This window comes from Streptomyces sp. NBC_00012 (assembly GCF_045040875.1).
GTDB lineage: Bacteria > Actinomycetota > Actinomycetes > Streptomycetales > Streptomycetaceae > Streptomyces.
This window is the reverse complement of the sequence record NZ_CP108309.1, coordinates 2286461-2342805: the sequence shown is the minus strand read 5'-3', so window position 1 is coordinate 2342805 and position 56345 is coordinate 2286461. Positions and strand designations below refer to the sequence as shown.

Genomic DNA, 56345 nt, shown 5'->3' with positions numbered 1-56345 from the left:
CGCGTCCGTGTACCGGGCGTTCGACACACTCGAAGACTTCGAGGCCGCCATCACGGAACTCCGTGAGCGACGGCCTCGCGTGGAAGAACGCGGGAGGGGCGAGATCCTTGAGGTCCCCGTTCCCGCCGTCGCCGCCGACTGATCGGCACCGGCCGGCCGACACGGTTCCGTGGATCGGCGGCAGGGCGACTTCATAGACCTGCTCCGGGCGCTCTGCGTGGCGTCCGAGGCATCAGAGACAGACTGTGCCCTGGGAAGTTCTGGGCACTTCAGGGTGTTTTTGCCCACATATGGGAGGCGGCATGACAGAGACGGCGAGCGGCCCGGCACGAGGTTCCCGAGCAAAGGGAGCCAAGTCGAGCAAGGGTCTGCGTATCGAGCGCATCCACACCACTCCCGGCGTACATCCGTACGACGAGGTGGCGTGGGAGCGCCGTGACGTCGTCATGACCAACTGGCGCGACGGCTCGATCAACTTCGAGCAGCGTGGCGTCGAGTTCCCCGACTTCTGGTCGGTGAACGCGGTCAACATCGTCACCAGCAAGTACTTCCGCGGGGCCGTCGGCACCCCGCAGCGCGAGACCGGTCTGCGACAACTGATCGACCGGATCGTGAAGACGTACCGCAAGGCCGGTGAGGACCACGGCTACTTCGCCTCTCCCGCGGACGCCGAGATCTTCGAGCACGAGCTGGCCCACGCCCTCCTGCACCAGATCTTCAGCTTCAACTCGCCGGTCTGGTTCAACGTCGGAACGCCCCAGCCGCAGCAGGTCTCCGCCTGCTTCATCCTGTCCGTCGACGACTCCATGGAGTCGATCCTCGACTGGTACAAGGAAGAGGGCATGATCTTCAAGGGCGGCTCCGGCGCCGGCCTGAACCTCTCCCGTATCCGCTCCTCCAAGGAGCTGCTCTCCTCCGGCGGCAACGCCTCCGGTCCGGTCTCCTTCATGCGCGGGGCCGACGCCTCCGCCGGAACGATCAAGTCCGGTGGCGCCACCCGGCGCGCGGCCAAGATGGTCATCCTCGATGTCGACCACCCCGACATCGAGAACTTCATCGAGACCAAGGTGAAGGAGGAGGAGAAGATCCGGGCCCTGCGCGACGCGGGATTCGACATGGACCTGGGCGGCGACGACATCACGTCCGTCCAGTACCAGAACGCCAACAACTCGGTCCGCGTGAACGACGAGTTCATGAAGGCCGTCGAGTCCGGCGGCAAGTTCGGGCTGCGTGCCCGGATGACCGGTGACGTCATCGAAGAGGTCGAGGCCAAGTCCCTCTTCCGCAAGATGGCCGAGGCGGCCTGGGCCTGCGCAGACCCGGGCATCCAGTACGACGACACCATCAACGCGTGGCACACCTGCCCGGAGTCCGGCCGGATCAACGGCTCGAACCCGTGCTCCGAGTACATGCACCTGGACAACACCTCGTGCAACCTCGCCTCGCTGAACCTGATGAAGTTCCTCAAGGACGACGGCAAGGGCAACCAGTCCTTCGAGTCCGAGCGCTTCGCCAAGGTCGTCGAGCTGGTCATCACCGCGATGGACATCTCCATCTGCTTCGCGGACTTCCCGACGCAGAAGATCGGCGAGAACACCCGCGCCTTCCGTCAGCTCGGCATCGGTTACGCCAACCTCGGCGCCCTGCTGATGGCGACCGGCCACGCCTACGACAGCGACGGCGGCCGCGCCCTCGCCGGTGCCATCACCTCGCTGATGACCGGCACCTCGTACAAGCGCTCCGCCGAGCTCGCCGCGGTCGTCGGCCCGTACGACGGCTACGCCCGCAACGCCGAGCCGCACCAGCGCGTCATGAAGCAGCACGCCGACGCCAACGCCGCGGCCGTCCACATGGACGACTTGGACAACCCGATCTGGGCCGCCGCGACGGAGGCCTGGCAGGACGTGATCCGGCTCGGCGCGAAGAACGGTTTCCGCAACGCGCAGGCCTCGGTCATCGCGCCCACCGGCACCATCGGTCTCGCGATGTCCTGCGACACCACCGGCCTCGAGCCCGACCTCGCCCTGGTCAAGTTCAAGAAGCTGGTCGGCGGCGGCTCGATGCAGATCGTCAACGGCACCGTCCCGCAGGCCCTGCGCCGCCTGGGCTACCAGGAGGAGCAGATCGAGGCGATCGTCGCCCACATCGCCGAGCACGGCAATGTGATCGACGCCCCGGGCCTGAAGACCGAGCACTACGAGGTCTTCGACTGCGCGATGGGCGAGCGTTCCATCTCCGCGATGGGTCACGTGCGCATGATGGCCGCGATCCAGCCGTGGATCTCCGGCGCGCTCTCCAAGACGGTGAACCTGCCGGAGACGGCCACCGTCGAGGACGTCGAAGAGGTCTACTTCGAGGCGTGGAAGATGGGCGTCAAGGCGCTCGCGATCTACCGCGACAACTGCAAGGTCGGCCAGCCCCTCTCCGCGAAGACCAAGGAGAAGGAGAAGGAGGCGGTCACCGCCAAGGCCGAGGAGACCATCCGTACCGCGGTCGAGAAGGTCGTCGAGTACCGCCCGGTCCGCAAGCGCCTCCCCAAGGGCCGCCCCGGCATCACCACCTCCTTCACGGTGGGCGGCGCCGAGGGCTACATGACCGCCAACTCCTACCCGGACGACGGTCTCGGCGAGGTCTTCCTGAAGATGTCCAAGCAGGGCTCCACTCTCGCGGGCATGATGGACGCCTTCTCCATCGCCGTCTCGGTCGGACTTCAGTACGGCGTCCCGCTGGAGACATACGTCTCGAAGTTCACCAACATGCGCTTCGAGCCGGCCGGCATGACGGACGACCCGGACGTGCGGATGGCGCAGTCGATCGTCGACTACATCTTCCGTCGCCTCGCGCTGGACTTCCTGCCGTTCGAGACCCGCTCGGCGCTCGGCATCCACTCGGCCGAGGAGCGTCAGCGCCACCTCGACACGGGTTCGTACGAGCCCTCCATCGAGGACGAGGAGCTGGACATCGAGAGCCTGGCCCAGTCCGCCCCGGTGCGGACGGAGCCGCTGAAGGCGGTGGCCGCGGTGCAGGAGGCGGAGAAGCCCGCCGCCCCGAAGACCGCGCACACCTCGGCGGAGCTCGTCGAGATGCAGCTCGGCATCAGCGCGGACGCGCCGCTCTGCTTCTCCTGCGGCACGAAGATGCAGCGCGCCGGATCCTGCTACATCTGCGAGGGCTGCGGCTCGACCAGCGGTTGCAGCTGACAGGCCGCGCGACGGCACTGGACACAGCGTCCCGCATGATGTGTCCGGGTGGCTGAAGCACAGCTCGGGGAGGGCGTCGACTTCTGGTCGGCGCCCTTCCGGCGTGTCCCGCGGAGACCGCTTCGGGCGCGAACCGGTCTGCGTGCGGTCGCTCCGGCGGTGTGGCACGATCTCGCAGATGACCAGCAGACCCGATGAGGCACAGCGCCTGAGCGACCTTGCGCGACTGCGTCGGGTCCGTGACCGGATGGACCGGGAGTTCGACCGGCCGCTGGACGTCGAGGCGCTCGCGCGTGGCGTGCACATGTCGGCGGGGCACCTGAGCCGCGCGTTCCGGCAGGCGTACGGCGAGTCTCCGTACGGCTACCTGATGACGCGGCGCATCGAGCGTGCGATGGCGCTGCTGCGGCGCGGCGATCTCAGCGTCACCGAGGTCTGCTTCACGGTCGGTTGTTCGTCGCTGGGCACCTTCAGCACACGCTTCACCGAGCTGGTCGGCATGCCGCCCAGCGCCTACCGCCGCGAGGCCGCGCGGGCCACCGCGGGCCTGCCGTCCTGTGTCGCGAAGCAGGTGACCAGACCGGTCAGGAATCGAGAAGCGCGGCCCCCGGGCCACGATTAGCGTGGCGTTCATGGACCTCACGATTCACACGAGCTTCCTTCCGCACGACGACCCGGACGCCTCGCTGGCCTTCTACCGCGACATCCTGGGCTTCGAGATCCGCAACGACGTCGGGTTCGGCGGGATGCGCTGGATCACAGTCGGCCCCACCGGTCAGCCCGGCACGTCGATCGTCCTGCACCCGCCGGCCGCCGACCCGGGTGTCACCGATGACGAGCGGCGTACCATCACCGAGATGATGGCCAAGGGCACCTACGCCATCATCACCCTGGCCACCCCCGACCTCGCCGGCACCTTCGACCGGCTGCAGGCCGGCGGCGCCGAGGTCGTACAGGAGCCGACCGAGCAGCCGTACGGGATCCGCGACTGCGCCTTCCGCGATCCCGCGGGCAACCTCATCCGCATCAACGAGGTGCGCTGAACCGTCCGGCGATCGCAGCCCGGGCCCCGTACACGACCCGTTGCGGGAACGAGGTGCCCGGCCGGTCCGACGCCCTGTTCCCGCGCCGCACGAAGCCGGTGATGAAACCGGTGACATCCGGTTGCACCCCGTGACGAACCGCTGATATCGAGCCAGGCGACGCAGACGGAGACCGCGACGGCGGCTCCGCCCGACAGATGGAGACACGATGAGCATGGCCAAGAGGACGGACCCGCAGTCGCCTGCGCCGCACACCGCCGACAGCCACGACCTGATCCGCGTGCACGGCGCGCGGGTGAACAACCTCAAGGACGTCAGTATCGAGATCCCGAAGCGCCGGCTCACGGTGTTCACCGGAGTCTCCGGCTCGGGCAAGAGCTCACTGGTGTTCGGCACCATCGCCGCGGAGTCGCAGCGGCTGATCAACGAGACGTACAGCGCCTTCGTGCAGGGGTTCATGCCGACCCTCGCGCGGCCCGAAGTGGATGTGCTCGATGGTCTGACCACCGTGATCACCGTCGACCAGCAGCGCCTCGGTGCCGACCCGCGCTCCACGGTCGGCACCGCCACCGACGCCAACGCGATGCTGCGCATCCTCTTCAGCCGGCTGGGCAAGCCGTACATCGGCTCGCCCCAGGCGTTCTCCTTCAACGTCGCCTCGGTCCAGGCGAGCGGCGCGTTCAAGGTCGACCGTGGTGCCGACCGGACCAAGACCGTCAAGCGGACCTTCACCCGCACCGGCGGCATGTGCACGCGCTGCGAAGGCCGGGGCACGGTCTCGGACATCGACCTCACCCAGCTCTACGACGACTCCAAGTCGCTCTCCGAGGGCGCGTTCACCATCCCCGGCTGGAAGTCGGACAGCTTCTGGACCGTGCGGGTCTACGCCGAGTCCGGACTCCTGGACCCGGACAAGCCGATCCGCAAGTTCACCAAGAAGGAGATGCAGGACTTCCTCTACCGGGAACCGACCAAGGTGAAGGTCGAGGGCGTCAACCTCACCTACGAGGGACTGATCCCCAAGATCCAGAAGTCTTTCCTGTCCAAGGACAAGGAAGCGTTGCAGCCGCACATTCGGGAGTTCGTGGAGCGGGCGGTCACCTTCACCACCTGCCCCGACTGCGAAGGCAGCCGGCTCAGCGCCGAGGCCCGGTCGTCGAAGATCGAGAAGCTGAGCATCGCCGACACCTGCGCGATGCAGATCAGCGACCTGGCCGAGTGGGTGCGCGGCCTCGACGATCCGTCCGTGGCCCCGCTGCTCGCCGCGCTGCAGCGGACCCTCGACTCGTTCGTGGAGATCGGGCTCGGCTACCTCTCGCTCGACCGGCCGTCCGGCACGCTGTCGGGCGGCGAGGCGCAGCGCGTCAAGATGATCCGCCACCTCGGATCCGCGCTCACCGACGTCACCTATGTCTTCGACGAGCCCACCATCGGCCTGCACCCCCATGACATCCAGCGGATGAACGACCTGCTGCTGCGGCTGCGGGACAAGGGCAACACGGTGCTCGTCGTGGAGCACAAGCCGCAGACGATCGCGATCGCCGACCACGTCGTCGACCTCGGACCCGGCGCGGGCGCGGCGGGCGGCACCGTCTGCTTCGAGGGCACCGTGGAGGGGCTGCGCGCCGGCGACACCGTCACCGGCCGCCACCTCGACGACCGGGCAGCCGTCAAGGACACGGTGCGCAGTCCCACCGGGGCGCTGGAGATCCGGGGCGCGAGCGCGCACAACCTGCAGGGTGTCGACGTCGACATCCCGCTCGGCGTGCTGACCGTGGTCACCGGCGTCGCGGGCTCCGGCAAGAGCTCACTGGTGCACGGGTCGGTACCCGCGGGCGCGGATGTGGTCTCGGTCGACCAGGGCGCCATCCGGGGTTCCCGGCGGAGCAACCCGGCGACGTACACCGGGCTGCTCGACCCGATCCGCAAGGCGTTCGCGAAGGCCAACGGCGTGAAGCCGGCGCTGTTCAGTCCCAACTCCGAGGGTGCCTGCCCGACGTGCAACGGCGCCGGTGTCATCTACACCGATCTGGCGATGATGGCAGGCGTCGCCACCACCTGCGAGGAGTGCGAGGGGAAGCGGTTCCAGGCGTCGGTGCTCGACTACCGCTTCGGTGGCCGCGACATCAGCGAGGTGCTGGCGATGTCGGTGACCGAGGCGGAGGAGTTCTTCGGCGCCGGCGAGGCGCGCACACCGGCCGCGCACAGGATCCTGGAGCGGCTCGCCGATGTCGGTCTCGGCTACCTCAGCCTCGGCCAGCCGCTCACCACGCTGTCCGGCGGTGAGCGCCAGCGGCTGAAGCTGGCGACGCACATGGCCGACAAGGGCGGGGTGTACGTCCTGGACGAGCCGACCACCGGCCTCCACCTCGCTGACGTCGAGCAACTGCTCGGTCTGCTCGACCGGCTCGTCGACTCCGGGAAGTCGGTCATCGTCGTCGAGCACCACCAGGCGGTCATGGCGCACGCCGACTGGATCATCGACCTGGGCCCCGGCGCCGGTCACGACGGCGGCCGGATCGTCTTCGAGGGCACCCCCGCCGCCCTGGTGGCCGCCCGTTCCACCCTCACCGGCGAGCACCTCGCGGCGTACGTCGGCTCCTGACCGAAGGGCCTCGCGGCCTGCACCGGTTCCTGAGCGGGCCTCGCGCGGACGAACGACACGACTGCGCGAGGCCCGAAGCGGTAGTGGGCCCACAGCGCTGGGGCCGGACCGCGTGCTTGTGACGTCTCACGTACTGCGACGTCTCACGTACTGTGGCGTGTCACGCGCCGGGCGTACGGCTTCCCATCGTCGCTGCGAACGAATCGGGGTCGCCGTCGAAGCCCCGGACCGTGTTGTGGAACTCCCAGGCCCCCGAGGCGCCCCGGACGAACTCGGCCACGGTCGCCGCGGTGGCCGCGCCGACCGCCGAGAAATCGTCCTCCGCCAGGCTCGTGTAGCCCTCCCGGACCTGAACCGCGGTGTTCGCTATCTCGGCGAAGGTCTTGTGACCGTCGCGCTGCTGGATGGCGACCCCGACGAGGACCCGCGAGTACGAGGCCGACAGCCGGTTCAGTTCCAGCGTCATCACCTCGTCGAAGCCGAAGCCCTGGCCGGTCCTGCTGTCGCGGTTGAGGATGATGGTGCCGTCCGGCGACCGGCTGTCGAAGTGCACGAGGTAGGCAGGGCTGCCGTTCGGCGCTTCGGCGAGGTAGGTCGCCGCGATTATGTCGAGGTCATGGGGCGGGGCGCCATGAGGGCTGGGATCCCATTTGAGTCTGACTTCGACCTTCTCGATGTCCTTGTTGGGCGTGGTCATCGGACTTGCCTCCCTGGCTTTCCACTGGGCCGTCGGGCCGTTCGCATCACCCGATCATGTCCGTAACCGACCGTGGATCCAACCGGCTTGGATTTCGGCGATGGAATCGGGCCACCGGGGCATCGGGCCTCCGGGGGCATCGGGCCTCCGGAGGCACCAGGGCATTGGGCCTCCGGGGGCATCGGGCTCCGGAGGCACCGGGAACATCGGGGCATCGAACCGCCGGGCCGATTCAGTGCGGTATGCGACGCGGCGGTCGCTGGCGCACCTCGTCCCGGAAGTTCTCGATGGCGCTGCTGACCTGACGGATCAGATGGGTGTCCTCGATGCGGTCGAGATAGCGGCAGTTGCGGGCCACTCCGTCCAGCTCGAAGACGAAGCAGAGCGTCATCAGAGGGTTGATGAACAGTTCGCTGCCACGGGCGCGCGAGGTGAACTGGACGTCTCCGAAGGCCCCTTGAACGGCGGCGGCTATCGAACCGTTCACGATGCTGGGGTGGTCGGGCGTGTGGTGCTGGGCATGGGCCACGGCATCGATGAAGAGCGCACCCTCCCGTGTCGTACGGGACAAGGAGAACGCGCCCAGGTAGGAACCGTCGCGTTCGAGTGCGGCGATGTTCTCCAGTACGAGACCGTGGCTCACCCCGTGATAGGCGTCGATGCCGAAGCCGATGGATACGACGAGGCGTTCCGGTACGTCGATCGCGGCGAGCGCGGCGACGCTGGTCAGATCCTCCTCCGGGGTGCCGAGACCGGACTCGTCGCCGCGCATCAGGATGTCCGTACCGCCGTCGACCAGGACGACCGCGTCGATGTCGTACTTCTCGATCAGCGCCCGGTAGGCCGCGCGCAACGGCTGTACGCCGACTCGGGTGAAGGCGTGGACCGTGCTCGGGTAGCCGTGCAGATCGAGCCACTGGGCGAGCGTCCGCTCCGGGAAGTACGCCTGGTGGAGGGCCGTTTCGGGGGTGATGGCGGCGACGTCCGGTGCGAGCCAGGATTCGAGCGGCAGCCCTTCGAGAGCGCTGAACGACAGATTGGCCAGCTGTACGTGCTTGCCCTGGTGGAACAGGGAGAGCGCGATGGGGAGTCCGGCGTATATGTCGAAGCCGCCGCCGGCGCCTGCGACGAGGACACGTTCCGCGGATTCGAGCCGGGCGAAGAGGGGGTTGGTGTGCAGCGATGCCATGGGGATCATTCTGAGATCAACGGCGGGCGCTCCGGGCGCACTCCAACGGACTCCGTCAGAGCGTGACTCGTGCCGCGCCGGGCACCGTACGATGGCGCGGTGCTGGTCAAGTGGATTCGTTGCACCGTGGTGGACCGTCGAGGTTTTGAACGGGGGCAGCGGAAGTGGGCGGAGCTGCCGGGTGAGCCCGGGTTCAGCGGGCGGGGCGGCGGGTGGAGCCGTGAACGTCCGGACGTGGCGCACATATTCGCCTTCTGGGAGAACCGCGTCTTCTACGACTCGTTCATGGCACGCGCGCACGACAGCCTGGCTGCCGCGCAGTCCGGTACGTACAGCGGCATCCAGGTCAAGCTGTTCGAGCACCGCTTCGATGTGAAGACGGGCTTCGAACCGCGATTCACCGATGCGGATGTTGTCCGGGTGGCGCACAGCAAGGTGCGCGAGGACCGGGTGGAACATTTCGCCTTGATGCAGGAGCGGGTGTGGAATCCGGCGATGGCCGGATCGCCCGGCATGCTGCGCGGGGTGTTCGGGGAGGCACCGGGCCATGAGTTCCTCGTGTTGTCCATGTGGCAGTCGAGCGCCGAGCGTGGCAAGTACCGGGCGGGGAGCATCGAGCGGCTGTCACAGCGCACGCAGATCGATGACGATGTGGCGGAACTGGCGGGAGACGTCGTTCAGTTGGAGCCGTCGTGGACGGTGTGATGGGTGTGACAGGGGCCTCCAGCGGGCCGGCCTGACCGGACCGGTGCGGCCTGACCGGACCGTGCGGCCGGGAGGCTGAGCCGGAGTTGCTGAGTTGATGGCGTCGGGTCAGGGGCGTTTCGGTCGGCCGATCAGGTGGAATCGGCCGGGGTATTGAAGACTCCGGCGTGGGCGGCGGCCAGTGCCGCGTCGGCGGACCGGTCGGTCAGCGTCTCCTCCATGGGCTCGCGAGTGATGAACAGCTTGAAGAACAGGGGTGCCACCACGGCCCTGATGAGCGCTCCCGCGTCCGTGTGCTGCTCCAGCTCGCGCCGGGAGACGGCGCGCGCGACTATGACCTCGCAGCGGGCGAACCGCTTCGCGTAGAAGGCGTTCAACGCCTCCGCGGCACGCTCGGAATGGAAGGCCGCGGCGATGAACGCGGTCGGTGCGGCCGCTGCGGCGGAATCTTCGAAGGACGCGGCCGTCGTGTGCGCCAGAGCCCGCAGATCTCCTTTCAGGCTTCCGGTCTCGGGCGGTGTCCAGCTGTCCTCTCCGGCCAGGTCCAGGGCGTCCACGAGGAGCCCTTCGAGGTTCCCCCAGCGGCGGTAGAGGGTGGTCTTGTGGACGCCGGAATGCTCCGCGACGTAGTCGACGGTGAGGCCGGGATAGCCATGCTCCACCAGGCCGGTGAGGACGGCGTCGCGGACCGCCGCACGGGTGCGCGCGGTCCTGCCGCCGGGCCGGCGGGTGCCGGGAGCGAGCGGGGGTGCCGGCGGGTCGGTCTCCGGTGTGGTTCCCTGTGCAGTCAATTGCTACTCCAGTTGCGTTAGTGGATTCCAGTGTGCCACACTCGCCTTAACGCGACAACGAGTGCATTAAATCGCTCCCGCTGGGCGGCCCGACGACGGGAAGGGTCGGTCCGCGCCGGAAGCCGTACGTCCTGCGGCCACCCGGTTTTGCTGTCCCGCTGTCCCGCTGTCCCGCTGTTCTCTGGTTGACCTGATTCGGAGACGCTCTTGTCCACACAGATCTCTCTGCACGGCGTGACGATGTCCCGCGGTGACCGGCTGTTGCTCGACGATGTCTCGCTGACCGTGCGTCCGGGTGAACGGATCGGCATCGTGGGGGAGAACGGCGCGGGGAAGACGACCCTGCTCCGGCTCCTCGCGGGGCTCGAACGGCCCGACTCCGGAAGCGCGTTCACCGTCGCCGACCGCGGCACCGGCTTGCTGGACCAGACGCCACGACTGCCGCCCGATAGTACGGTCCAGGACACGATCGACGACGCACTGGCGGAACTACGCGCGATGGAGCGGAAGTTGCGGGAGGCCGAGAATGACCTCGGCGCGGCCGACGACGCCGCACTCGCCGCCTACGGAGACCTGCTCACCGAGTTCGAGCTGCGCGGGGGGTACGAGGCGGACGCCCGTGTCGACAAGGCGATGCATGGTCTCGGCCTCGCCCGGATCGGACCGGACCGGAAGCTCGGCAGCCTCTCCGGCGGCGAACAGGCGAGACTCGGCCTCGCCTGCCTGATCGCGGCGTCCCCTGAGGTGATGCTGCTCGACGAACCCACCAACCACCTGGACGGGACCGCGCTCGACTGGCTGGAGAGCGCCCTTCGTTCCCACTCCGGCAACGTGATCGCCGTGTCCCACGACCGGATCTTCCTGGAACATGTCGCCACCGCGGTGCTAGAGGTCGACGCCGACCGGCGGACGGTCGTGCGCTACGGGGGCGGCTATGCGGGATTCAGGGCCGAGCAGAGCGCCGCACGGCAACGCTGGGAGCAGTCCTACGCCCAGTGGCGAGAGGAAACCGCGCAGCTGGAGGAGTACACGGCGACCACCGCCCACGGGGTCGCGGCCGACCGTGCCATCAAGGACAACAATAAAATGGCTTACGACCGGGCTGCGGGCCGGGTGCAGGCCTCTGTGTCCGGCCGGGTCCGCAACGCCCGCAAGCGACTGGAACGGCTGAGGGCGGAGCCCGTCCCCAGGCCGCCGGATCCTCTGCGCTTCGCCGCCCTGCCCAGAGCCGGTGCGACCGGGGGAGAGCTTGTTTCCCTGACCGGCGTACGGGTCGGCGACCGGCTCGCGGTCGACCGGCTCTCCGTGGCGGCGGCCGACAGGCTGCTGATCCACGGCGGTAACGGGGCGGGGAAATCCACTCTGCTCCGAGTCATGGCGGGTGTGCTCGAACCGGACGCGGGGCGTGTGGTCCGGCGCGGTGGGATCGGCTACCTCGCCCAGGAGATACCGGTGCACCGCCCGGCGGAGTGCGTGCTCACGGCGTTCGGCCGAGGACTGCCGCTCACCGAGGACGAGCAGGAGGAACTGCTGCTCTCGTACGGACTGTTCCGTTCCCGGGACCTCCGGGTGCCGGTCGGATCGCTTTCCGCGGGGCAGCGCAGACGGCTCGCTCTCGCCCGTCTCCTGGCCAGACCAGCGGATCTGTTGCTGCTCGACGAGCCGGCGAACCACCTGGCGCTCGGACTGGTACAGGAACTGGAGGAAGCACTGGCCCACTGGCAGGGTGCGCTGGTCGTGGTCTCGCACGACCGGCTGCTGCGCCGCCGCTTCTTCGGAGACATCTGTCGGATGGAGTCCGGACGAGTGCTCGAGTGAGCCGCAGTGGATCCGAGGGCTCTCCCGTGGTCCCGAAGTGCCGTGGCTGTCGTCGCACGCCCGCCAGTGACAACAGGACAGCCCTTAGGGTCGGTACATGGCACGACCGCAACGCATTGTCCTGGTCCGGCACGGGGAGTCCGAGGGCAACGCCGACGACACGGTGTACGAGCGCGAGCCGGACCATGCGCTGAGGCTCACGGCGACAGGGCTGAGGCAGGCCAGGGAGACGGGAGTGCGGCTGCGCGAGTTGTTCGGCGGTGAGCGGGTCAGCGTGTATGTCTCGCCCTACCGCCGCACCCACGAGACATTCAGATCCCTCGGCCTGGCCCTGGAGAACGTGCGGGTGCGCGAGGAGCCGCGGTTGCGCGAGCAGGACTGGGGAAACTGGCAGGACCGTGACGACGTGCGCCTCCAGAAGGCGTACCGGGACGCGTACGGTCACTTCTTCTACCGCTTCGCGCAGGGGGAGTCCGGAGCCGATGTGTACGACCGGGTCGGGGCCTTCCTGGAGAGCCTGCACCGGAGTTTCGAGGCCGCTGACCATCCGGAGAACGTCCTGCTGGTCACGCACGGGCTGACCATGCGCTTGTTCTGTATGCGTTGGTTCCACTGGTCGGTCGCCGAGTTCGAGTCACTGTCCAATCCGGGCAACGGGGAGACCCGCACGCTGGTACTCGGAGCGGACGGGCGCTACACCCTTGACCGGCCGTTCGAGCGCTGGCGTACCCCTGAGCCGTACGGCATCACCGGATAGAGTGGAAGGGCGATGACAACCGCTGACTCTGCTTCCGGCCAACGGGCCTTGCGCGCTCTGGCCAGCCTGCGCGGGCTCTCCGTGGGAGACGCACTGGGCTCCCAGTTCTTTGTGCCCGTCAACTACCCGCTGCTGAAGCGGCGCGAACTTCCACCTGGCTCCTGGCAGTGGACCGACGACACCGAGATGGCGTGTTCGGTGCTGGCCGTGCTCGTGGAGCACGAGCGGATCGACCAGGACGCGCTCGCCCATTCCTTCGCCGACCACCATGACTTCGACCGGGGTTACGGCCCCGCCGTGAACCGGCTGCTCAGGCTGGTCCGCGAAGGCGGCGACTGGCGGGAGCTGGCGTCCGCGCTGTTCCAGGGCCAGGGGTCCTGGGGCAATGGCTCGGCGATGCGTATCGCGCCGCTCGGCGCCTGGTACGCGGACGATCCGGAGCAGGCCACCCACCAGGCCGAGATCTCCTCGTACACCACACACCAGCACCGCGAAGCGGTCGTGGGCGCGATGGCCGTCGCAGCGGCGGCCTCACTGGCTGCGGCGACGACCGGGCCGCCCACCCCGGCGGAACTGCTCGACGGCGTGATTGCGCTCGTACCGCGCAGCGCCGTCGGCGCCGGGCTGCGCCGGGCACGCGACATGCTCGACTACGGCGACGCCGGGACGGTCGCAGCGGTCCTCGGCAACGGCCGGCGTACCAGTGCGCATGACACTGTTCCGTTCGCGCTCTGGTCGGCGGCGCGGAGCCTCGGCGATTTCGAGCAGGCCTTCTGGGTGACCGCCCAAGCGGGTGGAGACGTCGACACGACCTGCGCGATCGTCGGCGGGGTCGTCGCGGCGGGCAAGGCAGGTGCGCCACCGGTCGGCTGGGCGGCACGGACGGAGGAGCTGCCGGACTGGCTTCCGCAGCGGAACGTCGGCGACTGAACTGCCGACGAGCCCGGCCACGGCCCCGGCCGCCGGACTGTCACGGTACGGCCACAGCTCCTTCCCGCACGGCTCGGAACAGCGAGCGGAAGCTACTCTTTCGGCCACGCCGCCGTCGATGATCATCCAGACGGGCGTGCGCCGAAAAAGAGACGCCGGGGTGCCCCAGCCGCTGCCCTGAGGGTGGCGTGCGCGGACCTCGGTGGGGGAGGGGTCCCATGTCCGATCACATGTCAGAAACGCCCCGGCCGGCAGATGAACCCGAGCCGTCCGAGCACTCGGGACAGGCCGGAACGTCCGAGCGGACGGCCTTGGTGAAGGTCCCGCTGCCCGAGCCCGGCGGCGCGGTTCCCGAGCCGCCGAAAGTGCCCGGCTACGCGCAGCGGAGTGGGCAACCGTACCCACCCGACCCCTGGCGGCAAGGCAGCTCGCAACAAGCCTCCGCGCTGTCGACACTGCGCCCGGCGGCACCCGCCGCCATCAGCGGCGCGACGCTCTGCTCCGTCGCCGTCACGGCGATACTGAGCGCCCTGCTGCTGGGCGACGGTCTCGGCCCGAACGCGCTGATCGTCGCGGTTCCCGCAACGCTCGGGGCGTACTTCGCCGCCCGTACGGCCGGTCGCCGCCTCCGCCCGTGGACGGTCTTCTGGGCGGTCGGCGGACTGGCGCTCCTCGCCGTCCCGGCGCTACGGGACGCCGGCTGGCCCGTCTTCCTGGCTGTCGTGTCGGCCATCGCGCTGGGCTCACTCGCCCTGCATGGCAGCCGCAGCTGGCTCGGGGTGTTCCTGGGTTCGCTGGGTCTGTTCAGCGCCATCGCGGACGGTCTGGCCTGGGGCGGGCGGGGCGTGCGCGCGCGGATGACGGGTTCCCGCGGCCGGTTGGGGGGCGTTCTCCGCAGCGTCGCGGTGGCGGTCGTCCTGCTCATCGTGTTCGGGGCCTTGTTCGCGAGCGCCGATGCCGCCTTCGCCGATGTGCTCGGCGATCTGATGCCCGATGTGTCGCTCACCGGCAGCCCGTGGCGGTTCCTCCTCTTCCTGGTCGTCCTGGTCGGCTCACTCGCCGCCGCGTACGCCGCAGCCGCTCCGATCCGCTGGGACGGCCTCACCATCCGTCAGGGGAAGGCTCGCGGCCGGCTGGAGTGGGCCCTGCCGCTCGTCGTGCTGAACCTGCTGTTCGCCGTCTTCATCGCCGTCCAGCTCACCGTGCTGCTCGGCGGATACGACAAGGTGATGGCCGAGACCGATCTCAGTTACTCCGCATACGCCCGGCAGGGCTTCTGGCAGCTGCTCTGGGCCACGGTCCTCACGCTGCTGGTGATCGCGCTCGCCCTGCGCTGGGCCCCTCGCGGAAAGGGCGGCGACCGCACTCTCGTCCGGGCCGTGCTCGGCGTGCTGTGCGTGCTCACCCTGATCGTCGTGGTCTCCGCGCTGAGGCGGATGGACCTCTACGTCGACGCGTACGGTCTGACACGGCTGCGGATATCCGTGGCCGCCGTGGAGCTCTGGCTGGGTGTGGTGCTCGTTCTGATCATGGCCGCAGGGGCGTTCGGTGCAGGCCTGCTTCCGCGTGCTGTGGCCGCGAGCGCGGGCGTCGCCGTCCTCGCCTTCGGACTGATCTCGCCCGACGGGCTGATCGCGGAGCAGAACGTTCAGCGGTACCGCAACGACCACTCGATCGACGTCGACTACCTCCGGGACCTCTCGGCCGACGCCGTACCGGCCCTGGATACGCTGCCCGAACCACTGCGTTCCTGTGCACTCATGGACATCGAACGGTCACTGCGCTCCGACGACACCCCCTGGTACGCCACCAGCTGGGGCGAGGCACGGGCCCGCGACGTCCTGAAGCGGAACCCGGCCGATCCGACGCAGTCCTGCTCCGGATTGCGCACGGGCAGCGGAGGCAACGACCTCGATGTCGACGAAAGAGATCCGTACGACCCGTACTGAGCGAGTACTGACCGGGCCGAGCCGCGCGCACGCGGCTCGGCCCGCCGTGCTCAGCCCCTCCACGACGCTCCCTCCGGGGTGCCCCGGCATACGGAACACCGGCCTCCACGGTCGCGCCGCGAGTACGTGCCGGCCGACGGGCGCCCCGGGGTGTTGTCCGCCGCCCCATCGGCGTACGCTGACAGGCGCCATGCCGTACGAACCACCCACGCACACCGTCGAGCGCTCACTGCGCGCCATTACCGGTGCCAAGACCGTCGCCGGTGTCGATGAGGTCGGACGCGGAGCGTGGGCGGGACCGGTCACCGTGTGCGCGGCCGTCACCGGCCTCCGCAGACCTCCTGCCGGACTCACCGACTCCAAGCTGATCAGTCCCAAACGCCGCGCGGAGCTCGCGCCGTTGCTGGAGCACTGGGTCACCGCGTTCGGTCTCGGCGACGCCTCTCCGCAGGAGATCGACGAGCTGGGGATGACGGCCGCGCTGCGCCTCGCCGCCGTACGTGCCCTGGAAGCCCTGCCGGTGCGGCCGGACGCGGTGATACTCGACGGCAAGCACGACTACCTGGGACAGCCCTGGCAGGTCCGCACGGTGATCAAGGGCGACCAGTCCTGTATCGCGGTCGCGGCCGCTTCGGTGATCGCGAAGGTCCACCGGGACACGATGATGGCCGAACTGGGCGCGGATTCCGGCGAGTACGCCGAATTCGCCTTCGGGGCCAACGCCGGTTATCCGTCGCCCGTACACAGGGCCGCGCTGGAGGAGTGGGGACCGACACCCCACCACCGTCTGTCGTGGTCCTACCTCGACGCGCTGCCCAGGTGGCAGCACCTGAAGAAGGTCCGCATCTCCGCCGAGGCGGCTGCACTGGAAAGCGGGGGCCAGCTCGGCTTCGACTTCTGATTGCGCACATGCACCCACCCCGCCGACGCCCCGTGTGCCGGCGTTTGATAGACAACCACCCATGCCTCTCATCCCCGAGGAGCCTCAGATTCACGAGAGCGCCCAGGGTCCCCGCGTCACTCCGGCCGCAGGCCGCACCGCGTCGACCCCCCGTCCCGTACCCGGCCCGCGTTCAGCGGCCGCGCCGCGCCCCGGTCGTCCCGGGCCCGGCCCCGCGAGGCCCGCGCCCCCGGCGCAGCGCCCGCACCCCACCCCCGGCCGCCCCCAGCCGGACCGGTCGGAGAATCGTTCCGCGCCGCAGGTCCAGCTGATCCCCGCCTCGGCGGCCGGCGCACTCGACGCCGCCGACGAAGCCGTGGACCTGCTGCTCGACTCCGGCCGCGCACCGGGCGACATCCTGGTGCTCACCACCGGTGAGCAGCACCCGTGGGCCGCGCACGAACTCTCCTTCGGTGAGACCGCCTACTGGGCGCAGCACGAGGCCGGCGACGACGTCTTCTTCGCCGGTGCCGCAGCCGCGGACCGGGTGCGGACCCGCCCGGTGGTGATCGTCGCCGTCAACGGCAGCGACGACTTCTCCGGCGCGCTGACCGGGGCGCGGGAACGCGCCGGAGCACTCCTGATCGTGTGCGGGGACCCGCAGCGGATCAACGCGGTGCTCGGCGCCGGAGTCTGACCCGCAGGGCACCCCGGTCGTGGCCGCAGGCCCGGCTGCCCGACAGGGTGGCCCGGCCTGCGCGCCGTGGGTCAGCGGGCCGCCGTGTGCCGCAGCGCCTGTGCCGCTCCGCCGCCGGTGCGCAGCGGAGCCGGATCCTGGTCCAGCGAGGCGCCGGCGAGGGCGGACGGCTGCGACAGGGAGTTGGGACGGCGACCGCCACGGCCCTCGCCCAGCACCTGCCAACCGCCGCGGGTCAGCGTGATGTACGCGCCGCACCGCAGTCCGTGCAGCGTGCAGGCGTCCCGCAGACCCCACATCCACGCCCCGTCCTCCTCGGTCCAACGCTCGTCTCCCTCACGGCAGTAGAGAAGCACCGCGGTGCGTACGGGGGTGCGGCGGCGAAGGTCGTGCGGGATGACCCGGCGCAGATGCGCCAGCAACGCGTTGCGGAACTCCCAGCCGTCCGAGGCGGTGGAGCGGCGGGCGAACGAAGCGCTGGCCGTGAGGCGTTCCTCATGGTCGAGCACGGCGACCACTGCGGTCGCCGGGGTCGGCCGGTGCCGGGAGTGCAGGCCGCTGACGACCTCGCGGGGGCTGCGCAGCAACGGTATGCCGGCTTCGGCCCACTCGGCGGGTTCGAGCATCCTGGCGAGACGGTTGGCGGAGTCGGCGGACGCCGACATCGAAGTGGCTGCGGACGGAGCGAATCCGAAGGTCACGATCCTCCCTTCGCATACGCGCCCATGGTGCGGGCAGGGTCGAGTGAGGGCGCACCGTGGCACAGCCCTTCCGGGCCGCGAAAGGGGCTGTGCGGGGAGCGAGTCCAATTCTTCCTGGCGTATCGGCAGGCGGCAACGAGCAATTGACGCAGGTGACGGGAATCAGCCGAAATGACTCTGATATCCCTGCCTACACCGTGCCCGGCCGACGCCTCCCGCCACACCTGAACGGCGAGGACCAGCGGAAACACCGCTCCGCCGCTTCCAGTCGCCCGCCGGGCCGCGGATGATCCCCGCGCGCTCCCCACGCCGGGGAACGCTTGGCCGTACGGCTCTCTGTGAGCTGAGTGTCACGTGGGGTGAAGTGGCCGATTGTTCGAGGCATCGGGTTGCATGGGGGCATGGACAACCTGGAACTCCGCGCCGAAGCCGATGCCATCCTCGCCGAGCTCGTCGGCGACCCCGGGGGTTTTGCGCGGCTGCGGGAGGACCAGTGGCAGGCGGTGGCCGCTCTGGTGGAGGAGCGCCGCCGTGCGCTGGTGGTGCAGCGCACGGGCTGGGGCAAGTCCGCGGTGTACTTCGTCGCCACCGCTCTGCTGCGTCGGCGCGGCTCCGGGCCCACGGTGATCGTCTCGCCGCTGCTGGCGCTGATGCGTAACCAGGTCGACTCCGCGGCGCGGGCCGGTATCCGGGCTCGCACCATCAATTCGGCCAACCCGGAGGAATGGGACACCATCTACGAGGAGGTCGAGCGCGGCGACACCGACGTTCTCCTCGTGAGCCCGGAGCGCCTCAACTCCGTGGATTTCCGCGATCAGGTGCTGCCCAAGCTCGCGGCCACCACCGGTCTGCTGGTGGTGGACGAGGCGCACTGCATCTCCGACTGGGGCCATGACTTCCGTCCCGACTACCGCAGGCTGCGGGCGATGCTCGCCGAGCTCGCCCCCGGCGTGCCGGTGCTGGCCACCACCGCGACCGCGAACGCGCGGGTCACCGCGGATGTGGCCGATCAGTTGGGTACCGGAGCGGGCGAGGCCCTGGTGCTGCGAGGTCCGCTGGATCGGGAGAGCCTGCGGCTGGGCGTGGTCCGGCTGCCGGACGCCGCGCACCGCCTGGCCTGGCTCGCCGAGCACCTGGATGAGCTGCAGGGCTCGGGAATCATCTACACCCTCACTGTCGCGGCGGCCGAGGAGGCCACCGCCTTCCTGCGCCAGCGCGGTTTCCGCGTGGCCTCGTATACGGGGAAGACGGAGAACGCCGACCGGCTGCAGGCCGAGATCGACCTGCAGGAGAACCGGGTCAAGGCACTGGTCGCGACTTCGGCCCTGGGCATGGGCTTCGACAAGCCGGACCTGGGCTTCGTGGTGCATCTCGGCTCGCCGTCCTCGCCGATCGCCTACTACCAGCAGGTGGGGCGGGCGGGGCGCGGCGTGGCCCACGCCGATGTGCTGCTGCTGCCGGGCAAGGAGGACGAGGCCATCTGGCGCTACTTCGCCGATACCGCCTTCCCGCCCGAGGCGCAGGTCCGACAGACACTCTCGGCCCTCGCCGCTGCGGGACGGCCGCTGTCCGTGCCGGCCCTGGAGGCTGTGGTGGATCTCCGGCGCACCCGTCTGGAGTCGATGCTGAAGGTGCTGGACGTCGACGGCGCGGTCAAGCGTGTGAAGGGCGGCTGGACGGCCACGGGAGCCGAGTGGGTGTACGACGCCGAACGCTACGCGTGGGTGGCGCGGCAGCGGGCAGCCGAGCAGCAGGCCATGCGTGACTACGCGAGCACGCCCGAGTGCCGGATGGAGTTCCTGCGCCGGCAGCTGGACGACGAGGGGGCGGCTCCGTGCGGCCGCTGCGACAACTGCGCGGGGGCCTGGGCTGATTCAGCCGTTTCGGCGGAGACCTTGATGGGCGCGACGAAGGAACTGGATCGCCCCGGAGTGGAGGTCGAGCCGCGCCGGATGTGGCCGACGGGGATGCCCGCACTGGGCATCGAGCTCAAGGGCCGTATCCCGGCCAAGGAACAGTGCTCCACCGGGCGTGCCCTGGGGCGGCTCTCGGACATCGGCTGGGGCAACCGGCTGCGTCCGCTGCTGGCCGAGAACGCGCCCGACGGACCGGTCCCCGACGATGTCCTGCAGGCCGCGGTGGCGGTCCTCGCCGACTGGGCGCGCTCGTCCGGCGGGTGGGCGCCGAATGTCCCGGATGCCACTGCCCGGCCGGTGGGGGTCGTCGCCGTACCGTCCCTGACCCGTCCGCAACTCGTCGGCTCCCTCGCCCAGGGAATCGCGACGATCGGCCGCCTCCCCTTCCTCGGCACCCTGACGTACACCGGGCCGGGCGGCGCACACACGGCACGCCGCAGCAACTCCGCCCAACGCCTGAGGGCGTTGTCCGGCGCCTTTGCCGTCCCCAAGGAGCTGGCCGACGCACTGGTCCGTACTCCCGGCCCTGTCCTGCTCGTGGACGACTCCACCGAATCCGGTTGGACCCTCGCTGTCGCCGCCCGTCTGCTGCGCCGGGCAGGCAGCGACCAGGTCCTTCCGCTGGTTCTTGCCGCGGCAGGCTGAGAGGCCCCGGCGTCAGCCGTTGCCCCGGCGGACGGCCAGCCGTTCCCGCCGACGGGACGAGCACGTACGGAGTAGGCCGAAGCCCTGAGTTCTGCGCGGATCGCGTGGCTCATGCCCCCATGCAACCCGATGGGCACGACAGACCGCCAACGTCTCCCGGCCCCTGTGGACAAGTTATCCACAGGGGGTCGCGGAATTCGGCCGCACGCGGGACGGTCATGCCATGAACCAGCGCCACGAATCCACCGGTCCGGCCGACGAGCAGCAGATCACCCTCCGCGGACCTGCCGAACTCGCCGATGCTCTCCCGTATCTCATGGGCTTTCACCCGAACGACAGCGTGATCATGGTCGCCCTGCACGGCGGCAGGGGTCGCTTCGGCGGCCGGCTCAGGCTCGGCATCCCACAGTCTCCGCAAGAATGGGCGCCCGTCGCCGAGCAGCTCGCCGAGTGCCTGATCAAGGGGAGCGAGCGACGTGGTGAACGCCCTGATGCGATCGTCGTCTTCCTCTGCCAGGATCCGGCCGAGGGCGAGTCCGGCAGCCAGGTCATGGAGCGGCTGCGACCACTCGCCCAGCGTCTGCGTACGGCCTGTGGCGGGCTGGACGTACCGGTGCTCGAAGCGCTCTGCATCTCCGATGGCCGGTACTGGTCCTACTGCTACATCAGTGCGCTGACCTGCCCGAATGTCCGATCCTGGCTACGGGAGGGCACGCAGGGGGCACATCGCCCAGGGCTGCCTCGATCGCCGCGGCCGTCGTGTCCTCCCCGTCCGGCCACAGATGGGTGTACGTATCGAGCGTGATCGACGGCTTCGAGTGCCCTAGCCGCTTCTGTACGGTCTTCACGCTCTCCCGGTGCTTGATCAGGACCGACGCGTAGAAGTGCCTCAAATCGTGCGCTGTGGTTCCGGCAGGCACCGGCTCCTCCAGTACCTTGTTCGCCCGTTCGACGATCGTTTGCCATGCCCGCGACCATCTCGACCGGCGTACCGGTTCGCCCCGTTCGTTCGGGAAGACCAGCATTGCCGTGCGCGTCAGAGGCTTCCGCGGGTCCGTCCGGTCCTCGATGCTCACGCCCTTGACTGGGAACGCCGCCAGGTGCGCGGCGACAGCATCAATGGCCATTGCGGCGACCGGCACCGTGCGGTAGCTCTCATGGGTCTTCGGTGCCCCGATGTACGGCACGCCCCGATCCGGGCCTACAAGCTGCTGCTGCACGCGCACAGTCCGCCGCAGAAAGTCGATGTGCTCAACCTCCAGCCCCAGCATCTCGCCGTGCCTCAGCCCGGATGCCGCGCCCAGCAGGATGAGCGCCTTGTAGTGGTCCGGCGCCCCTCCGATCAGGGCATGGACGACGGCAGGGGAGAGCGGCACAATCTCCGGCTCGTATACCCGGGGAAGCTTCACCCCGTCGCACGGGTTCATGCGGATCGCGCCGTCTAGAACGGCCGTCCGGAAGATCGTCCCCAGGCGCGAGTACGTGGTGCGCAGCGTGGACGGCTTCAGCACTTTCGCGCGGTCCTTGACCCATGCTTGGACGTCCGACCGACGGATGGAGGCCAGGGGGCGCTCTCCGAGCAGCGGGTAGATGTGCAGCCGCAGCGAGCGCTCCACCCCGTCGTGCGTCGCTTCACGGTGTACGGCGGTCGCCCGCCACTTCTCGGCGTAGCTGCGCAGCGTCTCCTGGCCGGCCGCGCGGTCGATGAACTCGCCGCGGTTTAGGTCCGTCTCAACAGCTGCCGCGCGCCGGTCCGCGTCCGAGCGCTTCTCGAAGTTCTCCTTGCGCTGGCGGCCGTTCGCGTCGCGGTAGCGCGCCTGCCACCGCTTTCCCTGGCCGTGATCTCTGCTGGGCGCGAGCCTGCGTGTCTTTGTGGAGTGCTCAGCGCAGGCCTCGACGCCCTGCGGCGGCCGGGACAGGTGCCACCTGTCGTACACCTCAGCCATGGGTGTCTCCCTCCCCGTCGAGGTTGATCCGGATTCCGCGCTCCGTCTTCTCGACGGTGATGCCGTCCGGCTGCCCGCGCAGTTCCTCGTATCGGCGGATGGCAGGCTCCAGCTCGGAGATCAGCGCCCGGGTGACGTGCCCGCGAGCAGCCTGGACCGCACGCGGCGACTCGGGTACGTCTCCCCGGTCACTCAGCCGCTCGTCTCGCTCCTCCGCGAGACCACGTCCCCAGAGCTCGCGTGACGTGTAGGCCACGTAATTGGGAGTCGTGTTCAGTCGCTTCGCCGCCTTCGTCTCCGCCTCATCAGGGACAGCGACGTACTCGGACATGGCTCGCCATGGGAAGTCCTCGAGGATCCGACTGGTTTTCTGGGCCATGTCGCGCAGGGCGTCCGTGACGTGCTGGAACTCCCAGCCTCCAGGGCCTACATGACCGCTCACGTGGCCGACGTCGAGGACGCGGAGCAGCTCGGCACCGTATACGGCCGTCGCCTCCGTGAGCCGTACGACGGTGTCCGGGCCCGGTAGCAGGTCGCGTAGCGGCACGCGGTAGATCAGTGGCAGTAGTAGCAGCTCGACAGCCGTCAGCCCTCGTTTGCCCTGCTCAATCTGCCCGACCGTAGGCCGATGCCAGGACAGTCCGAGTGCCTTGGCCTTTCGGGCGACGTCTTCCCGGGTCTGCTCGGCCTCTTCACGAACCTGCTGTAGCCGCTGACCCATCTGAAGCGCGAACGGCTCGCCTTCCGCCAGCAGCTGCGTCCATCGCTCTTGATGCATGGAGCGAACGTAGTCGTCGCTTCAGCCGGGGCGCAAGTAACGGCAAGTGTTGAAGAGAAGGATTGATTCGCTTGACCTTGGATGCAAATAACGGCAAGGTTTGAGGCGAGGAAATCATTCTCTTCAGGAGGGGAAAATGCCCGCTACCCGTGTGCCCTGCAAGGACTGCGGCAACGCCCGCATCCCGCTCGCCAAGCTCGAGGACATTGCCGAGTACTGCGGCGTCCCGCAGTCGACGGTCTACCGCTGGAGCAGCCGTGGGGACGGACCCAAGATGATCAAGATCGGTCGCCACATCCGCGCCCGCTGGGCCGACATCGACGCGTGGCTCGACGCGAAGGCCAAGCCTGCTGCTATCTGACCCGCAGCCAACCCTCGGCAAGGCATGACCGACCGAGCACCCCCGAAGACGACGAAGGGGCCTCCCGTAGGAGGCCCCTTGACGTCGAACTCTCACCAGAAACGACGAAGCCCCGGGTCACCTTCCACAGCTCCCGAGGCCAGTCGCGACCCCTAAGGCCGACGTTGCATACCACCCTACCGCGGACATCACTCCGCGTTAACTCACCTGGCTGGTTTTGGGCCGCAGGCACACCCGCTCGGATCTCCCCGAGCATTCTCCGTACGGAGCCCATGATGCCGCAGAAAACGGGACTCACGAAGCTGTTCGCTACCCCGCTGGACACCTCGCTGACGGTGGTGCGGCCACTGCCGCTTACGACCCGCGGCCGGCTCGAGTTCACCGTCAAGTGCCCTGCCTGCGCCGGGGTTCATCGCCACGTGCACACCGGCCGTGCCTCCGCCCCGTGCGGCGCCGTGTACGTCATCCGCTCCTGCAGCGGTGAGAAGCGCGCAGCCGCTGAAGGCGCGTCGTGAGCGCCCGAATCCCGCTGTGGCTGGCTTCTCAGGGCCTGTACGTGTTCCCGCTCCGCCCGGGGAGCAAGTTCCCGTTCAGCAGCTGCAACCGGTGCCGCGCACGCAACGGCAACGAACCCAACCCGCTGTACGTCCCGCACAAGCCGACCGGCTGCCAGTGCATCGCGGACGGCCGTCTCTGCCACGGTCTATACGCGGCCACCATCAACCGGGACCTGATCACCTCGCGGTGGGAGCGCACCCCAGACGCGGGTATCGCCGTGACCTGCGGGCCGTCCAACACGATCGTCCTGGACGTCGACAACCACGATTCCGAGCACCCTGCGGACGGTGTGTACGTGCGCGGCGAACGCATCGACGGCGCCGGGTTCGTCAACGGCTACGACACGTTCGCTGCCCTGTGCGAGCTGCGTGGCGTGAACCTGCCGTGGGTGGAGCACCCGACGCTCACCGTCCGCACCCCGTCTGGAGGCCTTCAGGCCTGGTACCGAGTGCCGGACGGCCACCAGTGGCGTCAGGGCAACGGCGTGAAGTCCGGACTTGGCTGGCAGATCGACATCAAGGCCGGCGCCTCCTTCGGGATCCTGCCCGGCACCCGTACCAGCAAGGGCGCGTACGAGCCGCTCGGCGACACCCGGACCATCGCCGAGCTGCCCGAATGGCTGCGCCGTGAGCTGGTACGCGCAGGCCGCTGGATCGATCCGAACCCGCGCCGTACGACTGGTTACCAGCCCAACATGCGGCACGCACGGACCTCCAGCCGGTACGTCACCAAAGCGATCGAAAACGAGCTTGCGGTTCTCGCTGCAGCGCAACCCGGAGCCCTCTCCGAAACGCTGAACAAGTGCTCGTACGCGATCGGCCGTTTCGTTGGGGCGCGACTCGTCAGCGAGTCCGAAGCGCAGGAGGCGATCACCGCGGCCGCCGCGGCCGCCGGGATCAGCCCCGACGAGCGCAAAGCCCAGAGCACCATCCGCCACGGTCTCACTGCTGGCTCGCGTAACCCTCGCACGATCGGAGCGGCGCGGTGATCACAGAGTTCGATCCGGCCTCCGCCTCCGCGAACATCAACGTTGTCGCCCCGGCCCCGGAAGAGCGGTTCATTCCGTCTCCCAACGACCCGATGGAAGTTGCCCGTCTCGTCATCCTGGACTACCTCACGGACGGGAAGTTGACGCTGCGCCGGTGGCGCGGCGAGTGGTGGGAGTGGACCGGCACGCACTGGGCGAAGATCACTGACCTGGACGTCAAGGCTGTCCTGTATCTGTTCACCGAACACGCCATGTGGCGCGGCATCGACAAGAAGGCCGTTCCGTTCGAGGCCAAGTGGAGCCCGACGCGCGGGAAGATCTCCAACCTGTTCGAGTCCATGGAGGTGATCACGGCCACCCCTGACAGCACCGAAGCGCCCGACTGGGTGTACTCGCACCGCGACGACGTGCAGCCGCGTGACCTGATCGCGTTCGCCAATACCCTCTTGGACGTTACTACTCGCGAGGAGATCCCGAACACGCCGGCGCTGTTCAACCTGTCCTCCGTCCCGTACGACTACAGCGCGCAGGCCGATGAGCCGAAGACGTGGCTGAAGTTCCTGGACTCCGTGTGGCCTGACGATCCGGACTCCATCGCCCTGCTGCAGGAGTGGTTCGGGTACGTCCTGTCCGGGCGGACGAACCTGCAGAAGCTTCTCCTGATGCTCGGGCCACCGCGGTCCGGCAAGGGGCTGATCGCCCGCATCCTGACCTCCCTGATCGGGACCGCGAACGTGAGTGGCCCAACCATGGGATCGTTCGCGCAGAACTTTGGCCTTGAGAACCTGATCGGGAAGTCCCTTGCGGTCGTCGGTGACGCCCGCATCCCAAACGCGGTCAAGGACCAGGTGCTTGAGAAGATCCTCATGATCGCGGGCGAGGACACCCTGCAGGTGGACATCAAGCACCGCAAGCCGTGGGAGGGGAAGCTGCCCGTCCGGCTGATGATCATGTCCAACGATGTGCCGTCGTTCGCCGACGAGTCCGGCGCGCTCGCGGCCCGCATCCTGCCGATCACGACGAAGATCTCATTCGTCGGCAAGGAGGACCGCACTCTTGAGGGTCGGATCCTGCCCGAGCTGCCCGGGATCCTCCTGTGGGGTCTCGAAGGCCTTGACCGCCTGATGAAGAACGGCGGTCGGTTCACTGAGCCCGCATCGGCCCAGGAGGCGATGGAGCTGTACCGGGCACAGTCCTCGCCGGTCGGTGTGTTCCTGTCCGAGTGGTGCGAGCTGGACCCGGATGCGTCCACCACCAAGGAAGCGTTGTACGACGCATGGCGTGGATGGTGCGAGCAGGCGGGGCGGGACCGCCCGGGCACGCTGGCAGGACTCGCTAAGAACCTGTTCGCGGCGGGCAAGAACGTTAAGGCGGGCAAGCCGCGCATCAGCGGCCGTCAGGTGCCGTCGTTCACGGGTGTCCGGCTGGTGGTCGAGCGGGAGCCGGGGACCGGCTACTGGGTTGGTCTCGCTCCGTCCGACGCGGACTGATCCGGGTTGAGCCGCCCCTGATCCGGGTGTGATCCGGGTGGCGAAACGGACACCCGGATCACCAAACGCGCAGGTCGGACCAGTAATGAGCCGCCCTGATCCGGGTGATCCGGGTAGTTCCAGAGAACTTACACACATGCACACACACGCAGGTATGAGTAACGGCTGCAATAGAGAACCAACCCGGATCACCCGGATCAGGGAGCCGGAAAACCGCCCCTGACCAGCTGGAACGTCGATCCGGGTAGTACCCGGCTCGCACCCGGATCACGGTGCAGCCAGCAGACACCTTCACCACCGGCCGGCACCCGGCCACTCCCGAATGGAGACGCCCCATGCGATACCGAGGACAGCGCAACGCCGTACTTCGCGCCATCCCCGACGCTGACCCGCCGGTCTGCTGGTGCTGCGGCACCGGCCAGGGGCCCATGCGCTCCGACGTCCACCAGTCGGCCGGGCACCTCTGCGCCCGCTGCTGGGCATTCGGCCCACGAGGCCGGAACGAATGGCTTCGCGCCGCATCCGCCCTGTGCATAGCCCTCGGTCTGCCGAAGAAGGAATGGGACGAGAGCGGGTTCCGCAACAGCTGGTTGCAGGAGACGGCCCAGCGGCACCGGATCACCGCATGGGTCGACGCCGGCCGCACCGACCAGCCGACCGTGGCGTTCGGCTGGCTCGCCAAGGACATCCTCGCCGCGGCCCGCGCCGAACTCGAGGCGATGGAGGACGAACTCCAGCGCTCCCGCGTACGCCCCTCGACCCACCGATAGCACCACCGTCTCAACCCTCGTTCCTACGCCCACCCGCCGCGCCCGCCCGTGATGGGCGCGGCGGCTGGACACCCCAACCGAAAGACACCGTCATGAGCAGCATCGCAACCCCGACCGAGCAGCCCGACCCGCCCGGCGCCGAGACGTCGAGGCTGATCATCCCGACGCCGACCGCCGCCGGACCGCGCTCCCCGCTACGTACGGCCCTCGACAACGAGATCGCCGCGGCCAAGAGATCCGGCATCCACGTGTCGCTGAAGGACCTCACGGTCCTCGCGTCGAAGAATGACCCGTTCCGCGTTGACACCGCCGCCCGGCACCGCGACGGCAGCTGGCTCGCAGAGTCCGCCCGCGAACTCGGCCTCGGCTCCCGCCGTATCCACCTGCGCGGCCTGCACTACATGCTCCTCGGGCACCCGAAAGCGGATGGCAAGCCGTACTCCCGGACCTGAGCGGGCGCCAAGGCGACGCGGCGCACCTCGAACTCGAGGTCGGGGAACTCGAGTACCTGGAACGCCTGGAGCTTGCGGGCGACAGATATCGGCATCTGCCATCCGGCCGGGTCACAGTCGGAGAAGTACAGGACAACCATGGGCCGGCCGTCCTCGGCTCCGGTGCGGGCCATCCGGTAGAGCATCGTGTCGGAGGGCTCACCGGTCGGCAGGTACAGGTCGGCCCCGTACCGGGTGGCGATCGGGGCGAGGACGTCTTCGAGGGATGACTTCTCGCCGATGAGGGCAATCCGGTAAGGCTGCGTGCCCTTGAAGCGGTACGCCCACACCTTGGGGAGCAGTTGGTCGGCGTCGGGGATGGTGACGTCGAAGGCGACGCTGATGTACGGGGTGGGCGCCACGTCTTCGTGGAGCAGCACTCGGGGTTCGGAGTTGCGCTGGTCAACGATCTGCTCGAACGGTAGGTAGCCGAGCCAACGGGCAGCTTTGGCGGCGTCGGACTGGAGCCACGTCCAGTCGGCGTCGGTGTTGGTGTACGGCTTGCCGTCCACCCCGTTGAAGGACACCGAGAAGCGCGCCGACAAGTGGCAGGCCGCGATGGGCGTAGAGCAGACTGAGATCGACGCGCTTGCTGCGCTCCGCCCCGCCCTGCTACGCAAGATCGCCGCGGACGCTATCAGTCCGTTCTTCGACAGCACGCTCGAGTGGCGGGTGATGGAGGCTCATCGGGCCTGGCAGGAGGACGCGCAGCGCAGCCTCGACGAACAGACCAGCAGCAAGGTGCGGGATCGGTTGCACGCCGAGGCCAAGCAGAAGCTCGATGCGATCCGCGAGCAGATCACCGCGATTAAGGAGTCCATGCGGCTGGACGCCACGTCGTTCGACCTGCCGCCGATCGAGGTGCCGGACGCCGTGTTGCCAGAGATTCGGGTACCAATGCCGCTCATCGACTCTCGCGACCCGTTCGCCGAGCAGTGCCGTCGCTTGATCGATAGCAAGCGGTACGCAGGCGACAACGATTGACCCGCCCGTCCCGTCCCGCATTGGTAGCGGACACCGACACCGTCTGTCGGGCGCGTGTCGGACGCGGTGTCGGTGTCCGCCGGGGGAGCACGGGACGGATCTCAACTCCGCCCCGTATGACCACCTTTGTCGCCCACTTTAAAGGGCTCGCCACTGATAACCTCACATATCAGGGGTGAGGGGAGTTGACTCCCACTCACATCAACCCAAGGGGGATATTCGTGACAAACCTTCAGGTGAGTACTACTGACGGCCTCGAGCTCGAGCAGGTCCAACGATGGGCAGCACGGCACGGAAACGAAACCGCGCTCAGGCTCCTCGAGGCCGAACGCGTCGCCGACGCCATCCGCGAGATGGCACAGTCCGCCAACACCAACCGCACGTACGACAACGGGCACGACGCATGGGCGCGGTTCTGCGCCGCGCACCAGCTGCCCCCCTCCGAGCCGACCCGCGGCACGCTCGCCACCTACGCCGCCTGGCTGCTCACCAACGGACGCAAGACCCCCGGCCCCGGCGGAGCCACCGGCTACGCCAAGACATCGGCGATCGCCTACCTGACCGGAGCGATCGTCCGCCTACGAGACCAGGGCTGCGAGATCAGCAAGAAGACCGCAGCCGAGGCGTACGAAGCGCTCGAGGCCGCACACACAAAGATGGTCAAGGACGGGGTGCGCGTGAAAGGCCGCGGCCAGGCGCAGCATATCGACCCGGCCGCCCTTGAACAGATCGTGCGCGCCACCGACACCACCCCGACCGGGCTGCGCGACCGCGCACTGATCCTGATGGGCTGGAACCTCGCCGCCCGCGCGTCCGAACTGGCCGGCCTCCTCGCCGACGACGTGGACCTCACGACGCGCGGCATGAAAGTGCACATCCTCGCGGGCAAGACGACACACTCCGTACGGTCCCCCGCGATCGCGGCCGACCCCACGGACCCGGCACTGTGCCCCGTCCGCGCCTGGACGGACTGGCGCCAGGCCCTGGCCCTGGCGGAGCCCGAGCGAAGCGCCGCGACCGGAGCCCCGGCCTTCCACGCCATCGACCGGTGGGGCAACATCGGCGGCGGCATGTCCCCCCAGGCCGTCACCAACGCCATCGGCCGCGCCGCCGACCGCGCGGGCATCCCCGTACGCGTCACCGAACACTCACTGCGGGCCGGCCTCGCCACCGCCGCCCGAGACGCCGGCGGAGACTCCCTGGTCATCGCGGAGCAGGGCGGCTGGGCGAAGAACAGCACGGCAATGCTGGGCTACATGCGCCGCGCTGACGAGTACACGGACAACGCGGCCACCCTGGTCCGCCGTGCCGCGCAACAGCGGCGGGCACAGAACGATGGCCAGCCTCTCTGACCCGGACCGACATCCCCGCGCCGCACCCCCGGCCCGGCTGCCAACCAGCAGCCGGGCCGCTGCCGTTGCGGCGGGGCCAGCCACGAACCCCACCGACGGGCGTACGCTCGGTGCGATCCTGCTGGTTCTGGGCCGAGGGCGACCGAGCAGAGAGCCCGCCCATGACCCTCCCAGCACGAGACCGTACAGAGACCGCCATCGCCCTGCGCCTGGCCAACCACTCCTGGGCGCAGGTAAGCGCCGCGGCCGGATTCAGCAACCGCACCGCCGCCCGCCGCGCCGTGCGACGCGAGATCGACCGGCGGGAACGAAACGCCACCGAAGACCTCGAGTCCGCCCGCGCGCTCCGCCGCCGGGTCTTCGGCGGGGGGCAGTCGTGACCGACAAGCCGAAGAAAGGCCAGCGCTTGCGCGTCGTCCCCGAGGCGCTGGAGGTGCTCCAGAGGGGCGTAGCTCATGGCGGTGCCGCAGCCCATGGCGGTGGCCAAACATGACGTTCGAGAAAGCTTCTGAGAACGGCAAGCCCATCTGTGGCGCACCCCGCACGAAGCACGGCGGCGCGCCCTGCCAACTCGCCGCAGGTTTCGGTACCGACCACCCCGGGACGGGGAGGTGCCGGCACCACCTTGGGAACACCCCGAACCATCAGCGGGCCGCCGCCAAGGTCGAGGCGGACCGCCTGTTGGCCGCCGTCGAGCTTGCCGAACCGATCGACGACCCGCACGCGGCCCTCGCTCGCCTGGCCCGGTCCCTGCAGGCCACCGTGGACGCCATCAGTTCCCGCGTCGGCACCGAGCCGACCGACGACAAGGGCAAGGGCCGGTACGAGGTCGAACTGTGGCTGAAGGTGCTGGATCAACTCCGGCAGACCTTGACCGCGCTCACCCGTGCCGGCGTCCCGGACGTGGCGGTGACCGTGCATCAGCCTGGCATCCCCGTGACGGATCTGTTCCGTCAGCTGGCTGCGGTGTTGCAGCCGTGGCCGGACGCGGCGGCAGCGGTCGCGGACCTGGCGTTGACGTTGGCGGACCCGGACCCGGAGACGACCCCGTGAACATCCTCAAGGGCCTTGAGGCCGCACCCGAGGACCTGGCCGCGCTTGCGGTGCGTGCGTCCCCCGTGGGGCTGCTCACGGTGGCCCTGCAGGCCGTAGGGGCGCAGCCGGACCCGTGGCAGCGCCGCGTACTCGCCTCCCGCTCCCGCAGGTTGATCGTGATCGCGGCCCGGCAGTCGGGGAAGGGCAGTGTGTCTGCGGCCAGGGCGCTGCACCTGGCGGTTACACGGCCGGGCAGTCTGACGCTGATCGTGTCCGCCTCGGAGCGCCAGGCGCGCATCGTGCTGGACCGGATGCGGGAGATGCTCCCGTTCCTGGGCGAGGACGCGGCCGGCGCCGGGGACACACAGCGGGATATCCGGCTCGCCAACGGCAGCCAAATCGTCGTGCTGCCGGAGTCGTCGTCATCTCTGCGCGGCTGGACGTGCGATGCGCTTCTGGTCGACGAGGCCGCGTACGTGAGCGAGGCCAGCTGGCACGCGATCGTGCCCACCACCGTGGCCCGCGGGGCCAGCATCCTGGTGTGCACGTCCGCCGGAACGGTGGACACCTGGTGCCACCAGATCTACTCGCGGCCCGACCTGTTCCCCGAATGGGAGCGGCACACCGTCCGGGCCGCGGACATCTCCCGGTACGACAAGGAGTTCCTCGAGCAGGAGCAGCGCCGGCTGCCCCCTGCCGTGTTCGCGTCTGAGTACGAGTCGGTATTTGCGGCAGGCGGGGACGCGGCCGCGTTCGAGCCGCTGCTCATTGAGCGCGCCTTCGAGGCCGGCCGCGAAACGACAGCGAACCCGTGGGACATGACCGACCTCTTCTCGAGCAGTCAGGAGTAGCAGATGCACGACCAGGAGCAGCCCGTGGACAGCAGCGGGTGCGTGATTGCGATGGACCTCGGCGGCCGGCGGGATGCGTCCGCCGCCGCGATCCTCGTCCCCGACGCCGACGGGTCGGGCGTCACCTGTACGTACGCGACCCGATTCCCGCTGCGGGCGCAGGGCCCCGAGGAGGGGTACTACCGGACTCAGGCCCGTCACCTGGCGAGCATGGTCACCCGCGCCCTGGCCGCGACCAGCGGCCCGGTGCGCGTGCTCCTGGACGTGACCCGGGATGAAGGCGGCCGCGAGATCTTCACGGCGGAGCTGCCGAGAGACCACCGCGTTGAGTTCTGGCCGGTGTGGATCACGTCCGGCACTGCGCCCGGCGTCGCGCGGGACGGGCGCCGCATGGTCCCCAAGGCGGCGTTGGTGAACACCGCTAAGGCCGCGTTCTCGAGGCAGCGCCCGGACGGCGGGCCGTGGGTCGCCATCGCCGAATTCCCGGAGGCGGAGGTGCTGCGCCGTGAGCTGACGCAGTTCGCGGCCCGGACTACCGCGGCCGGGAACACCGTGTTCGAGGCGCGCAAGGGGCACGACGACTTGGCCATTGCCCTGCTGATGGCGCTGTACGGACTCGGCCAGGACACGTCCGCCCGGGTGGTCTGCAACCCGGCGAACTACGACCAGGGCCGCTCGCGGAACCTGCTGATGAAGAACCCGAGGTTCTCCGGCCAGGCGGTGGACCTGGAGCAGCTGCCGACCCTGACGAGCGCGGCGACGCGCCACAATTACTGGGGCGGAGGCAGCGCGGCGAGCCGGTACACGAGGCGGAGCGTTCGGTGAGCGTGGCGGGATCGCGAGTAGGGATCCCTCGTTCTTCCCCTCCCCGTAAACGCAAAAGGCCCCCGGTCCGCCTCGGGTGAGGGGGGCCGGGGGCCGGTGGGTGGCGACGTCGTGCGCGGGGGAGTACTCGAACGCTCCCGCTGTCCAGAAGCTGGACAGCGGGGTTGCCGCGTGCTGATGGGGGAGTTACTCAGTGCTGGCGCTGGGTTGCGTGGCAGAGGCAGCCGCACCGGCGCGCGAGCAGAATTTCGCCGCCGTGGGGAAGGGGCACGTCTTCCGTCTGCTGACACAGCCCGTGCACGTCGTTGTATTCGGGCCGCGTCGCAAGCGTGCACTCTGCGGACAGCGGCGGCCGGTCGGTGGCAGGGGCCGTCATGACACACCCTCGTCGGCCAGGCCGCTGAACAATCGGTCGTAGTGGTCGCATAGGGCGTTGACGGACCGAGCCAGCCTCATAGCAACGGACAGGCACACAGGCAGGTTGTCGCCGCCCCCGAGCCGTACCCGCATGCGGGCCTCGCCCACACAGGCCAGGGCGCAGGCCCTCGGTACGTTGTCCTTCGGCAGGCCGAGGGTCATCGCCTCGATGATGGGGATGAGCAGCTGCAGGTGGCCGTACAGGGCCAGCCGCAGCGTCTCCAGCTGCTCGGGATCGATCGGCTTGGCGTGCTCGGCGAGCAGCCGGTGGGTCGTGGTGCGCATGGTGGCGATGTCGGGTGGGGCCTGATCGAGCTCTGCCCGTGCGACGGATGGGGCGGTACGGTGCGGCATGTCGACTCCTTACCAGTCGGCCTTTCCCCCGGGCCCTGCCAGGCTGCGGGGGCATTTTTCGTTCCGGCAGCGTAGGCAGCCTGTATACCCCTGTCCATGCCTACGTATGGCTGTGCATCTCTATGCCCCGATAAGCCTGGTTACGTACCGTCCGATGGGTGATCGAATATGACCCCACACGACCGAAGTGGGAACAGATTGCCGAAGCCGTCCGGGACCGGATCGCAGACGGCACCTATCCGCCTCGCCATCTGATCTCTGAGGTGCAGCTCGAAGTGGAGTTCGGCGTGGCCCGGGGAACCGTGCGGAAGGTGACGGCCGCGCTGCGCGCCGAGGGGCTCATCGTCACGACGGCAGGCATGGGCAGTTTCGTCGCCGACCCGTCCTGAGAACGCGAAGAGGCCCCCGGCCGCGCCCCTCGCCGGAGGGGGCGGCCGGGGGCCTCGGTGTGGGTCAGGGGTTGGTGAGGTCCGTGAGTGTCAAGGCGTGCTGCTCGCTGTCGATGCCGATGGGGTGGGCCCTACCGTCGGCTACGTCGCGCCGGTAGAGCTGCTCCTGTCCGTCGGCCCATGAGCGCATTCGCTCGCGGGCGGCGTCCGCGGTGATATCGAGCGCTGCGGCGATCTGCTCCCAGGTGGCGTTCATGCGGCGGGCGTCGCAGATGTAGAGCCCGGTCCGCTCGAGTTCGCGCCGCACGCTCTCCCGGAGGGCGAGCACGGTTAGGGCGTCGTCGGCCGTGTCGCGCAGCCCGCGCTGCTCGTGGACGCTGATGCGTGCGATCTGCCACTCCAGCGGGGTGGCGGGCGGTACGTCGTCCGGGGTGCGGATCTCGATGGTCTGGAAGCGGTCGTATGCGTCGGTCATGGTGTCCTCTCGGTTGGTCGGGTCAGGCAGTGGTGCGGGTGCGGACGACGTCGAGGGCACATGTGGCTGCTCCGCCCAACGGTTCTCGGATGCCGTTGCCGGCCAAGAGTGGGCAGCGACTGTTCCCCCCGTTCCCTGGTGTGGACCGGCCCGGGGAATGACGAGACCCCCCGCCACAGTGGCGGGGGGTCGGGTCGTGCGGGGTGCGGTCAGTCGGTGTCGAGGGTGAGGATCCCGGCCTGGTAGTCGGTGTACGTCAGATCGGCGTCCTCGGTGAATTCGCCCCCGTCCTCGGTGGCGATGGGAATGACGACTGCGGCCCAGTCGGGGAGGTCGGCGAGTACGGCGCGGAGCTCAGCAACGGTCATGGTGATCGGTCCTCTCGATTGGTGGGGTCAGGCGGCGAGGTGGCAACCGGCCTGTCTGTGACGAGGTGTTCAGCGGCGTGTACGCGGCGGGTCAGACGGTGGCGATGATGAGCGCGGCGACCAGCAGCCACACGTGATGAAAGCTCTGGTCCAGCGCGTAGGCGCCCGTGCCGAGATGTCCGGCGGGGTCGCCGTCGGCGGTGACCGGATGGGCAGGATGCGAGCCGGTGCCGAGCGAGTGGAACTCCGCCTTGCCGGTCACCTTGGCGAGCCAGGCGAGCGTCGAACGCCGGTCGGCCCACCAGTGGGTAGCTGCATCGAGCAAAAGGCCGGCGGTTACGCCGAGCACGCTGATGCGGAGGTCCAGGAGCGCGACGACTGCTAACAGGGCGACCCCCTTCGTGATCGTGAGACCGAGAACGTGCCGGGTATCGGCGAGGATTCCGACCCGTCCGGGCCGCCCCTTGTCCGCGCTCTGCACCGAGGTCTGGATCCAGTGGTCACCGACCGAATGGCCGACGAAGAGGGCAATGAAGACGGCGGCGAAGGTCGCTGCGAGCATGGTGGATCTCCTGTCTCGTATGGCGGGTCGGGGGTGAGGGGTGGCCGTGCGCCTGGCAGTGGACGGCCACCCCTGACGTGCTTCTCAGCGGATGTCGTTGCGGTTGCGGGCGAGCAAGCCCTTCGTCGTGCTCGACACGTTCGTCGTCTCCTGCCGGACCGGGGCGTTGTAGTGGTGGTGGTGCGTGGGCGGAGCGGCCTCGACGGTGGCTTTGACTCGCCCGACGAGGCGGCTCAGCGCGAGGACGAGTGCGGTGGGAGCGCCGACGACGATGGCGCACACGACCGGGTCCGCGCTCCCGGAGGCCACCATCACGAGCGATGCGGTCCCGCCGACGAGTGCGGTCGCGACTCCCCCGGACAGCATCAGGGCGCTGGCGTCCGTCGCCTTCTGACTCATGGGCGGGCGGCCGGGCTGGGGCCAGGGCACGGCGTCTCCTGTGGTCGGCAGCGGGGCGATGTCCTTGTAGCTGGTGGCCACGGGGCCGGTGCTGCTGTAGCTCTCGGCGATGAGGCGGGCGGCCTCGGCTGCGGCCTGGGCCTCGCTGAGTGGCTGAGTGCCGGCGGCCGGGGCGACGGTGTGCAGCTGCTCGGCGGTGGTCGGCTCGTACATGTCGGGGTCCTCCTGCAGGGTGGTGCGCGGGCATGGGGCAGGCCCGGAGCGGGGGATGCTCCGGGCCTGTTGGTGTGCGTGGCTTTGTGCTGGTCAGCGGCGGGATACGTCCAGGCAGGCGCCCGGAAGGTCAGCCACCCAGTCGAGATCGTCCAGGGACACGCCATGGTCGGCGGCGGCGTCGAGCAGGGCATCGAGGAGTCGTGTCGCGGCGGCCTGCTCGGCGTTCGTGACGGGGTGTCCGCTCCTGGTCAGGGCGGTGATGCGTTCACCGGTGGAGCGGCCTTGGCGGTCGGTGTGTCGGCCAATGATCATTGGTTCTCCAGGGTTGGGAGTGACGCGTCTGGTGTCGTCGGGACGAGCGATCTGGCCCTAGTCCCGGAGGGCCCAGATGCCGTGTCCGGTGCGGGCGGCAAGGCCCTGTTCCGCGAGCTTCGACAGGGCGTTGTCGACGGACCCGGCGGCCGGGCCCTCGGGGGTGCCGACGCCGACGGCCTTGCGGATGTCCCGGGTGCGCAGGGGGCCGTCGGCGAGCGCGGCGAGCACCAGGTCCGCGAGGGCCGGGGCGGCGGCTACCGGAGCCGCGTCGGCATCCGGAGCCTTGCGGGCGGTGCGGCGGCTGGGACGCTCCTCCTCGTAGTCCTCGCCGGAGTCCTCACCGTCGGCCGGGCCCGAGCGGCGGTTGGGCTTGGGGGCGCCTTCCTTCATGAGGACCTCGGCGTACGGGAGGACCTCCTCGTAGGTGGTGCGGAAGATCTCGGCCTCCTCGGGGGTGAGGCCGGGGAGGGGCGCGGACTCCATGAGGGCGATCAGCCCGGGGTAGGTCCGGTTCTCCTTCATGGCGCGGAAGACGCGGGTGAGGCTGGGGTGGCCGCCCTGGATCATCCACGCGCATCCGGCGGTGACCGGGCCGACCGGGGCTTCCTCACCCGACCACGCAGCGTCGATCTCGCCGCGTCCGCCGGCGCCGAAGTACCGGGGGATCGGGGTCACCTCGATGGCGCCGGTCGTCATGTCGGTGGCCATCCGGCGGGTCATGGATCCGTTGACGCGGCCGAGCCAGACCGTGCCCTGCTTCGCGCCGGAGCGGATCTTGTCGCTGTCGCCGAGGTCGTCGAGGTGGATGGACTGCCCGGCGAAGCGGATACCGAGCCCGAGCTTGCGGCCGGTGAGCTGGGCGCGGCTGATCATGCCCGTGACCCACTCACGGAAGTCGGCGTGGACGTCGGCGTCGGCGGCCAGGACCCGGTTGATCTCGTCGAGCGTGACGATCAGCAGCGCCCACGGGTCGCCGAGGGTGAAGGACCCCCAGCCGTTGCTGGCGGAGACCTTCTCGCGGTAGTCGGCGACTGCGCAGACCGCGGCGAGGGTCGCGCCCATCGCGGCGCGGCCGGCCCCGAAGTGGAAGACGCGGCCGTCGGCCTCCGGGAGGCTCATGCCGTCCTGGGCGTCCGCGACGACCGAGACGATGCCGGAGAGCCGCTCGGCGGCCAGGAGCGTCAGCAGCGTGACGCTCTTTCCGGAACCGGGGGCGCCGACGAGGAGGTCGGTCAGCGCGCCGAGCTCCGGGTCGTAGAGCGGCATACGGGCCAGGCGGCCGTCGTGCCGCAGCCCGATCGCGATCCGCCCGTCCGCCCCCATCGTCAGGTCCTCGCGCGTGGCTTCGCGGATGTGGATGAGGGGGTGCTCGCGGTAGATGGTGACGACGCCGTCGCCCAGACTGTCGGTCTCCACCATCACCAGGTCGGGATCCTCGACCCGCAGCGCTCGGGCGAGCCGGGCGCGGGGCAGCTCGATCATCCGGTCGTCGGCGGCCTGGACGCGGAGGGTGAGGCGGTCTTTCGTCAGCCGGTAGTCGAGGAGGTGCATCCCCGGAGCGCAGCCGCCGGGGCCGGACACCTGGGTCTCCCACATCGCGCGGACGCCGTCCGGGTCGTCGGCCGCCGGACCGTCGGTGTCGGTGCCGGTCTTGCCCGGGGTGACGGCGAGCGCCAGGCGGCCGGGCCCGTATCCCTCTACCGGGGCCAGGGCGACCTCGCCGACCGGGATGTCGAAGACGCCCGCGACGCTCCGTGCGTCGAGGCCGGGCGGGATGGTCTCTCCGGCCGGGGCCATCACCACGGCGGTGAACGCGGGGCTCAGCGGGTCGGGCTGGACGATGTCCTGCAGGACGGTGTCGCCGGTCGCGCGGGCGGCCTGCCACATCCGGCGCAGGCCCTCCGTGTACGACTCCGTCGATGGGTCGTTCTCGGCGGCGAGTGCCTCGCTCTGGAGGGCGATCTCCTGGGGCAGGTCCCGGACGGCGGGGCCGATGTCGCCGAGGGACCGGGCCATCGGGACGGCCAGCCCGGAGAGCACAGCCGTGGCGGCCGGGGCCGCGAGCTCCCACCAGGGGGAGCCGGGGGTGATCAGCGCGGCGGTGTAGCAGCCGGACAGGCCCAGGAGTGGAAGGGCCCGGTAGCAGGACAGCAGCAGGCTGTAGGACGCGGAGCGGGAGCAGCGCCAGAGGTAGGCGAGGGTTCCCGCCCCGGCGGCGACCGCGGCGGCGTGCAGGGGCAGGACGTCGGTGTGGGGGCCGACGGCGGCGAGCACGCCGCCAGCCCCGTACAGGACGCGTTCGGCGATGGCGAGGCGCCGGGCGGTGCGCTGGGAGATCTCGCGGCGCGCCGGGACGGCGGGGGCGTGCTCGGTGGTGTCGACGATCGTCACGGGGTTCTCCAGACGCATAGGCGAGGGGCCCCGCCGTGGTGGCGGGGCCCCTCAGGGACAGGTGGTGTCGGGGTGTCAGCTCTGGCGGTAGAAGCCGGGTTTGGCCTGCTGGACGCCGGAGTGCTGCACGGCCTCGTAGATGCCGGTGTACTCGCTGCGGTGCGCGCGGGCGAGGTCGTCGGCCGCGTCGGCGAGGTCCTCGGCGCCTGCGGCGAGAGCGCCGGACGCCTTGGCGACGTCGGCCAGGGCGTCGGCCGCGTCCAGGACCAGGTTCGTGAACCGGGGCTCGACCTCGGCCTGGGCGCACTGCTCGGAGATGACCTCGCAGTCCTTCGCGTCGCGCTCCATCTGCCGGCGCAGCCGCCACAGCCCCTCGGTGAGCCTGGCCGCGCTTGCGGCGAGGATCGTGAGGCGTCCGGCGAGGCGCCGGAAGGACGGCACGGCGGGGGCCGTGGCCTCGCTGAGCGTGCCCGGCGAGGAGGACTCGGGGAGCTTGAGCCAGTCCGGCGTCTGTGACTGCCAGGGCGTGACCGGTGCGGACTGACGGGGGGCCAGGTTGTCGTCGAACATGCTCAGTCCTCGTTGTGGATGCGGGCGGACGGGGCGGCCAGTCCGGCGTCGGCGGTGGCTTCCTGCACGGGGCGGTAGGCGTCGGCCATCGCGTCGTGGGCGAGTTCGACCGACTCGGCCGCCAGCAGCGACTTCGTGCGCATGTCCTCGGCCTTGCGGGCCATCACGTCCATGCACTCGGCCAGCTTGGCCGCGGCCGCCCGGGTCAGACGGCCGCGCACGTTGTGGCGGCCCTGGAGGTCGTCGAGCACCTTCTCCAGCGCCCGGCGGAGCTTGCGCGCCGCGTCGGCGAGGTCGGCGCACTCGTCGTACGTGCGGAAGCACTGGTCCTTCGACTTGGTGAGGTGGTCCAGGACGCCGTCGAGGGTGACCTCGGTCTGGTGCTCGGGGTCCATGTCCTGCCCCAGCGTGAACGTGCCGGGCAGTGATCCGGCCATGGGCTGCTCCTTCGTACTCGTACTCGTGGGGGTGGTGCCGGGGCGGGCCCCGGCGGGCTGTTCCGGGGCGCGGGGCAGGCCCCGGACCCCGGTCGTTACGGCCGCCGCAGGTGTCGGCGTCCGCTCCTGGCCGTCGGGGCGGTCGAGCCGCTCCAGCGTGACCACGGTCTCGGTGTCCGCGTGCGCGCTGGACGAGCGCAGGTCCTCGTCGGCGCTGCGCCGGCCGCCCGGACCCGGCTGGGGCGGGGTGCCCGAACCGGTGTCCTGCTGCCGCCGCTTCTTCTTGCCGGGGCGCTCGCGCCGCTTGCGGTCCCGGCCGCCAGGAGCCGAGGGCTCCGGGCCCTTCGCCTTGGCCTTGGCCGCTTCGTCACGGCGGCGTGCGGCCCTCCGGCACCGCACGCACCGGCACCCGTGCGCGTCGTGGCCCTCGGGTGTCCCGTGGCGGATGCCCGGCTTCTTCTTCGGCCCCGGGCCGTCCGGCCGCCCCTTTCCCTGGCGCTGGTCCTGGCTCGTCGGCCCGGTCTGGCCCGACTTGGGGCCGCGCTTGCGGTCCTTGGCGAGGTCCCCGCCGGGCCCCTTCGGGGACTTCTGGGGCTTCTTCGGGTGCTTGTGCTCCGGCTTCGGGTCCTCGGTCCGGGGCGGCTGCTTGCGGTCCCTGATGCGCCCCAGGGCGCTCTTGTCCGGACCTCCCTGCCCGCCCTTGCCCCGGCGGGGGGACACGACTCCGTCTGACGGGCTGCCAGGCCCCTTCGGGCGCTTCTCCTGGGGCTTCGGGTGGTCGTGCCTGCGCTCCGGCTTCTTCTCCGGCGCGCGCGGGGTCTTCCCGGAGCCGCCCGGCGCAGTGCCGTGCGGTCCGCCGGACTTCCCCTGCGGACCGGGACCGGCCCCCTTGCGGCCGTCCCGGACCGCCTTGCGGCCGAACTCGGCGCTGCTCGGGACCTTCGCGGCTGCTGCCAGCGCGTCCTCCTCGGCGGCCCGCCGCTTGACCCTGGCCTGCCGCCAGGCCGCTTCCTCGGCCGCCCGCTCCATCCGGCGCTGGCGCCAGTCCTGGACGAAGCCCACCGTCCCGCGCAGCGCAGCCAGCGCGACGGCGAGGATCGCCGAGAGGGACAACGCCCCCAGTGGCAGAGGCTGGCCGTCGTGCGGCCCGTCGTCGAGGCCCTCCGAGCGGAACGTCGCCGGGACCGGTGACGAGAGTGCCGGGGGCATCGGCGCGCGGGCCGGCGCGAGCGCGGCCAGAGCCGCGTCCGAGGACTGCCGGGGCCGCTCCGCGACCGCGACGGCCCCGGTCCCCGGAGGCGGGGGCGGGGCCGTCGTGGTCGCGGGCGGCGCGGAGGGGAGCGGCGGTAACCCGGGAGGGGCCGCGCCGTCCCGGGCCCGGAACGTGATCACGTTTTCGTCGTCCATGAACCCTCCAAAGGGGGTTGACAGATGGTGACGGGTCGGGGGATCCTCGCGCGCCCGCGCGGCCGTGCGCCCGCGCGCCCGTGTTGGGGCCCCCCGACCCGTACACCGGGGCGGTGATGAAGATGAAGATGAAGGTCCCGGCCGCTACTGGCTGTAGCGGTCGCAGTAGTTCGAGAGGAAGAGCGCGAGCTCGTCCCATGCGCCCGGATTGCCCTTCCGGTCCTGCTCGATCGCGACCATCCGGGCCCGGTCCCACCACGCCGCCGCGACTCCCTTCGGGCCGCGTGCGGCCTGCTCGCGCTGCCGGGCCTCGGCGTGCATGCGCTGGTTCGCCGCGCGCCGCTCGGCGCCGGTCAGCGGCCTGGGCTGAGCGCTCATCAGGCGCCCCGCTGCCACAGGTCGGAGACACCGCGCGCCGGCGCCTGCTTCGGCTCGGCGACCGAACCGGTCCCCGTCGGCGTCTCCTCACCGGCCGGGGACTCCACGAGCGCCGCCGCCGACTTGTTCAGCGACTTCGCCGCGATCTCGCCGACGACCTGCCGGGGCCCCCTGCGCAGCTGCTTCGCCGCCCGCTTCTCCTCCCTCTGCCCAGGGAGCGCCGCGACGTGGGCAACGTGCGCGGCGTAGGCGTTCCGCAGGGCCTCCGCGGCGCGCTCCTGCTTCCGGGCCGCCTTGACCATGCGCTTGAGGTGCTTCTCGACCCGGCGGGACCGGCGGGCCGCGTCCCAGCGCCCGTCACCGTCGATGCCCTGGGACCGCAGACCGGCCTGCATCGCCGCGAGCGCGGACGCGTACGAGACGGCGTCGGCGGCGTGCTCCTGCTGCCTCGACGCCGTCCAGGTCGTCATGGCCGACAGGTTCAGCAGCCGGTCGTACTGGGGGGTGGTGTTGGTGTGCTCGGACACGGTGCTCCTCCGGAAGTACTCGATCGGGGCGGGGGGGGGTAGGGCCTGGAGGTCCTCCAACCGCGCTCGGCCCTCGCGGGGCGAGCACGGCAGCAGCAGCTCCAGACGTGCGGGGAGGGACGACCAGCCGGTCGTCCCTCCCGTGGGCCTTGCTCTGCGCCGTGGCGCTCACTGCATGCGCGACGGAGCCTCGGGGTCGTAGCCGGAGACCGGGTCGTACCCGGACTCGATCAGCGCGAGGGCGTCGGCCTTGGTGGTCGACGCGGTGCTGCTGGACGTGACACCGATCGCCACCGCGATGTCCTCCAACGTCACGTCCTCGGGCCTCTTCGCCAGGATCATCCGGGCGACGACACGGACCCGGCGCTGGCGCGGGGTAAAGGCCGCGGCGTCCTCGGCATCGGCCGCGCGACGGGCGATCTCGGCCGTCTGGAGCCGGGCTTCGGCCGCTCGCTTCTGCGCTTCGGCCACTCCCTTGTCCGCTTCGGCCGCTCGCCGCCTGGCCTCCGACACGCGGGCCTTCTCGGTCTCCGACTTCGCGAGCGCGGCGGTCTTGTCCGCATCGGCTTCGGCCGCACGGGCATCAGCTTCGACCGCTTCGGCGGTCGCTTCGGCCGCTCGCTTCCGCGCTTCGGCCGCGTCCGCCGACTCCGTCGCATCGCTCAGATCAGTGGCCGCCCGAGCCTGCGCGTCGGCCAGTGCCTCCGCCTCCGCGATCGCGCCCCGGGCCCGAGCCCCGGCCACGCCCTCGGTCGCACTCAGGTCGGCGCGCAAGCCCGCCATCTCCTTGCGGTGTGCCAGGCGCTCCATCTCCGCCTGGTGATCGCCGCGTTCCCGCTCCAGCTCCAGCTCTCGGTCCCGCCGCTCCTTCTCCTGCTTGCGGCGCAGCTCCTCGCGGGCCATCTGGTCCGGCAGGGCCAGCGCCTCATCGACCGTCAGGCCGAAGGGCTCCAGCTTCTTCGGGAGCCGCGCCAGCGCCTCCTCGCTGCCCTCCGCCAGCCCGGCCTTGACCAGCTCGGCCTTGTACTCGGTCCACGCGGTGTGGATCGCCCGCGCCCGCTCCCGCTCCATGACCACGCTGTAGGTCAGGTCCCAGATCTTCATCAGCCGGAACATCCGCCAAGTAGTGCGCCCGGCCAGGATCCAGCGGTGCCCCGGGATCGTGTCGTGGTCGGCGGGGAGCGCGGCCTGGTGGACCAGGATGCGGCGGCCGGCCTCGACGCCGATGACGAAGAGGACCGGCATCAGGCCGTGGGAGAGCGCCTTGTCGATGTGGTCCCGGATCGAGCCGAACGCGGCCGCATTGAAGTAGATGCTGGCCGCCGTCATGCCGTGCGCGAGGAACCGAAGCAGGGGCCACGACGTGCGGATCGTCGCCATGAACAGATCCAGCACCAGGCACGTCAGGATGCCCACGTCGACCCCGACCGCGAAGTACGGGGCGTCGGACTCGGAGAACCCGAAGACCGTGTGCCCGGCCGCCGAGAGGTTCCCGAAGGACAGGTAGAAGCCGATCGCTCCCATCACGCAGCCGCCGACGATGGCCGCGATGCCAAGCGCGATCTTCACCCTCCGGCTGACGTCCGGCGTGTGCTCCGGCGCGTCTTCCGGGTGAGTGCCCGAAGCGTCGGGCGAAGTGGTCGAAGCCTCGGGCCGAGTGCCCGAAACAGCAGTCCGCTCACCCTCGGCGGGCTCGCTGATGAACGGCGCCAGCACTACGGCGGGCGGCTCGATCGTCGTCGTCATCTCTCTCCATCCGAAACAGGGGAACGGGGAAGCCGGAGCGGCGGGGGGACCACCGCTCCGGCCTGGTTGATCGGTACTCAGCAGCCGCAGTGCTGCGAGGGGGTGTCGGACTCGAACCACCGGCCGCACTGATCGCACTGCCACTGGCTCGCCAGGACCGCGAACAAGCGGACCGCCCGCCGCACCGCGCTCACCGGACCGGCCTCCCGACCACCCGGTCAAGGACCGCGTCGACCACGACCGTGTAATGGTCGGTCGCCTGCGTCAGCCGGGCCACGAAGCCGCGGTCGTCGCTCTTCTCGCAGGCGTCCTCAACCGTGCTCAGCAGCTCGTCGAGCCGGTCCAGGTGGCTGCTCAGCCACCGCCAGCCCACCGGCCCGTGCACCATGTCGACCACGCGCTCCACCGTCAGCAGCAGGGCCGCGTAGACGACGAGGCCCAGGGCTGCCGCCCGGCGCTTGTAGATCTCGGTATTGATACGGTCTCGCATGCGTTCTCCCTGGTGATTCGGTCGGAGCGTGAAGGCCCCCGGGGCGGCGTCGTAGGCCACCCGGGGGCCTCTGCGTTGTACGGGGCCAGCCGGTGAACAGGTCAGGCCGCGGCCAGGAGGGGCGCGTCGTCGGCGGCCGGGGTGGGCAGCGCCTGGACGGCGGCCAGCTCGGTGATGCGGAGCGACGGGGCGCAGGGCCGCATCGGAACCGGACCGAGGCCGAGCCGGGCGTAGGTGTCGCGGATCGATTCGAGGTCCGGGGTCAGCCGCGAGGACTGCACCCGCTCGACCTGCCAGCGGCCGTAAAGGCCGGCGGGCAGTCGACCCAACGTCTTCTTCGCCTTCCGCTTGGTGCGGTCGGCGGCGCGGGCCTGGTCGACGGCGATGTCGTACGCGGCCGCGGCTTCCTCGATCGCCTCGGCGGTCGGCATCTCCTCGTCGGTGAAGACGTCGGCCGGGTCCGGGACCGTCGGGTCGGTGTCGGCGGTGCGGACCAGGGCGGCCGGGGCGACGACCGAGCGGACGGCATCGGCGACGGTACGGAACACGCGGCCGAAGCGGGCGGTACGGATGGTGCGGCCCATGGGGACCTCCTGGGGTGATCGGTGCAGGTACACAGCCCCGGGCGGTCGTAGCGCCGATGGAGCCGTAGGAGTGGCCGAGCGGCCAACGGCCGCCCCATCTGGTGGGACGCCTGGTCACTGCTCGGACACGCGAAGGCCCGCCCGCAAGGGGCGGGCCCGCGTCAAAGATCAGTTGTTGCTTCTGCACCAGCGACGGTGCTTCTCCGGCTTCCGGCTGTGACCCCTTTCGCGTAGGGCCGGAGCCGGTGGCAGACAAGTCGATGCCGGTACTCCGCGTGCCCTCCCGTATTCCGGTCCGGGTGACCGTTGTGGAGTTGTCTCGCCCCGGTGTCACCGTGGAACGTAGGTAGAACGTACCACGTGTTGCAGGGTACGTACTACCACTCAGCGGTGGTACGTTCTATGTGTTGGCTGCGATCCGTGGCCACGGAGGAGGGAGATCAACATGGGAGCCCGCAAGGGGTATGCGGACGTCGCGGCCCACTACCGGCGGCTTATCGCGGCGGGGGACCTCCGTCCCGGTGACGCCATGCCGACCGTGAACGCAGTAGCCGAGGAGCACGGCGTGGCGCGGAACACCGCTGCCCGGTCCTACGAGGTGCTCAGGAAGGAGGGCCTGATCGCGACGAACGCGGGCGCCGGCACAACCGTCACCCGGCGGCCCCTCGTCGCTCCGCCGACCGGCGCGGCCCGGGTTGACCGGCTCAAGGACGGCGGCAGCAACTACGCCCCCGGCGAAACCTCCACCGGTCACGAGGCGGTCCTACGGTCCTGCGCTGACCCGGGTATCTGCCGTGACCTGGAGATCGAGCCTCACGACGAGGTGGTCGTCCGGCGACGCGTGTTCCGCCAGGACGGGAAGCCGGTCATCCTCGGCATCTCCGTGATCCACATGCGTGCGCTTGCCGAAGTCCCGATCCTGCTCCAGCAGGGGCGCCTCGAGCGCCTGTGGCACGAGGACTACGAAGAGGCGACCGGTCGCCCCATCCACGGCTCCCCGGAGCTTCGCGCAGCCCGGCACGCGACGCGGGATGAGATCGCAGCCCTAGAGATCCCCGTGCCAGCGGATGCCGACGTGGCGGTGCCGGTGCTGGTCACGCGGACTGTGTGGCACGACGAGTTCGGGCCGATCGAGGTGTGGGAGGACATCCACGCCCCGGGCATCTGGCACGCGTCGAAGCAGTGACCCGTGCTCGGCCCCGCATACGACAGTGCCCCCGCTCCGTAGACGGAGAGCGGGGGCACTGCGCTGTAGAAGAGGCTGCTTTCGCGTTGGCGGCACGAGCGCGGGGCACGTTGTGCCCTCGGCAATAGTCAGAGGGCACAGTGAGGGCACAAGGCAGCGACTAACGACGCGAAACAGCGCCAAATGATGGCAGCAGTTTTAGCAGGTCAATCGGGTTTTTGCAGAGACGCCGCAGGTCAGAGATCCCCCTGGGCGTTTCTGGTCCTACTGCTGTCCGGACAAGCGTTGCTGTCCGGCGGAGGGCAACCAGCTGGCCATGCCCGGCACCTCGGTGATGGCGGCCGCTGCCGCTTACGCGGGTATTCAAGTACGCGGAACGCTACGGGAGATGGAAGCGAGGCTCGCACCTCTCACGACCTCGGCGGCAGCAGGTCAGCAACGCGCGCTCGATTCGACGGGTGTCGAGATGATGCCCAGACTCCTCGATGAAGCGGCACGCAAGGATGTTGCCCGCGAGACCCTGGACCTGGCCCGGCAGCTCATGCAACGCCTCAAGGAGGCGCCGGTGGCGGCGCCGTCCGCCTCGGACTTCAGCGATGACCGGCTGATCAGTCACGACGAGGCAGCCGCGGTGATCCTCGGCCTGCAGGATCGGGAAACCCGCGACAGGGCAGCGGAGTGGATGGAAGGCCCGGAAGCCGCTTCGGCGCTGCGGCTCTGGCGCGCACTGGCCCGTCGTTGCGTGGCACCGTACGAGGAGCATGCCGCGGCACCGCTGACCCTGGCCGGATGGGTCTCGTGGTCGACGGGCGACGAACCGGGCGCGAGGGTTGCCCTGGGCCTCGCCCTGCGCGCGGATCCCACGTACACCTTCGCCCAACTGCTCCACGAGGCGTGCAACCAGGGCCTCGACCCGGAGACCCTGCGTCGATGCCTGCGCGGGGAGCGCAGTGCGCGGACGGGGCGTCGTGGGCACCGGACGGACCGGAGCACGCGACCCCGCACAGCGCGGCCGACCACCGCGCGCCGGAAGAAGCCCTCGTCCGGCTCCACCCGTCCCGAATCGGCGACCACCAGGCGTCGGTCCGGGCAGTCCACCCACGGTCGGCGTGTATCCCGTGACGACGGATGACCCCGCATGCCCCTGCTGCCGCGACGCCTCGCGTCACCGCCGCACATTGAGATACCCGGCCCAGGGCCCTGCGGTGCCGTGGCGGCATGTGTTCTGACGTTGCATCAGGACAGGGAGCTGCATCCAGTGCTCCGGACGTCGTCGGCTCAGAGGAATGGACGGTCCGCGCGGCGAAACCGATGCCAGTGGGGGTGCGGGTGCGTGCTGCGATTGTCGGCCGGCCCCTGCCGTGCTGATCGTGCTCTTCCAAGAGCTCCTGGAAGAGCACCGCGAAGGGAGTGTTTATCGTCAGGCAGACGACTATGATCACGGCATGCCGCCCTACGACCCGTCGACCTTCCCGCCCTTCGCTGTCACCGTCGACCTGGTCGTGCTCACGGTGCGCCGCCACGCGCTCTGCGCGCTGGTGGTGCGCCGTGGTGAGCCACCGTTCCAGGGGCGATGGGCGCTGCCCGGCGGATTCGTCAGAGCCGATGAGGATCTCGGTGCCGCAGCTGCGCGCGAGCTCGTCGAGGAGACCGGTCTGTGCGCCCAGGATCCGGCAGCCCCGGCGGTCGGGAACGGTGCCCACCTCGAACAGCTCGCCACCTACGGCGCCCCAAGTCGTGACCCGCGGATGCGAGTCGTCAGTGTCGCCCATCTCGCCCTGGCGCCCGATCTGCCGGCCCCGCGGGCGGGCGGCGATGCGAACAGTGCGCGATGGGCCTCCGTCGAAGACCTGCTCGGGGCGGACGGGAGCCTTGGCCACGAGGGCGAAAACCAGGCCCCGCTGGCCTTCGATCACGCACAGATCCTTGCCGACGGGGTCGAACGCGCCCGTTCCAAGATCGAATACTCCTCCCTGGCCACCGCTTTCTGTCCGCCGGAGTTCACGGTCGGCGAGCTCCGGAGAGTGTACGAGGCGGTGTGGGGAGTGGTTCTCGACCCGCGGAACTTCCATCGCAAGGTCACCGGCACCCCCGGCTTCCTGGTGCCCACCGGCGGGACGACCACACGCCAGGGCGGCCGCCCAGCCCAGCTCTTCCGGGCCGGTGCGGCCACCGTGCTCAACCCCCCGATGCTGAGGCCGGAAGTCTGACCTCGCGGAACGCCCACAGGCCTGGCGCTGCACAAAAAGTCCGATAAGTCGCGTTATCGTTCTGCGGTACCCGCACTGCCGTCGAGCGGTCTCACCTTCCGCGAGGGAAGCGATGCTCCAGGCCATCGGACTCACCAGTACGCCCCGCCGCGGTCTTCGGGCCGCCGTGGACGATCTCACCTTCGAAGCCCGGCCGGGCCATGTCACCGCACTTCTGGGCGCCCCGGGCTCAGGCAAGACCGCAGCTCTCCGCCTCATGCTCGAGCTCGACTCGGGGCGGGGGATCACTTACTTCCGGGGCAGACCGATGCACCGGATCCCGCACCCCGCGCGTGAGGTGGGAGTGCTGCTCGGCGACGTGCCGGGGCACCCTGTCCGTACGGCTCGCGGTCAGCTCCGGATGCTGTGCGCGGCCGGAGGTGTACCCGCGGCACGGGCCGATGAGCTGCTTGAGCTCGTAGGCCTCGCCGGGCTCCGTGACCAGCGCATCGGCTCACTCTCGCTTGGCATGGACAGACGCCTCGCCCTCGCTTCGGCGCTGCTGGGCGATCCGCACACACTCGTCCTCGACGATCCGACGGAAGGCCTCGCTCCACGCGAGGGCTGTTGGGTGCACGGACTGTTGCAGGCCCATGCGGGCCGGGGCGGGACCGTTCTGTACTCCACGACGGACCCCAAGGAGGCCGCGCGGGCCGCCGACCGCGTCGTCACCATCGACGGCGGTCGCCTGGTCGCCGACCAGGACGTCGATGACTTCTCCCGGACCCGCCTCCGCCCACGGGTCGCGGTCCGGACCCCACACGCGGCTCGCCTCGCCGCAATGGTCAGCCGCGAGGCCCGAGCGGCCCGGCGCTCGGTGGAGGTGGTAGCCGAAGCCGGCGGCCGTCTCGCGGTGTATGGCGCCTCGTGTGCGGAGATCGGCGACACGGCGTTCCGGCACGGGCTTCCGGTCCATCAACTGGCCGACGAGATCGGTGACGGCGGCCCCACGACGCCCAGGGGCGGCATGGGGCCCACGGGCCCCGAGGGCTCAACCGACCCAGGAGCCCTTGCGGGCCCCGCAAATCCCACGGGGCCTACGGACCCCAGAGATCACGCACACCCCGCAGGCCCTGCACACCCCGCAGACCTCGCAGGGCGAGGCCGTGGCGAAGGGGCGGGAGATCCGCGACCGGGCGCGCGAGGGGACATGCGGGCATCGGTGCCGGAGACGGCGCTTCCCATCCGGCGCCGCCCGGCCCGCGGTCCGCTTCATCCGCTGCGCTACGAGTTGCGCCGTCTGCTCGGCGTCAGAACAACCACGTTGATCATGGCCGCTGTTCTGGCCGTCTCCGTCGGACTCTCCGTGCTCCTCGCCCGCAACGGCCATGCGACGTTGCCGAGGGTGCTGGCGGCCTGGCCGTCGCTGCTGCCCCTGCCGCCTGCGGCGGTCGGAGCCGGACTGCTCGGCGCACTCTCCTTCGGTGACGAATTCCGCTACCCCGCGCTCGCCGCGGACCGTGGCACCGTCCCCCGCCGCCTGGGGCTGCTTCTGGCTAAACTGGCGGTGTCCGCGGGCGTCGCCGTGGTGCTCGCCCTGGCCGTCGTGCTGGTCTCCGTCGAAACCCTTCGCCTCGTGTACGGCCGTGACTGGATCCATGTGCCGCCGAATTCGGTTTCTCTGGGCACGAGCTGGGTGGCGCTGACCGTGGGCTGCGCCTGGGCGGGTCTTCTGGCCGCTGGGGTCTTCAGGGCGACGACGGCCGGTGTCGCCGCGGTGCTTGCTGTTCCCGTACTTGTTGTGCCGCTTGTCCAGATGGTGCTGATGGGGCCGGGATCCCGCCCGGTCGCCGGGTTGGCGGCCAGGCTCCGTGAACTGATGTGGCCGCGCTGGCCGCACGAGACGGACCGATGGATCGCCCTCGCCGTGGGCGTCGTGGCACATCCGGTGGGGGCCGCGTTGGCGCTCTCGCTGTCGGTTCTGGCCTGCGCATATCTGTTCACCGGCCTTCACGGCAGGGTCCGTTGGCGGTCGCAGAGGGCTGCCGGATCGAGTCAAGCCTCGTAGTCCTCTTGGGAATGCCCGGTTTATACCAGTAAAGCGTCAATTGGGGGGCGGGTGCCGATCACCCTTTCGTGTGCTTTTCACCAAAGACCTCAAGAGCCGAGTGAGCTACGCCGACAAAGGATGCGTGAGTACCCTTGCGCACACCATGATGACCGCCGCCCGCTCCGCCGATTCCGGCCTCGCCGGCCCGGGTGAAACCGATCGCTACTCGTACGCGGAGGCGCCGGCCGGCGAGCGAGCCGCTCTTCGCTCCTGGGACGGTCCCGACGCCGACCTCGGCCGGGTGGGCCGGCGGGGCTCGGCCAGCCGCGGCCGCGGCCTCCACGGCCAGCTCGTTCAGCAGCTGGGGCAGATGATCGTCTCCGGTGACCTGGGCGCCGACCGCCCCCTCGTGCCGGAAGAGATCGGCCAGCGTTTCGAGGTCTCCCGCACCGTCGTACGCGAGTCGCTGCGTGTCCTCGAAGCCAAAGGCCTGGTCAGCGCCCGGCCCAACGTGGGCACCCGGGTGCGCCCCGTCAGCGACTGGAACCTGCTGGACCCCGACATCATCGAATGGCGCGCCTTCGGTCCTCAGCGCGAGGACCAGCGTCGCGAGCTCGGGGAGCTCCGATGGACGATCGAACCCCTTGCCGCTCGTCTCGCCGCGGGCCACGGCCGTGAGGACATTCAGCAGCGCCTCGGTGACATGGTCGAGATCATGGGGCACGCGGTCGGGCAGGGCGACGCGATCACCTGTTCCCGGGCCGACGCGGAGTTCCACTCCCTGCTCATCCAGGCGGCGGGCAACCGCATGCTGGAGCACCTCTCGGGCATCGTGTCCGCGGCGCTGCAGGTTTCGGGCGGACCGGTCACGGGCTGTGACCGCCCGGGCGAGGCGTCCCTCGGCCACCACGCCCGGATCGTCGACGCCCTGGCGTCCGGTGACGCGGCGGGTGCCGAAGCGGCCATGCGTCAACTGCTCGTGGTCCACCCCGAGGTGGAGCGTGTGGTGCCGGCGCCCCGCGAGCACTGAGCGCAACACGGCCAGGGTGTGTGAACCGCGTGCGCCGGGCGGCCGCCACGGTCCGGCGGCACAGTTATGGGGAATTTGCACCCTTGGTCACGTTCATCGCAAATGAGGTGTGACTCGGGCCACGCGGATTGGGCGTAACACTCCTCGAAACAGTGCGATGACTTAAGAGGTGACCGTCGCGGAAGGAATACAGCAGCCGTTAAGTGCGCTGTGCAGTTCTGAGGCCAAACCCGCGCCGCCGGTACATTCCCAGCCCGGCGGTCGTCGGCTCCAGCCCTCTCCAGGGCCGGGCCGGAAGCCGTTTCCATCGTTCCGAGAGGTTGTTCGTGTCGGCCAGCACATCCCGTACGCTCCCGCCGGAGATCGCCGAGTCCGAGTCTGTGATGGCGCTCATCGAGCGGGGAAAGGCTGATGGGCAGATCGCCGGCGATGACGTGCGTCGGGCCTTCGAGGCTGACCAGATTCCGCCAACCCAGTGGAAGAATGTTCTGCGCAGCCTCAACCAGATCCTCGAGGAAGAGGGTGTGACGCTGATGGTCAGTGCCGCGGAGCCGTCCAAACGTGCCCGCAAGAGCGTCGCAGCGAAGAGCCCGGTCAAGCGCACCGCCACCAAGACTGTCGCGGCCAAGACAACCGTGACCAGGACTGTCGCGGCCACTGCCGCTCCGTCGGCAGAGACCGTGGACGTGGTGGCTGACGACGCTGCCACGGCCGGCCCTGCGAAGAAGACAGCAGCCAAGAAGACGGCTGCCAAGAAGACCGCCGTGAAGAAGACGGCGGCCAAGAAGACGGCATCGAAGAAGTCCGGAAAGCAGGACGACGAGCTCCTCGACGGAGACGAGGCGGTCGAGGAAGTAAAGGCTGGCAAGGGCGAGGAAGAGGAGGGCGAGGGCGAGAACAAGGGCTTCGTCCTCTCCGACGACGACGAGGACGACGCACCTGCGCAGCAGGTCGCCGTCGCCGGCGCCACCGCCGACCCGGTCAAGGACTACCTGAAGCAGATCGGCAAGGTTCCCCTCCTCAACGCCGAGCAGGAGGTCGAGCTCGCCAAGCGCATCGAGGCCGGTCTGTTCGCCGAGGACAAGCTGGCGAACTCCGACAAGCTCGCTCCGAAGCTCAAGCGCGAGCTGGAGATCATCGCCGAGGACGGTCGCCGCGCCAAGAACCACCTCCTGGAGGCCAACCTCCGTCTCGTGGTGTCGCTGGCCAAGCGTTACACCGGCCGCGGCATGCTCTTCCTGGACCTCATCCAGGAAGGCAACCTCGGTCTGATCCGCGCGGTCGAGAAGTTCGACTACACCAAGGGCTACAAGTTCTCCACGTACGCCACCTGGTGGATCCGTCAGGCGATCACCCGCGCCATGGCCGACCAGGCCCGCACCATCCGTATCCCGGTGCACATGGTCGAGGTCATCAACAAGCTCGCCCGTGTGCAGCGTCAGATGCTCCAGGACCTGGGCCGTGAGCCCACGCCGGAGGAGCTGGCCAAGGAACTCGACATGACCCCCGAGAAGGTCATCGAGGTCCAGAAGTACGGTCGTGAGCCGATCTCCCTCCACACCCCGCTGGGTGAGGACGGGGACAGCGAGTTCGGTGACCTGATCGAGGACTCCGAGGCGGTCGTCCCGGCCGACGCGGTCAGCTTCACGCTCCTCCAGGAGCAGCTGCACTCGGTGCTCGACACGCTCTCCGAGCGTGAGGCCGGCGTCGTCTCGATGCGCTTCGGTCTCACCGACGGCCAGCCGAAGACCCTGGACGAGATCGGCAAGGTCTACGGCGTGACGCGTGAGCGCATCCGTCAGATCGAGTCGAAGACCATGTCGAAGCTGCGCCACCCGTCGCGTTCGCAGGTGCTGCGCGACTACCTCGACTAGGTCGCAGAAGTACACGGACCGAGGGCCCGGATCCCATTGGGGGAGCCGGGCCCTCGGCCTATCAACGCGTGCGGTGGGCGACCGGCGGGATGACTCTGGGTGGGAATGGTTCACCACAGAGTCAGGAGTGCGCATGTCCCGTACCGTCTTCCGCGCCTTGACCCGGGCGTTCGCCCTGGTTGCCGCCACAGCCCTGATACCGCTCGGATCTCCTGCCTGGGCAGCCGAGGACGGCATCGTCATCGGTGGTCAGCCCGCACACGTCAAGGACAGCCCCTGGGTCGTGGCTCTTTCCAGCCGCGACCGGTTCGGAGAAGCGCGCGCCGGCCAGTTCTGCGGCGGAGTCGTGGTGGCGCCGAAGAAGGTGCTGACCGCAGCGCACTGCCTGAGCCGCGAGGCGCTCGGCGTCGATGTCGCCGGCTTGCGTGATCTGCGGGTCATCGCGGGCCGCGATGACCTGCGCGGGACCGGGGGCCAGGAGATCGCCGTACGGGAGACGTGGACCAACCCGGGATTCAATCCCCTCACGAACGCGGGGGACCTGGCAGTGCTCACCCTCGTCGAGGCGCTCCCCGAGAAGAGCGCGATCCCGATGGCCGAAGCCGGCGACGAGGCGTATGTACCGGGCACCGAGGCGGTCGTCTACGGATGGGGTGACACAACGGGCAACAGCGACTACACGTCGTCGCTGCGGTCCGCGAAAGTGAGCGTTCTGCCCGAAGCCGCGTGCGCGCAGGCATACTCGGGCGGCAGGAACGGCACGTACGACGCCTCAGCGATGCTCTGCGCGGGCGAACTGCTGGGCGGGCACGATGCATGCCAGGGCGACAGCGGCGGGCCGCTGGTGGCCCGTGGGCGGCTTATCGGGCTGGTCTCCTGGGGGAACGGCTGTGCCCGGGCCGGGAGCCCGGGCGTGTACACGCGGATCTCCGCTGCGATCGGCTGGATGCCGGACGTCGGCTGAACAGCATCACCGCGCAGGTACGAGAACGGGCGGCCCCCTTCTGGGGAGCCGCCCGTCGGCAGGTCCGGGACCTGGCCCTTGCTCGTCGTGGATGCGAGGTGTCAGTGTTGTTCCTCTTCGGCGGCTTGGGCCTGCACAGCCGTGAGCCGGTCCGTCTCATCCTGTATTTCCGCGGCGATCTTCTTGAGTTCCGGCTCGAACTTGCGACCGTGGTGGGCGCAGAAGAGCAGTTCACCGCCGCTGATGAGGACGACGCGCAGATATGCCTGGGCGCCGCAACGGTCACAGCGGTCTGCTGCGGTCAGCGGGCTCGCGGGGGTCAGAACAGTAGTCACGTCGCCTCTTCTCTAGCTCGACGAGCTGTCGTACCAGGGTCAACATCCAACCAGGCCGAAAACGTTCCCGCTCGTGGCTTTTCTTCGAAACTTCTTCTCGAGATGGCTGTCTGTTGCCGGTTGGCGGCGAATGTGCCGTATTGCGTAGCGCTACGGTTTCGCATTGCTTGTCTTGGTGGGATCCTCCCGGCTGGCTTGCCGGTTTGTTCATGAGGACGTGCCCGGAGCCTAAATGGTTCATGCCTGGAAGGGAACGTGATGTTCGCGTCACTCCTACGAGGGATCGAACGTGTATGCGAGGCTGGACTAGTGTGAGGGTTGTCGAAGGGTGGCGTTACAACCGCTCTACCAGGCCTCGGTACCCTCTCAGCGGCGACCGAAGCCGAGCCCGTTACCCACTGGGCCTCAAATGAAATTCAGCGAGGAGCGAACCGCGTGACCGCCGATACGTCCGTGCCGTCCACTGCGCTGCTGACCGGAGCAGACCGAGACGGCTCCAACTACACCGCGCGGCATCTGCTCGTACTCGAGGGGCTCGAAGCGGTTCGCAAGCGCCCCGGGATGTACATCGGGTCCACCGACAGCCGCGGCCTCATGCACTGCCTCTGGGAGATCATCGACAACTCCGTCGACGAGGCTCTGGGCGGTTACTGCGATCACATCGAGGTCATCCTCCACGACGACAATTCCGTGGAGGTCCGGGACAACGGGCGGGGTATCCCCGTCGATGTCGAGCCCAAGACAGGTTTGTCCGGCGTCGAGGTCGTGATGACCAAGCTGCACGCCGGTGGAAAGTTCGGCGGTGGCTCGTACGCCGCGTCCGGTGGTCTGCACGGTGTCGGCGCCTCCGTCGTCAACGCGCTCTCCGCCCGGCTCGACGTCGAGGTCGACCGCAGCAGTGCGACGCACTCGATCAGCTTCCGGCGCGGAGTCCCTGGAATCTTCACCGAACAGGGGCCGGACAGTCCGTTCGACCCGGCCAACGGCCTGCTCAAGGGCAAGCGGGTGCCGAAGGCGCGCACCGGCACCAGGGTGCGTTACTGGGCGGACCGGCAGATCTTCCTCAAGGACGCCAAGCTCAACCTGGAGACGCTCCACCAGCGGGCGCGGCAGACGGCCTTCCTCGTTCCGGGCCTCACGATCGTGGTCCGCGACGAGCGCGGACTCGACGGCGAAGGCAAGACCGAGGAGACCTTCCGCTTCGACGGCGGCATCAGCGAATTCTGTGAGTACCTCGCCCAGGACAAGGCGGTCTGCGACGTCCTGCGTCTGACCGGGCAGGGCACCTTCAAGGAAACCGTGCCGGTCCTGGACGAGCGCGGTCACATGACCGCGACCGAGGTCACGCGTGAGCTCGCGGTCGACATCGCCCTGCGCTGGGGCACCGGATACGACACCAATCTGAAGTCCTTCGTCAACATCATCGCCACCCCCAAGGGCGGCACGCATGTGACCGGATTCGAGCGCTCCGTGACCAAGACGGTCAACGAGGCGCTGCGCTCCGCCAAACTGCTCCGCGTCGCCGAGGACGACATCGTCAAGGACGACGCGCTGGAGGGCCTCACCGCGGTGGTCACCGTGCGCCTGGCCGAGCCGCAGTTCGAGGGCCAGACCAAGGAGGTGCTCGGTACCTCGGCGGCCAACCGGATCGTGGCCAACGTCGTGGCCAAGGAACTCAAGGCGTTCCTGACCTCGACGAAGCGCGACGCGAAGGCCCAGGCCAGGGCGGTCCTGGACAAG

General features: G+C 69.7%; 54 protein-coding genes and 2 pseudogenes (2 of these 56 running past the window's edge). 34 read left to right on the top strand and 22 right to left on the bottom strand.

Features of this window, described 5'->3' with window-relative positions; translation table 11 throughout:
* The 5 genes from nrdR to OHA19_RS10780 form a co-directional block, all read left to right on the top strand.
* A protein-coding gene (gene nrdR, locus OHA19_RS10800; RefSeq protein WP_356088048.1) for a transcriptional regulator NrdR crosses the window boundary here: on the top strand, window positions 1-142 show its 3' portion. It extends 371 nt beyond the left edge of the window; the window shows 142 of its 513 coding nt (coding positions 372-513); its start codon lies off the left edge, out of view; its stop codon occupies window positions 140-142.
* A gap of 160 nt (window positions 143-302) precedes the next feature.
* Window positions 303-3200 carry a vitamin B12-dependent ribonucleotide reductase gene (locus OHA19_RS10795; protein WP_405750065.1) on the top strand — a complete coding sequence of 966 codons (2898 nt, stop codon included), beginning with the start codon at window positions 303-305 and terminating at the stop codon, window positions 3198-3200.
* A 178-nt stretch (window positions 3201-3378) separates the two neighbouring features.
* Window positions 3379-3822, top strand: a complete 444-nt coding sequence (locus tag OHA19_RS10790) for a helix-turn-helix transcriptional regulator (protein ID WP_405750063.1) — start codon at window positions 3379-3381, stop codon at window positions 3820-3822.
* Between the two features lie 10 nt (window positions 3823-3832).
* Window positions 3833-4243: a VOC family protein gene (locus OHA19_RS10785; RefSeq protein ID WP_405716981.1), complete on the top strand. Its 411-nt coding sequence runs from the start codon at window positions 3833-3835 to the stop codon at window positions 4241-4243.
* 208 nt (window positions 4244-4451) lie between these two features.
* Window positions 4452-6848, top strand: a complete 2397-nt coding sequence (locus OHA19_RS10780; RefSeq protein ID WP_405750061.1) for an ATP-binding cassette domain-containing protein — start codon at window positions 4452-4454, stop codon at window positions 6846-6848.
* Between the two features lie 160 nt (window positions 6849-7008).
* On the opposite strand, the gene OHA19_RS10775 is transcribed toward OHA19_RS10780, so the two are convergent.
* Together OHA19_RS10775 and OHA19_RS10770 are read right to left on the bottom strand one after the other, a co-directional pair.
* Window positions 7009-7545 (bottom strand): TerD family protein, encoded by a 537-nt coding sequence (locus tag OHA19_RS10775; RefSeq protein WP_405716983.1) that lies wholly within the window; start codon window positions 7543-7545, stop codon window positions 7009-7011.
* 232 nt (window positions 7546-7777) lie between these two features.
* On the bottom strand, window positions 7778-8734 hold the full coding sequence (locus OHA19_RS10770; RefSeq protein ID WP_405716984.1) for a DUF1152 domain-containing protein: 957 nt from the start codon (window positions 8732-8734) through the stop codon (window positions 7778-7780).
* A 99-nt stretch (window positions 8735-8833) separates the two neighbouring features.
* Between OHA19_RS10770 and OHA19_RS10765 the strand changes: the two genes are divergently transcribed.
* Window positions 8834-9439: a YdbC family protein gene (locus OHA19_RS10765; RefSeq protein ID WP_405716985.1), complete on the top strand. Its 606-nt coding sequence runs from the start codon at window positions 8834-8836 to the stop codon at window positions 9437-9439.
* Between the two features lie 131 nt (window positions 9440-9570).
* Here the strand turns inward: OHA19_RS10765 and OHA19_RS10760 are convergent, their stop codons facing one another.
* Window positions 9571-10230: a TetR/AcrR family transcriptional regulator gene (locus tag OHA19_RS10760; RefSeq protein ID WP_405716986.1), complete on the bottom strand. Its 660-nt coding sequence runs from the start codon at window positions 10228-10230 to the stop codon at window positions 9571-9573.
* Between the two features lie 207 nt (window positions 10231-10437).
* Between OHA19_RS10760 and OHA19_RS10755 the strand changes: the two genes are divergently transcribed.
* The 6 genes from OHA19_RS10755 to OHA19_RS10730 all read left to right on the top strand — a co-directional run bounded on the left by OHA19_RS10755 (window position 10438) and on the right by OHA19_RS10730 (window position 17261).
* Window positions 10438-12048: an ABC-F family ATP-binding cassette domain-containing protein gene (locus OHA19_RS10755; protein ID WP_405750058.1), complete on the top strand. Its 1611-nt coding sequence runs from the start codon at window positions 10438-10440 to the stop codon at window positions 12046-12048.
* A gap of 97 nt (window positions 12049-12145) precedes the next feature.
* On the top strand, window positions 12146-12805 hold the full coding sequence (locus tag OHA19_RS10750; protein WP_405716988.1) for a histidine phosphatase family protein: 660 nt from the start codon (window positions 12146-12148) through the stop codon (window positions 12803-12805).
* Window positions 12806-12817: 12 nt separating this feature from the next.
* Window positions 12818-13735: an ADP-ribosylglycohydrolase family protein gene (locus OHA19_RS10745; RefSeq protein WP_405716989.1), complete on the top strand. Its 918-nt coding sequence runs from the start codon at window positions 12818-12820 to the stop codon at window positions 13733-13735.
* A 218-nt stretch (window positions 13736-13953) separates the two neighbouring features.
* A complete protein-coding gene (locus tag OHA19_RS10740; protein WP_405750056.1) occupies window positions 13954-15684 on the top strand; it encodes a DUF4153 domain-containing protein in 1731 nt (576 codons plus the stop codon).
* A gap of 190 nt (window positions 15685-15874) precedes the next feature.
* On the top strand, window positions 15875-16585 hold the full coding sequence (locus tag OHA19_RS10735) for a ribonuclease HII (RefSeq protein ID WP_405750054.1): 711 nt from the start codon (window positions 15875-15877) through the stop codon (window positions 16583-16585).
* 61 nt (window positions 16586-16646) lie between these two features.
* On the top strand, window positions 16647-17261 hold the full coding sequence (locus tag OHA19_RS10730) for a hypothetical protein (RefSeq protein ID WP_405750053.1): 615 nt from the start codon (window positions 16647-16649) through the stop codon (window positions 17259-17261).
* 71 nt (window positions 17262-17332) lie between these two features.
* On the opposite strand, the gene OHA19_RS10725 is transcribed toward OHA19_RS10730, so the two are convergent.
* Window positions 17333-17962: a hypothetical protein gene (locus OHA19_RS10725; protein WP_405716993.1), complete on the bottom strand. Its 630-nt coding sequence runs from the start codon at window positions 17960-17962 to the stop codon at window positions 17333-17335.
* Between the two features lie 401 nt (window positions 17963-18363).
* Here OHA19_RS10725 and OHA19_RS10720 point away from each other — a divergent pair, with 401 nt between their 5' ends.
* Window positions 18364-20523, top strand: coding sequence for a RecQ family ATP-dependent DNA helicase (locus OHA19_RS10720; protein WP_405750051.1), 2160 nt, complete (start codon window positions 18364-18366; stop codon window positions 20521-20523).
* A 223-nt stretch (window positions 20524-20746) separates the two neighbouring features.
* Window positions 20747-21208: pseudogene (locus OHA19_RS10715) on the top strand (DUF4192 domain-containing protein); the annotation flags it as partial.
* On the opposite strand, the gene OHA19_RS10710 reads toward OHA19_RS10715, so the two are convergent.
* Together OHA19_RS10710 and OHA19_RS10705 are read right to left on the bottom strand one after the other, a co-directional pair.
* Entirely contained in the window at window positions 21189-22469 is a 1281-nt protein-coding gene (locus OHA19_RS10710) for a tyrosine-type recombinase/integrase (protein WP_405750049.1), read from the bottom strand. The pseudogene OHA19_RS10715 and the gene OHA19_RS10710 overlap by 20 nt on opposite strands.
* Entirely contained in the window at window positions 22462-23247 is a 786-nt protein-coding gene (locus OHA19_RS10705; protein ID WP_405750046.1) for a helix-turn-helix transcriptional regulator, read from the bottom strand. Before OHA19_RS10705 ends, OHA19_RS10710 begins: the two co-directional genes overlap by 8 nt.
* A 136-nt stretch (window positions 23248-23383) precedes the next feature.
* Between OHA19_RS10705 and OHA19_RS10700 the strand changes: the two genes are divergently transcribed.
* The 5 genes from OHA19_RS10700 (at window position 23384) to OHA19_RS10680 (ending at window position 27866) form a co-directional block, all read left to right on the top strand.
* Window positions 23384-23608, top strand: a complete 225-nt coding sequence (locus OHA19_RS10700; protein WP_405750044.1) for a helix-turn-helix transcriptional regulator — start codon at window positions 23384-23386, stop codon at window positions 23606-23608.
* 511 nt (window positions 23609-24119) lie between these two features.
* Complete coding sequence (locus tag OHA19_RS10695) at window positions 24120-25154, top strand: bifunctional DNA primase/polymerase (protein WP_405750042.1); 1035 nt, start codon at window positions 24120-24122, stop codon at window positions 25152-25154.
* Window positions 25151-26644, top strand: coding sequence for a phage/plasmid primase, P4 family (locus OHA19_RS10690; protein ID WP_405750039.1), 1494 nt, complete (start codon window positions 25151-25153; stop codon window positions 26642-26644). Before OHA19_RS10695 ends, OHA19_RS10690 begins: the two co-directional genes overlap by 4 nt.
* Before the next feature lie 335 nt (window positions 26645-26979).
* Complete coding sequence (locus tag OHA19_RS10685) at window positions 26980-27414, top strand: hypothetical protein (protein ID WP_405750036.1); 435 nt, start codon at window positions 26980-26982, stop codon at window positions 27412-27414.
* 92 nt (window positions 27415-27506) lie between these two features.
* Complete coding sequence (locus tag OHA19_RS10680; RefSeq protein ID WP_405750034.1) at window positions 27507-27866, top strand: hypothetical protein; 360 nt, start codon at window positions 27507-27509, stop codon at window positions 27864-27866.
* On the opposite strand, the gene OHA19_RS10675 is transcribed toward OHA19_RS10680, so the two are convergent.
* Window positions 27812-28432 carry a hypothetical protein gene (locus OHA19_RS10675; RefSeq protein WP_405750031.1) on the bottom strand — a complete coding sequence of 207 codons (621 nt, stop codon included), beginning with the start codon at window positions 28430-28432 and terminating at the stop codon, window positions 27812-27814. The genes OHA19_RS10680 and OHA19_RS10675 overlap by 55 nt on opposite strands.
* Here OHA19_RS10675 and OHA19_RS10670 point away from each other — a divergent pair.
* The 6 genes from OHA19_RS10670 to OHA19_RS10645 all read left to right on the top strand — a co-directional run bounded on the left by OHA19_RS10670 (window position 28422) and on the right by OHA19_RS10645 (window position 32952).
* Window positions 28422-28889, top strand: coding sequence for a hypothetical protein (locus OHA19_RS10670; protein WP_405750028.1), 468 nt, complete (start codon window positions 28422-28424; stop codon window positions 28887-28889). The genes OHA19_RS10675 and OHA19_RS10670 overlap by 11 nt on opposite strands.
* A gap of 236 nt (window positions 28890-29125) precedes the next feature.
* Window positions 29126-30241, top strand: a complete 1116-nt coding sequence (locus OHA19_RS10665; protein WP_405750025.1) for a tyrosine-type recombinase/integrase — start codon at window positions 29126-29128, stop codon at window positions 30239-30241.
* Window positions 30242-30402: 161 nt separating this feature from the next.
* Complete coding sequence (locus OHA19_RS10660) at window positions 30403-30621, top strand: hypothetical protein (RefSeq protein ID WP_405750022.1); 219 nt, start codon at window positions 30403-30405, stop codon at window positions 30619-30621.
* 109 nt (window positions 30622-30730) lie between these two features.
* Complete coding sequence (locus OHA19_RS10655) at window positions 30731-31294, top strand: hypothetical protein (RefSeq protein ID WP_405750020.1); 564 nt, start codon at window positions 30731-30733, stop codon at window positions 31292-31294.
* Window positions 31291-32127: a terminase large subunit domain-containing protein gene (locus tag OHA19_RS10650; RefSeq protein WP_405750017.1), complete on the top strand. Its 837-nt coding sequence runs from the start codon at window positions 31291-31293 to the stop codon at window positions 32125-32127. Before OHA19_RS10655 ends, OHA19_RS10650 begins: the two co-directional genes overlap by 4 nt.
* 3 nt (window positions 32128-32130) lie before the next feature.
* On the top strand, window positions 32131-32952 hold the full coding sequence (locus tag OHA19_RS10645) for a hypothetical protein (protein ID WP_405750014.1): 822 nt from the start codon (window positions 32131-32133) through the stop codon (window positions 32950-32952).
* Window positions 32953-33324: 372 nt separating this feature from the next.
* On the opposite strand, the gene OHA19_RS10640 is transcribed toward OHA19_RS10645, so the two are convergent.
* Window positions 33325-33723, bottom strand: a complete 399-nt coding sequence (locus OHA19_RS10640) for a DUF6415 family natural product biosynthesis protein (RefSeq protein ID WP_405750011.1) — start codon at window positions 33721-33723, stop codon at window positions 33325-33327.
* Between the two features lie 158 nt (window positions 33724-33881).
* On the opposite strand from OHA19_RS10640, the gene OHA19_RS10635 reads away from it, so the two are divergent.
* Window positions 33882-34112 (top strand): GntR family transcriptional regulator, encoded by a 231-nt coding sequence (locus OHA19_RS10635; RefSeq protein WP_405750008.1) that lies wholly within the window; start codon window positions 33882-33884, stop codon window positions 34110-34112.
* A gap of 64 nt (window positions 34113-34176) precedes the next feature.
* Here OHA19_RS10635 and OHA19_RS10630 read toward each other — a convergent pair whose 3' ends face one another.
* The 13 genes from OHA19_RS10630 to OHA19_RS10570 all read right to left on the bottom strand — a co-directional run bounded on the left by OHA19_RS10630 (window position 34177) and on the right by OHA19_RS10570 (window position 44977).
* On the bottom strand, window positions 34177-34587 hold the full coding sequence (locus tag OHA19_RS10630) for a hypothetical protein (RefSeq protein WP_405750006.1): 411 nt from the start codon (window positions 34585-34587) through the stop codon (window positions 34177-34179).
* Window positions 34588-34796: 209 nt separating this feature from the next.
* A complete protein-coding gene (locus OHA19_RS10625; RefSeq protein ID WP_405750003.1) occupies window positions 34797-34955 on the bottom strand; it encodes a hypothetical protein in 159 nt (52 codons plus the stop codon).
* A 91-nt stretch (window positions 34956-35046) separates the two neighbouring features.
* On the bottom strand, window positions 35047-35517 hold the full coding sequence (locus OHA19_RS10620) for a transcriptional regulator (RefSeq protein ID WP_405750000.1): 471 nt from the start codon (window positions 35515-35517) through the stop codon (window positions 35047-35049).
* 84 nt (window positions 35518-35601) lie between these two features.
* Window positions 35602-36129: a hypothetical protein gene (locus OHA19_RS10615; protein WP_405749998.1), complete on the bottom strand. Its 528-nt coding sequence runs from the start codon at window positions 36127-36129 to the stop codon at window positions 35602-35604.
* Between the two features lie 93 nt (window positions 36130-36222).
* Window positions 36223-36444, bottom strand: coding sequence for a hypothetical protein (locus OHA19_RS10610; protein ID WP_405749995.1), 222 nt, complete (start codon window positions 36442-36444; stop codon window positions 36223-36225).
* A 57-nt stretch (window positions 36445-36501) separates the two neighbouring features.
* Window positions 36502-38838: a hypothetical protein gene (locus OHA19_RS10605; protein ID WP_405749993.1), complete on the bottom strand. Its 2337-nt coding sequence runs from the start codon at window positions 38836-38838 to the stop codon at window positions 36502-36504.
* Between the two features lie 75 nt (window positions 38839-38913).
* Complete coding sequence (locus OHA19_RS10600; RefSeq protein ID WP_405749990.1) at window positions 38914-39408, bottom strand: conjugal transfer protein TraB; 495 nt, start codon at window positions 39406-39408, stop codon at window positions 38914-38916.
* Window positions 39409-39410: 2 nt separating this feature from the next.
* Window positions 39411-41252 carry a hypothetical protein gene (locus OHA19_RS10595; RefSeq protein ID WP_405749988.1) on the bottom strand — a complete coding sequence of 614 codons (1842 nt, stop codon included), beginning with the start codon at window positions 41250-41252 and terminating at the stop codon, window positions 39411-39413.
* 144 nt (window positions 41253-41396) lie between these two features.
* Window positions 41397-41630: a hypothetical protein gene (locus OHA19_RS10590; protein WP_405749985.1), complete on the bottom strand. Its 234-nt coding sequence runs from the start codon at window positions 41628-41630 to the stop codon at window positions 41397-41399.
* A complete protein-coding gene (locus OHA19_RS10585; RefSeq protein ID WP_405749984.1) occupies window positions 41630-42157 on the bottom strand; it encodes a hypothetical protein in 528 nt (175 codons plus the stop codon). Before OHA19_RS10585 ends, OHA19_RS10590 begins: the two co-directional genes overlap by 1 nt.
* Window positions 42158-42325: 168 nt before the next feature.
* Window positions 42326-43903 carry a DUF2637 domain-containing protein gene (locus tag OHA19_RS10580; RefSeq protein ID WP_405749982.1) on the bottom strand — a complete coding sequence of 526 codons (1578 nt, stop codon included), beginning with the start codon at window positions 43901-43903 and terminating at the stop codon, window positions 42326-42328.
* 190 nt (window positions 43904-44093) lie between these two features.
* The gene (locus OHA19_RS10575; RefSeq protein ID WP_405749980.1) at window positions 44094-44393 is read right to left on the bottom strand and encodes a hypothetical protein; all 300 of its coding nucleotides are present in this window, start codon (window positions 44391-44393) and stop codon (window positions 44094-44096) included.
* 101 nt (window positions 44394-44494) lie between these two features.
* Window positions 44495-44977, bottom strand: a complete 483-nt coding sequence (locus OHA19_RS10570; protein WP_405749979.1) for a hypothetical protein — start codon at window positions 44975-44977, stop codon at window positions 44495-44497.
* Window positions 44978-45422: 445 nt separating this feature from the next.
* On the opposite strand from OHA19_RS10570, the gene OHA19_RS10565 reads away from it, so the two are divergent.
* The 7 genes and pseudogenes from OHA19_RS10565 (at window position 45423) to OHA19_RS10535 (ending at window position 54270) form a co-directional block, all read left to right on the top strand.
* Complete coding sequence (locus tag OHA19_RS10565) at window positions 45423-46163, top strand: GntR family transcriptional regulator (RefSeq protein ID WP_405749977.1); 741 nt, start codon at window positions 45423-45425, stop codon at window positions 46161-46163.
* Window positions 46164-46413: 250 nt separating this feature from the next.
* Window positions 46414-47295, top strand: a pseudogene (locus OHA19_RS10560) (DUF4192 domain-containing protein); the annotation flags it as partial.
* Between the two features lie 313 nt (window positions 47296-47608).
* Window positions 47609-48373, top strand: coding sequence for an NUDIX domain-containing protein (locus OHA19_RS10555; protein WP_405716996.1), 765 nt, complete (start codon window positions 47609-47611; stop codon window positions 48371-48373).
* Window positions 48374-48485: 112 nt separating this feature from the next.
* On the top strand, window positions 48486-50420 hold the full coding sequence (locus tag OHA19_RS10550; protein ID WP_405749976.1) for an ATP-binding cassette domain-containing protein: 1935 nt from the start codon (window positions 48486-48488) through the stop codon (window positions 50418-50420).
* Between the two features lie 124 nt (window positions 50421-50544).
* Window positions 50545-51432, top strand: a complete 888-nt coding sequence (locus tag OHA19_RS10545) for a FadR/GntR family transcriptional regulator (protein WP_405716998.1) — start codon at window positions 50545-50547, stop codon at window positions 51430-51432.
* A 326-nt stretch (window positions 51433-51758) separates the two neighbouring features.
* The gene (locus OHA19_RS10540) at window positions 51759-53306 is read left to right on the top strand and encodes an RNA polymerase sigma factor (RefSeq protein ID WP_405749974.1); all 1548 of its coding nucleotides are present in this window, start codon (window positions 51759-51761) and stop codon (window positions 53304-53306) included.
* Window positions 53307-53439: 133 nt separating this feature from the next.
* Window positions 53440-54270, top strand: a complete 831-nt coding sequence (locus OHA19_RS10535; protein WP_405717000.1) for a S1 family peptidase — start codon at window positions 53440-53442, stop codon at window positions 54268-54270.
* A 101-nt stretch (window positions 54271-54371) separates the two neighbouring features.
* Here OHA19_RS10535 and OHA19_RS10530 read toward each other — a convergent pair whose 3' ends face one another.
* A complete protein-coding gene (locus tag OHA19_RS10530; RefSeq protein ID WP_024489001.1) occupies window positions 54372-54605 on the bottom strand; it encodes a hypothetical protein in 234 nt (77 codons plus the stop codon).
* 435 nt (window positions 54606-55040) lie between these two features.
* Here OHA19_RS10530 and OHA19_RS10525 point away from each other — a divergent pair, with 435 nt between their 5' ends.
* Window positions 55041-56345: the 5' portion of a DNA topoisomerase IV subunit B gene (locus OHA19_RS10525; RefSeq protein WP_317862319.1), read on the top strand. The gene runs 816 nt beyond the window's last position; 1305 of the gene's 2121 nt are visible here — the first part of the coding sequence; it begins with the start codon at window positions 55041-55043; its stop codon lies beyond the right edge, outside the window.

What these genes read in the sequence shown, in the direction of transcription:
- OHA19_RS10580 (WP_405749982.1), bottom strand. Translation starts at nt 43,903, where the DNA reads ATGACGACGACGATCGAGCCGCCCGCCGTAGTGCTGGCGCCGTTCATC.
- OHA19_RS10780 (WP_405750061.1), top strand. Translation starts at nt 4,452, where the DNA reads ATGAGCATGGCCAAGAGGACGGACCCGCAGTCGCCTGCGCCGCACACC.
- OHA19_RS10640 (WP_405750011.1), bottom strand. Translation starts at nt 33,723, where the DNA reads ATGCCGCACCGTACCGCCCCATCCGTCGCACGGGCAGAGCTCGATCAG.
- OHA19_RS10740 (WP_405750056.1), top strand. Translation starts at nt 13,954, where the DNA reads ATGTCCGATCACATGTCAGAAACGCCCCGGCCGGCAGATGAACCCGAG.
- OHA19_RS10775 (WP_405716983.1), bottom strand. Translation starts at nt 7,545, where the DNA reads ATGACCACGCCCAACAAGGACATCGAGAAGGTCGAAGTCAGACTCAAA.
- OHA19_RS10785 (WP_405716981.1), top strand. Translation starts at nt 3,833, where the DNA reads ATGGACCTCACGATTCACACGAGCTTCCTTCCGCACGACGACCCGGAC.
- OHA19_RS10595 (WP_405749988.1), bottom strand. Translation starts at nt 41,252, where the DNA reads ATGGACGACGAAAACGTGATCACGTTCCGGGCCCGGGACGGCGCGGCC.
- OHA19_RS10550 (WP_405749976.1), top strand. Translation starts at nt 48,486, where the DNA reads ATGCTCCAGGCCATCGGACTCACCAGTACGCCCCGCCGCGGTCTTCGG.
- OHA19_RS10735 (WP_405750054.1), top strand. Translation starts at nt 15,875, where the DNA reads ATGCCGTACGAACCACCCACGCACACCGTCGAGCGCTCACTGCGCGCC.
- OHA19_RS10590 (WP_405749985.1), bottom strand. Translation starts at nt 41,630, where the DNA reads ATGAGCGCTCAGCCCAGGCCGCTGACCGGCGCCGAGCGGCGCGCGGCG.
- OHA19_RS10630 (WP_405750006.1), bottom strand. Translation starts at nt 34,587, where the DNA reads ATGACCGACGCATACGACCGCTTCCAGACCATCGAGATCCGCACCCCG.
- OHA19_RS10620 (WP_405750000.1), bottom strand. Translation starts at nt 35,517, where the DNA reads ATGCTCGCAGCGACCTTCGCCGCCGTCTTCATTGCCCTCTTCGTCGGC.
- OHA19_RS10790 (WP_405750063.1), top strand. Translation starts at nt 3,379, where the DNA reads ATGACCAGCAGACCCGATGAGGCACAGCGCCTGAGCGACCTTGCGCGA.
- OHA19_RS10745 (WP_405716989.1), top strand. Translation starts at nt 12,818, where the DNA reads ATGACAACCGCTGACTCTGCTTCCGGCCAACGGGCCTTGCGCGCTCTG.
- OHA19_RS10535 (WP_405717000.1), top strand. Translation starts at nt 53,440, where the DNA reads ATGTCCCGTACCGTCTTCCGCGCCTTGACCCGGGCGTTCGCCCTGGTT.
- OHA19_RS10770 (WP_405716984.1), bottom strand. Translation starts at nt 8,734, where the DNA reads ATGGCATCGCTGCACACCAACCCCCTCTTCGCCCGGCTCGAATCCGCG.
- OHA19_RS10720 (WP_405750051.1), top strand. Translation starts at nt 18,364, where the DNA reads ATGGACAACCTGGAACTCCGCGCCGAAGCCGATGCCATCCTCGCCGAG.
- OHA19_RS10660 (WP_405750022.1), top strand. Translation starts at nt 30,403, where the DNA reads ATGACCCTCCCAGCACGAGACCGTACAGAGACCGCCATCGCCCTGCGC.
- OHA19_RS10610 (WP_405749995.1), bottom strand. Translation starts at nt 36,444, where the DNA reads ATGATCATTGGCCGACACACCGACCGCCAAGGCCGCTCCACCGGTGAA.
- OHA19_RS10555 (WP_405716996.1), top strand. Translation starts at nt 47,609, where the DNA reads ATGCCGCCCTACGACCCGTCGACCTTCCCGCCCTTCGCTGTCACCGTC.
- OHA19_RS10750 (WP_405716988.1), top strand. Translation starts at nt 12,146, where the DNA reads ATGGCACGACCGCAACGCATTGTCCTGGTCCGGCACGGGGAGTCCGAG.
- OHA19_RS10625 (WP_405750003.1), bottom strand. Translation starts at nt 34,955, where the DNA reads ATGACCGTTGCTGAGCTCCGCGCCGTACTCGCCGACCTCCCCGACTGG.
- OHA19_RS10705 (WP_405750046.1), bottom strand. Translation starts at nt 23,247, where the DNA reads ATGCATCAAGAGCGATGGACGCAGCTGCTGGCGGAAGGCGAGCCGTTC.
- OHA19_RS10730 (WP_405750053.1), top strand. Translation starts at nt 16,647, where the DNA reads ATGCCTCTCATCCCCGAGGAGCCTCAGATTCACGAGAGCGCCCAGGGT.
- OHA19_RS10710 (WP_405750049.1), bottom strand. Translation starts at nt 22,469, where the DNA reads ATGGCTGAGGTGTACGACAGGTGGCACCTGTCCCGGCCGCCGCAGGGC.
- OHA19_RS10575 (WP_405749980.1), bottom strand. Translation starts at nt 44,393, where the DNA reads ATGCGAGACCGTATCAATACCGAGATCTACAAGCGCCGGGCGGCAGCC.
- OHA19_RS10645 (WP_405750014.1), top strand. Translation starts at nt 32,131, where the DNA reads ATGCACGACCAGGAGCAGCCCGTGGACAGCAGCGGGTGCGTGATTGCG.
- OHA19_RS10600 (WP_405749990.1), bottom strand. Translation starts at nt 39,408, where the DNA reads ATGTTCGACGACAACCTGGCCCCCCGTCAGTCCGCACCGGTCACGCCC.
- OHA19_RS10685 (WP_405750036.1), top strand. Translation starts at nt 26,980, where the DNA reads ATGCGATACCGAGGACAGCGCAACGCCGTACTTCGCGCCATCCCCGAC.
- OHA19_RS10655 (WP_405750020.1), top strand. Translation starts at nt 30,731, where the DNA reads ATGACGTTCGAGAAAGCTTCTGAGAACGGCAAGCCCATCTGTGGCGCA.
- OHA19_RS10700 (WP_405750044.1), top strand. Translation starts at nt 23,384, where the DNA reads ATGCCCGCTACCCGTGTGCCCTGCAAGGACTGCGGCAACGCCCGCATC.
- OHA19_RS10615 (WP_405749998.1), bottom strand. Translation starts at nt 36,129, where the DNA reads ATGTACGAGCCGACCACCGCCGAGCAGCTGCACACCGTCGCCCCGGCC.
- OHA19_RS10570 (WP_405749979.1), bottom strand. Translation starts at nt 44,977, where the DNA reads ATGGGCCGCACCATCCGTACCGCCCGCTTCGGCCGCGTGTTCCGTACC.
- OHA19_RS10565 (WP_405749977.1), top strand. Translation starts at nt 45,423, where the DNA reads ATGGGAGCCCGCAAGGGGTATGCGGACGTCGCGGCCCACTACCGGCGG.
- OHA19_RS10795 (WP_405750065.1), top strand. Translation starts at nt 303, where the DNA reads ATGACAGAGACGGCGAGCGGCCCGGCACGAGGTTCCCGAGCAAAGGGA.
- OHA19_RS10680 (WP_405750034.1), top strand. Translation starts at nt 27,507, where the DNA reads ATGAGCAGCATCGCAACCCCGACCGAGCAGCCCGACCCGCCCGGCGCC.